The following is a 57,671-nucleotide window of genomic DNA, read 5'->3' on the forward strand; positions in this document are numbered from 1 at the left end:
AATTGTGTGCCGCGGTAGGTGATGGTGCGGCGGGGGATGGTTTCGAGGCCGGCGAGCATGGCTTCGGTGAAGGGCCGGTTGTGGGTTTCGACGAACCCGACGACGACGTCGGTGCCGCGTTGCAGGCGGCGGCGGGCCTCCTCGAGCATCTTGTAGGTCTTACCGACGCCGGGCGCGGCGCCGAGATACACCCGCAACTCTCCCCGCGCCATACATCCACCGTACGTTCTCCGCGGGGCTGATCGAGGCCGGCCCGCCGGTCGGGGCCGCTCAAGCGGCGGCCCGCGGCCCGGGGCACACGCGGTGGCGCGGCGGGTGCACAATCTGGATCGCACACGTCACGACGCGCGGGAGCCTGGGATCACGCGGAGCGGGCGACGGGGTTGGGAGAGCAGCCGGTGCGCGGTCAGTCGCTGGTCGGCAAGGTCGGCGTGGTGGTCACCGCCGTACGCGGAGGCGACCGGCCCGGGGAGATCCGGGTCGTCGTCCAGGGTGTGCCGCACCACTATCTCGCCTACGCCGTCCAGCCGCTGCCGTCCGGCGCCCACGTGCTCGTCGTCCATTTCCGCGGCGCGCGCCAGGTCGACGTCGAACCGTGGCCGCCGATGCCCGGAGGTCACACCACCACTGGCTGAGAGAGGCCGACCATCATGTTCGGTTATCGAGTGCCCGCCCCCAACGAGGCCCTGCTGATCAGCGGCCGGAAGCAACGCGGGGCCGATGCGCTGCCGTTCAAGATCGTGACCGGGCACGGCGCGTTCGTCGTGCCCGTCTTCTCCAAGGCGACCCACCTGACGCTCGCCATGCAGGAGGCGGAGGTCGAGGAGGACTGCTACACCCAGCAGGGACTGACCCTGTTCGTGCGTGCCGTCATCGCGTTCAAGGTCGGCGACGACCACGAGTCGATCGCCGCCGCGGCCCGCCGCTTCCAGGGTGACCAGTCGCAGATGCCCGTCCTGGTCGGCCGGATCTTCAGCGGGCACCTGCGCAGCATCATCGGCAGCATGACCGTCGAGTCGATCATCAGGGAGCAGCAGACCCTGGCCGACGCGATCGTCGACGCCAGCAAGACCGAGATGGCCCGCATCGGCCTGGACATCGACTCGCTGCAGATCAGCAGCATCGACGACAAGGGCGTCGGATACATCAAGGCCCTGGCCGCCCCGCACCAGGCGAGGGTCAACCAGGAGGCGAACGTGGCACAGGCGGTCGCGGACCAGGCCAGCGCGATGGCGCGCCAGGAGAGCATGCGCAACCAGGCCGAGTACGCGCGGCAGACCGCCATCGCCCAGGCGCGCTATCAGGCCGAGATCGACCAGGCCCAGCAGACCGCCGCGCAGGCCGGTCCGCTCGCCGCCGCGCAGGCCCAGCAGCACGTCCTGGTCGAACAGGCCATCGTCGCGCAGAAGAACGCCGAACTGCGCCAGGCCGAGCTCGTGGCCGAGGTCATCCGGCCCGCGCAGGCCGAGGCCGAGCGGATCGTCACCCTCGCGCGCGCCGAGGCCGACGCGACCAAACTGTCCGCCGAGGCCGCCGCCGCGCAGGACCGCATCGCCCTGGACCAGCTCGTCATCCAGCAGCTGCCCGAGCTGCTCCGGGCCGCCGCGCAGGGCCTGCAGGGCGCCAACCTCACCGTCCTGGACGGCGCCGAGGGCCTCAACAGCGTCGTCGCCTCGCTCGCCGCGCAGGGCACCGCCCTGCTGGACGCCGTGCGCAAGGGCATGACCGCGGCACCGGTCGACAGACCCGCCACGACCGCGATCGCGCGCCGCGACGCGGACTGACGCCCGGCCGGCGGCGCTCGCCAGCCGCAGGCGGGGTTAGGGGATCCCCTAGAGAAGGCCGGAGGCCATTTACCACCGGTGGGTGCGGAGATCCAATAGCAGGGTCGGGGGGTCACGAGCCCGCTCCGGCTGTCCCACGCAGCACCAGATCCGGGCCGTCGCCGGTGCGACACCGAGCCGCCGTGGTGCTCCTGCGCCCCTGGGCGTCCCGACGACGCCGTCCTAGTCGAGGAGCCGGCCGTGTACCCAGCCAAGGACGATGTCGAGGCGTGGATCGTCGCCCGGCTGGCGGAGCACACGGGGCTCGCCGCCGGCGCCGTCGACCCGGACGCGGTGCTGGCCGACTTCGGGCTGTCCTCCCGCGACGCCCTGACCCTGATGGGGCAGCTGGAGGAGCAGCTCGGCCGCCCGCTGTCGCCCGTGCTGTTCTGGGAGCACCCGACCGCCCGCAGCCTCGCCGCCCACCTCGGCGGCGGCGCCGACCCGTCCCCCCGGACCGTCGACAGCGACCCGGCGGGACGGTCCGGGGACGGCGCGGCGATCGCGGTCATCGGCGCCGGCTGCCGCTTCCCGGGCGCCGACAGCCTCGACGAGTTCTGGACGCTGCTGGACGAGGGCCGCGAGCCGACCGGCCCCGACCGTGGGCTGCTGCGGCAGATCGACGCGTTCGACGCGGAGTTCTTCGGGATCGCCGCCAAGGAGGCCGCGCACGTCGACCCGCAGCAGCGCCTCCTGCTGGAGGTGGCCTGGGAGGCGCTCGAACACGCCGGGATCGCACCGGGCAGCCTGGCCGGCAGCCGGACCGGCGTCTTCGTCGGCATCAGCGGCAGCGACTACGGGCGCCTGCAGGCCGCCGAGGGCACCGAGCTCAGCCCGTACAGCGCGACCGGGCAGGCACTGAGCATCGCGGCCAACCGCGTGTCCTACTTCCTCGACCTCGACGGGCCGAGCCTGGCCGTGGACACGGCGTGCTCGTCGTCGCTGGTCGCCGTCCACCTGGCCTGCCGCAGCCTGCGCTCGGGGGAGACCACGACGGCGCTGGTCGGTGGCGTCAACCTGGTGCGGGCGCCCGGGGTCACCGAGGTGTTCACCCGGGCCGGCATGATGGCCGCCGACGGCCGGTGCAAGACGTTCGACGCCGCCGCGGACGGCTACGCCCGCGCCGAAGGATGCGGGGTCGTCGTGCTGAAGCCGCTCGCGGCCGCGCAGCGCGACGGCGACCCGGTGCTGGCGGTCATCCGTGGCTCGGCGGTCAACCAGGACGGCCGCAGCAACGGGCTCACCGCCCCCAGCGGCGCCGCGCAGCAGCGGGTGGTCCGCGCGGCGCTGCGCGACGCCGGCCTGGCGCCGGCCGACGTCGGCTACGTCGAGGCGCACGGCACCGGGACCGTGCTCGGCGACCCGATCGAGGTGCGCGCGCTGACGTCGGTCCTGGCGGAGGGCCGCACCGCCGGGGAGCCGTTCCTGCTCGGCTCGGTGAAGACGAACATCGGGCACACCGAGGCCGCGGCCGGGATCGCCGGGCTGATCAAGGTCGTGCTGATGGCCCGGCACCGGCGGGTCCCGGCGCACCTGCACCTGCGGGAGCGCAACCCGCAGCTGCCGGCCGACGGGTCGTACGAGATCCCGGTCTCCGGCCGGGAATGGCCGGCGGTGCACGGCCTGCCGCGCACCGCCGGTGTCAGCTCGTTCGGGTTCGGCGGGACCAACGCGCACATCGTCGTGCAGGAGCCGCCGGTCGCCGGGCCGGTGCCGCGCGGCGACGAGCGTCCCCGGCACGTGCTGACCCTCAGCGCCCGCACCGAGCCGGCGCTGCGCGCGCTCGCCGCCCGGTACGCGGCCCACCTGCGCGAGCGGCCCGGCGCCGGAATCGACCATGTCTGCCAGACCACGAACCTGGGCCGCGCCCACCTGCGGCACCGGGCCGCGATGTCCGTCGCGGGCCACGAGGACGCCCTCGCCCGCCTGGACGCCCTCGCCGCCGGCGGCCAGGCGCAAGGGGTCCGGACCGGTTCGGTCATCGGGACCGCCGAGGGCAAGGTCGCGTTCCTGTTCAGCGGGCAGGGCTCGCAGTTCGTCGGCATGGGCCGGCAGCTGTACACCACGAACGAGCTGTTCCGCGAGGAGCTGATCCGGTGCAGCGACATCCTCGAGGACGAGCTGGAGCGGCCGCTGACGGCGTTGCTGTTCCCCGCGCCCGGTGAGCGGGACCTCCTGGACCGCACCCGGTACACGCAGCCCGCCCTGGTCGCGATCGAGTACGCGCTGGCGCAGCTGTGGATGAGCTGGGGTGTGCGACCCGACCTGCTGCTCGGTCACAGCGTCGGCACCCTGGCCGCCGCGTGCGTCGCCGACGTGCTCGACCTCGCCGACGGGCTGCGGCTGGCGGCCCGCCGCGGGCGGCTCGTCGCGCAGCTGGCCGGGCCCGGGTCGATGCTGGCGGTGTTCGCCGGCGAGGCGGCCGTCCGCGACGCGATCGCCGCGTCGGGCGCCGGCGCCGGGCTCGGTGTCGCCGCGGTCAACGGCGCGGAACAGGTGACCGTCTCCGGTCCCACCGCCGCGGTCGAGGCGCTGCGGCAGCGGCTGGAGGCGGACGGCGTCGGCACCCGCCCGGTGCCCGCCTCGCATGCGTTCCACTCGCCGACGATGCGCGCCGCCCGCGAGGCGTTCAAGCCGGCGGCCCGCGCCCTGGAATACCGGCCGCCGCGGATCGACCTGGTCAGCGACCTCGACGGGCGGGTGTTCGACCCGACCCACCGGCCGGACGCCGCGTACTGGGAGCGGCACCTCGAGGCGACCGTGCGGTTCGCCGACGGGCTGCGCACCCTGGCCGAGCGCGGCTGCACCACGTTCGTCGAGGTCGGCCCGCAGCAGGCGTTGCTCGGCATGGGCCGGCGCGAGATCGGCGCCGGGCTGTGGCTGCCGTCGCTGCGCCGCGGCGTCGAGGACTGGGAGGTCCTCACCGAGGGCCTGGCCCGCCTGTACGCCGCTGGCCGGCCCGTCGACTGGGCGGCCGTCCACCACGGGCACCGGCGGTCGCGGGTGCCGCTGCCGACCTACCCGTTCGAACGCAAACGGCACTGGCTGCCGTCATCCGGGCCGGCGGCGGACCCGCCGCAGACGACATCCGAGGTCATCGTGGAGCATCAGACCCCTTCGCCGGACCCGATCCTGGCCGCCCTCGGGCAGGTCGTGTCGACGCTGCTCGAACACGACGGCACGGTCGATCCGGACCTGTCGTTCCTGGAGCTGGGCGCCGACTCCATGACGCTGTTCCAGACGCTGCAGACCATCCAGAAGACGTTCCAGGTCGCCATCCCGATCAGCCAGCTCTTCGAGGACGTCAACACGCTGCGCCGGGTGGCGGCGTACATCCACGAGCACGCGCCCGCCGACGTCCTGGCCCGGTACTCCCCACAACCGCAGGCCGCGGTAGGGGCAACGGTAGGGGCAACGGCGCGGGCAACGGCCGGCGGCAGCGACCCGCTCGCCCGGCTGCTCGACGCCCACCTGCGGGTGATGGACGACCATCTGCGGCTGATGAACCGGGTGTACGACCAGATCGGCGGCACCGGCACACCCGAGGGCAGCACACCGACGGTGCGGCCCGCCATCGCCCTGGCGCCCAGCGACACCTACGTCGCGTTCCAGCCCAGGCCGTCCGCGCCGAAGGCCGGCCTCGGGGAGACCCAGCGGGCGTTCGCCGACGCGCTCATCGCCAGGTTCACCGCCCGCACCCGCGGCTCGATGGCGCACGCGGCCGGCGAGCGCGGCGGCCACGCCGACGTCCGGCACGCCCCGCAGCCGTACCCGCAGCTGCGCGACACGCGCTACCCGATCGTCGTGACCGGCTCGCAGGGCTCCAAGGTCCGCGACGTCGACGGCAACGAGTACATCGACCTCACCATGGGCTTCGGCGTCAACCTCTTCGGCCACAACGAGCCGTTCATCAACGAGGCGATCGTCGCGCAGCTCGGCGAGGGCATGCAGCTCGGCCCGCACACGCCCCTGGCGGCCGAGCTCGGCGACCTGATCCGGGAGCTGACCGGCAAGGAGCGGGTGCTGTTCTGCAACACCGGATCCGAGGCGGTCATGGTCGCGGTCCGGCTGGCCCGCGCGGTCACCGGCCGCAACCGGATCGCGCTGTTCGCCGGCGCGTACCACGGCTCCGCCGACCCGATCCTGGCGCGCCAGGACATCGAGGGCGCCTCCGGCGAGTCGGTGCCGATGGCGCCGGGGGTGCCGCCCGAGGTCAGCGCCAACGCGCTCGTGCTGCCCTACGGCGACCCCGCCTCCCTCGACGTGCTGCGCGACCGGGCGGGCGAGCTCGCCGCCGTGCTCGTCGAGCCGGTGCAGAGCCGCCGCCCCGACCACCAGCCCGTCGAGTTCCTGCGGGAGCTGCGCACGCTGACCGAGCAGACCGGCGTCCCGCTGATCTTCGACGAGGTGATCACCGGGTTCCGGATGCACCCGGGCGGCGCGCAGGCCATGTGGGGCATCGAGGCCGACCTGACGACCTACGGCAAGGTCGTGGGCGGGGGGATGCCGATCGGTGTCGTGGCCGGCGCGGCCCGGTTCCTCAACGCGGTCGACGGCGGCGCCTGGCAGTTCGACGGCGCGCCCTACCCGCACTCGGTCCGCACGTTCTTCACCGGTACCTTCTGCAAACACCCCCTCGCCATGGTCGCCGGCCGTGCCGTGCTGCGCGAACTGCGCCGGCTGGGCCCGTCGGTGCAGGAGGACCTCAACCGCCGGGTGGCGGACCTCGGGCGGCGCCTCGACGACGTCTTCGCCGCGGCCGGCGTGCCGGTGCGCACAGGGGTGTTCGGTTCGCTGTTCCGGCTGCGGTTCCTGCAGGAGGCGCCGCTGTCCGAGACCGTCGAGCTGTTCTACATGATGCTGGTCGAGCGCGGCCTGTACATCTGGGAAGGCCGCAACTGCTTCCTGTCCCTCGCGCACACCGACGCCGACGCCGACCGGATCGTCGCCGCGGTTGCCGGGACCGTCGAGGCGATGACCGCGGCCGGCTTCTTCGGCGGCCGGAAGATCCGCGACGGCGAGAGCTACCCGCTCAGCCACGCGCAGCGCGACATCTGGCTGCTCGACCAGATGAGCCCCGATCATTCGCTCGCCTACAACGAGACGATCCTGCTCGCACTGGACGGCGAACTGGACACGGCCGCGTTGCGCGGTGCCCTCGACGAGGTCGTCGCGCGGCACGACAGCCTACGGACCGTCTTCCTCACCGACGGCTCCGGCCAGCGCGTCGAGCCGCCATCGCCGGTGGACCTGCCGCTCGTCAACCTCGTCTGCGGACCCGGCGGATACGACGGGCCCGCGCGGATGCACGCCTGGCTGCGGGAGCGGGCGGGCGAGGTGTTCGACCTGGCGACCGGCCCGGTGCTCAGGGCGGCGCTGCTGCGGCTCGGCCCGGCGCAGCACACCCTGTACCTGGCGGTGCACCACTCGGTCATCGACGGCTGGTCGTTCAGCGTCGTGCTCGACGAACTGCTGCACTGCTACGCTGCGCGCCGCGCCGGCACCCCGTCGGCGCTGCCCGCGCCGGCCCGCTACCAGGACTTCGTCCAGCGGCAGGCGCAACGCGTCGACGGCGCCGCCGGCCAGGCCGACACCGCGTACTGGACGCAACGCTTCGCCGACGGGTTCCCGATCCTGAACCTGCCCGCGGACCGGCCCCGGCCCGCGCGGACCGCGCGCAGAGGCGGGCGGATCGAGTTCGCCGTCGACCAGCGGATCGCGGACCTGGCCACCGCGGAGAGCCGGCGGTGGGGCGTCACCACGTTCACCGTCATGTTCGCCGCGTACGGGCTGCTGCTGCACCGGCTCGCCGGCGACGACGTGGTCGTCGGGGTGCCCCTCGCCCAGCGCGACCACGACGGCGACGACCGCCTCGTCGGCAACTGCAGCACCGTGCTGCCGGTCCGCAGCCGGCTGCCCCGCGGCGTCAGCGCCCGCCGGTACGTCGAGGGCATGCAGCGCACGCTGGTCGAGGCGTACCTGCACCCGGGCTTCACCGTCGAGGCGATCCGGGAGCACCTCGCCGACCTCGCACCCGGCATGCGCCTGTTCGGCTCGTTCTTCAACCTGGACCGCCCCGCCGGTACACCGTCCGCCGACGGCCTCGACCTGCGGGTGCTGCGCACGTCGCGGCGCTACACGAAGGCCGACTTCGAGGTCGACATCCTCTGCGTCGGCCGCACGATGACCATCACGTTCGAGTACGACGCGGAGATCTTCGACGAGGCGACGGTCCGCGGGCACATCGGCGCCTACGAGCGGCTGCTCGACGACCTGCTGAGCCGCCCGGACGAGCCGGTCGAGCACCTGGTCGCGCCGCCGGTCGCGGTCCCCGCCCCGGTCCGGCCGGAGGTCTCCGCCGGCGCGGGGACGATGCTGGAGGCGACGCTGCCCGCGCTGTTCGAGGCGCAGGCACGGCGCACCCCGGCGGCCACCGCCGTCATGGCCGGCGACGAGACGCTGACGTACGCGGATCTCAACGCCCGCGCCAACCGGCTGGCCCGGCTGCTGCGCGAGCGCGGCGCCGGCCCGGAACGCGTCGTCGCCCTCGCGGTGCCCCGCTCCACCCACCTGGTGGTGGCGGCCCTGGCCACCGCCAAGGCCGGGGCGGCGTTCCTGCCGCTGGACATCGCCCACCCGCCGGCCCGGCTGGAGCAGCTGCTCGGCGACGCGCGGCCCGTCGTGGTGCTCAGCACCGCCGAGGTCGCCGACCGGCTCCCGGCCACCGGCACGGTCCTGGTGCTGGACGACCCGGCGACCGCGGCAGCCCTCGCCGGGCGCGAGCTCGGCGACCTCGGCGACACCGGCCGCGGCCTGCTGCCGGGCAACGCCGCGTACGTCATCTACACCTCCGGCTCCACGGGCAGGCCCAAGGGCGTCGCCGTGCCCCACGAGGGCATCGTCAACACGCTGCGCTGGTGGCAGAGCGAGGTGCGGCTCACCGCCCGCGACCGGACGATGCTGAAGACCCCGCTGACCTTCGACCCGTCGGTGCACGAGCTGTTCTGGCCGTTGTGTGTCGGCGCGGTACTGGTCGTCGCCGACCATGACGGCCACCACGACCCGCGCTACCTGGTGTCGCTCATCCAACGCGCCGGCGTGACGTCGGTGCAGTTCGTCCCCAGCACCATGCGCGAGTTCCTTGCCGAACCTGACGTCGCCGGCTGCACCACGCTGCGGCACGTGCTGTGCGGCGGCGAAACCCTCGGAAGCGGCCTCGTCGAACGCTTCTTCGAGGTCCTGGACATCGACCTGTACAACCTCTACGGCCCGACGGAAGCGTCGATCGAGTCGACGTTCTGGCGGTGCCGGCCCGGGACGCCGCCCACCGCCGCGGTGCCGATCGGCCGCCCGATCAGCGGCGTGCGGGCGTACGTGCTGGACGAAAACCTCGACCCGGTGCCGCCGGGCACCGCCGGTGAGCTGTACGTCGCCGGCAACGGCCTGGCCCGCGGCTACCTCAACCGGCCCGACCTCACCGCGGCCGCGTTCCTGCCGGACCCGTCGGGTGCGCCCGGCGCGCGCATGTACCGCACCGGCGACCTGGTCCGCTGGTCGGCGCAGGGCGAGCTGGAGTTCATCGGCCGCGGCGACACGCAGGTGAAGGTCCGCGGCGTCCGGGTCGAGCTCGGCGAGGTCGAGGCGGCGCTGCGGACCCTGCCCGGCGTCGCCGACGCCGCGGTCCTGACCCGCCCGGCCGGCCCTGCCGACGGACAGGACCAGCAGCTCGTCGCCTACCTCGCCGCCGGTGAAGCCCTCGACCCCGACGCCCTCCTGCAGCGGCTCCGCACGCTGCTGCCGCCGGCGTGCCTGCCCAGCCACTTCGTCACCCTGCCCGCGCTGCCGACGCTGACCAGCGGCAAGACCGACCGGCACGCCCTCGCCGCGCTGCCGCTGACCACGGGCCGGAACCCGCGCACCTATGTCGCGCCGCGCACCCCGGTGGAGGCGCGGCTGCTGGCGATGTGCGCGGAGATCCTCGACCGGCCGGACCTCGGCGTCCTCGACGACTTCTTCACCGCCGGCGGGCACTCGCTGCTCGCCACGCGGCTGGTCGGCAGGATCCGGTCGGCGTTCGCCGTCGAGATCCCGATCCGCGCGCTGTTCGAGACGCCGACCGTCGCCGGGATCGCCGAGCGGCTCGGCGTGGGCGGCGCACCGGTCCGTCCGGCGCTGCTGGGCACCGTCCGTCCGGCGCGGGTCCCCGCGTCCTACGCCCAGCAGCGGCTGTGGTTCCTGTACCGGATGCAGGGCGCGAACGCCGCCTACAACATCCCGGGCGCGCTGCGGCTGCGCGGCACCCTCGACATCGACGCGCTGACGGCCGCGCTGCACGACGTGCAGGAGCGGCACGAGAGCCTGCGCACCGTCTTCGCCGAGGACGGCGAGGGCGTGCACCAGATCGTCCTGCCCGCCGACCGGGCACGGCCCGTGCTGACGGTGGCCGACTGCGGCACCGACGGGCTGGACGCGGCGCTCGCCGCGGCCGCCCGCCACGAGTTCGACCTCGCCACCGAGACCCCGCTGCGGGCGACGCTGCTGCGCATGGACGACACCGACCACGTGCTGTCGCTGCTCATCCACCACATCGCCGGCGACGCCTGGTCGATGGGCCCCCTCGCCGCGGACCTGACCGTCGCCTACACGGCCAGGGCCGGCGGCCGCGCCCCGGCGTGGGCGCCGCTGCCGGTGCAGTACGCCGACTACGCCGTCTGGCAGCACGAGCTGCTCGGACAGGCCGGCAGCACCGCCCGGCTCCAGCTCGAGCACTGGCGAACGGCGCTCGCGGGGCTGCCCGAGCAGCTCGAGCTGCCCACCGACCGGCCCCGCCCGGCGGTGGCCGGCTACGACGGCGACCGGGTCAGCGTCACCGTCCCCGCCGAGCTGTCCGCGGGGATCCGTGACCTGGCCCGCGACCACAACGCCTCCACGTTCATGGTGCTGCACGCCGCGCTCGCCGTGCTGCTCACCCGGCTCGGCGCGGGCACCGACATCCCCATCGGCACGCCCATCGCCGGGCGTACCGACGACAACCTCAGCGACCTCGTCGGCTTCTTCGTCAACACGCTCGTGCTGCGGGCGGACACCGGCGGCGACCCGACCTTCACCGACCTGCTGCGCCAGGTCCGCGACACCGACCTGGCCGGCTACGCCCACCAGGACCTGCCGTTCGAGCGCCTCGTGGAGGACCTCAACCCGGCCCGGACCCTCGCCCACCACCCGCTGTTCCAGGTGATGCTCACGCTGGACACCGAGCAGCGGCACGCGCTGCGCACCGCCGCGGCCATGCCCGGCCTCGACGTCGCCGTCCACCCCGTCCACACCGGCGCGGTGAAGGTCGACCTGACCTTCGAGGTCACCGAGATCGAGCAGGGCGGGCTGGACGTCACCGTCGAATACCGGACCGACCTGTTCGACCACGCCACCGTCACCGCCATCGCCGGCCGGCTGGTCCGCGTCCTGCGCGCGGTCGCCGCCGACCCCGGCCGGCCGATCGCCGGCATCGACATCCTCGAACCGGCCGAGCGGGCCGCCGCCGTCTCGGGCGGGCCCGGCGAACCGGCGTCGTTCGCCCCCGGTGACCTGCTGCCGGAGCTGTTCGAGCGGGCGGCGGCGGCGTACCCGTCGGCGACGGCACTGGCCGACGAGACCGGCGAGGAGACCTACGCGGAGCTCAACGCGCGCGCCAACCGGCTCGCCCGGGCCCTGCTGGAACACGGCGCCGGCCCCGGCGCGCTCGTCGCGCTGATCCTGCCCCGGACGCGGGACATGGTCGCCGCGCTCCTCGCCGTGCTGAAGACCGGCGCCGGATACCTGCCGATCGAACCCGGCCACCCGGCCGAGCGCATCGCCGCGACCCTGGACGACGCCGCGCCGGTGGCCGTGCTGACCACCACCGCCACCGCACCCGCCGCGGGACGCATCCCGCACCTGGCGGTCGACGACCCGCGGCACACCGCCGGACGGTCCGGCACCGACCTGCGCCAGGACGAGCGGACCAGGCCGCTGCACCCGCACGACACCGCGTACGTGATCTACACGTCCGGGTCCACCGGCCGTCCCAAGGGCGTCATGGTCAGCCACCACAACGTGGCGCGGCTGTTCGCCGGCACCCGGCAGTGGTTCGAGTTCGGGCCGGCGGACACCTGGACGCTGTTCCACTCCTACGCGTTCGACTTCTCCGTGTGGGAGCTCTGGGGCGCCCTCGCCCACGGCGGCCGCCTCGTCGTCGTGCCGGCGGCCGTCAGCCGCGACCCGGCCGCGCTCCTGCGGCTGCTGGAACGCGAGCGGGTCACCGTGCTCAACCAGACCCCGTCGGCGTTCCACCAGCTCGCCGCCGCCGACCGGGAGACCTCGGGCAGCCGCCTGCACCTGCGGTACGTCATCTTCGGCGGTGAGGCCCTCGACCTGGCCCGCCTCGACGACTGGTACTCCCGCCACGCCGACGACGCGCCGCGCCTGGTCAACATGTACGGGATCACCGAAACCACCGTGCACGTGTCCTACCACGCGCTGGACCGGGCCCGCGCCGCCGCGGCCACCGGCTCCACCATCGGGGTCAACCTGCCGGACCTGCGCGTGTACGTGCTGGACGAGCAGCTGCGGCCGGTGCCGCCCGGGGTCCGCGGCGAGCTGTTCGTCGCCGGCGACGGCCTGGCCCGCGGCTACCTGCACCGCCCGGCGCTCACCGCCGACCGGTTCGTCCCCGACCCCTACGGCCTGCCCGGCGAGCGCATGTACCGCACCGGCGACCTCGCCCGCTGGACCGGCGACGGCGAACTGGACTACCTGGGCCGCGCCGACGACCAGGTCAAGCTGCGCGGCTTCCGGATCGAGCTCGGCGAGATCGAGGCGGCGCTGCTGAGCTGTCCCGGCGTCACCGACGCGGCCGCGATCCTGCGCGAGGACCGGCCCGGCGACAAACGCATCGTCGGCTACGTCGCCGGCGACGTCCCCACCGCGACGGTGACGACCCACCTGGCCGGGCTGCTGCCCGCCTACATGGTGCCGTCGGCGCTGGTGCCGCTGGACCGGCTGCCGCTGACCCCGAACGGGAAACTCGACCGGCGGGCACTGCCGGCCCCCGCCCACGACAGCGTCGCGGGCCGCGCGCCCCGCACGCCGCGCGAACGGGCGCTGTGCGACCTGTTCGCCGAGGTGCTCGGCGTCGCCGAGGTCGGCGTCGACGACAGCTTCTTCGACCTCGGTGGGCACTCGCTGCTGGCGACCAGGCTGGCCAGCCGGGTGCGGTCGGCGCTCGGCGTCGAACTGGCCATCCGGCAGTTGTTCGAGACCCCGACGGTCGCGGGCCTGGCCACGGCGCTGGACGCGGCCGGCGTCCGCGACGGCGCGGGCCGTCCCGCGGTGGTCGCGCCCGACCGGCGCCCGGAGCGGGTGCCGTTGTCCTATGCCCAGCAGCGGCTGTGGTTCCTGCACCGCTTCGAGGGCCCGAGCGCCACCTACAACATCTCCATGTCGCTGCGGCTCACCGGCGCACTGGACGTCGACGCGCTCCGCGCCGCGTTCACCGACCTGGTCGAGCGGCACGAGAGCCTGCGGACCACCGTCTTCGAGGTCGACGGCGTCGCGCTGCAACGGATCGTGCCGGCGGACGCGGCACGGCCCGGTTTCACCACGGCGACCACGACCCGCCGCAAGGTGGCCGCCGCGCGGCTGGCGGCGTCCAACCACGCGTTCGACCTCACCGCCGAGCCGCCGATCCGGGTGTGGCTGTTCAAGGTCGCGCCGGACGAGCACGTGGTGACCGTGGTGCTGCACCACATCGCCGCCGACGCGTGGTCGATGGAGCCCCTCGCCGGCGACCTGGCCGAGGCGTACACGGCCCGGCAGCACGGGCGGGCGCCGCGGTGGACGCCGCTGCCGGTGCAGTACGCCGACTTCACCCTGTGGCAGCGGGACCTGCTCGGCCGGGAGGACGACCCGGCCGGCCTGGCGTCGCGGCAGCTGGCGTACTGGCGCGACACCCTCGCCGACCTGCCGGAGGAGCTGGCGCTGCCGGCCGACCGGCCGCGTCCCGCCGAGTCCACCTACGCCGGGCAGGTCGTGCCGTTCGAGCTTCCCGCGGCGCTGCACACCGCGCTGCTGGACGTGGCCCGGCAGTGCGGCGCGAGCCTGTTCATGGTCGTGCAGGCCGGCCTGGCCGCGCTGCTGACCCGCCTCGGCGCGGGCACCGACATCCCTCTCGGCAGCCCGGTCGCCGGGCGTACCGACGAGGCACTGCACGGCCTGATCGGCTTCTTCGTCAACACGCTGGTCCTGCGCACCGACACCTCGGGCGACCCGACCTTCCGGGAGCTCGTCGGCCGGGTCCGGCAGGTCGACCTGGGCGCCTACGAGCACCAGGACGTGCCGTTCGAGCGCCTCGTCGAGGTGCTCAACCCGACCCGCGTCCGGTCGCGGCACCCGCTGTTCCAGGTGATGCTGTCGCTGGAGAACACCACCGATGTCGAGGTGGCCCTGGACGGCCTGTCGATGCGGCAGGAGCCGGAGGAGACGTCCACCGCGAAGTTCGACCTGTCGTTCGGGCTGCGGGAACGCGCCGGCGGCGGGCTGGACGGCGAGCTGGAGTACAGCGGCGACCTGTACGACCGGGACACCGCGGAACTGCTCGCCGAACGGTTCACCCGCCTGCTGCACGCCCTCGCCCAGAACCCGGACGCCCGCTGCGGCGACGTGCCCGTGGTCACCGGCACCGAACGCGACGCGCTGCTGCGCGCGGCGGTGGGCGAGCCGACCGGCCCGTCGCCGGCGCGGACCGTCGTCGACCTCATCGAGACCCAGACCCGCAAGGCCCCGGACGCCGTCGCGGTCGTCCACGGCGAGGACCGGCTGACGTACCGCGAACTCGGTGAGCGCGCCGACCGGCTCGCCGGCGCCCTGCGCGAACGGGGCGTGGTCACCGACACGGCCGTCGGTGTCCTGGTCGAGCGCTCCGTCGACATGGTCGTCGCGGTCCTCGGGGTGTGGAAGGCCGGCGGGGCGTTCGTGGCGCTGGACGTCGCCGGTCCCCGGGAGCGCCGGGTGGCGATGCTCGCCGACGCGGCGGTCACCGTCGTGGTCACCACGACCACCCACCGCGCCGGGCTGGACGGCCTGCCGGTCGACAGCCTCTGCCTCGACGCGGCGATGGACACGGTCGCCGAGCGCGGCTGGGCGGTGCCGGACGCCCTGGCCTACGTGCTGTTCACCTCGGGCTCCACCGGGCGGCCCAAGGGTGTCCTGGTCGAGCATCGTGGCCTGCTGTCGGTGTACGAGGGCTGGGCATCGGCCTACCGGCTGCCGGGCAGGGTGTCCGCGGTGCTGCAGATGGCCGCCTTCGGCTTCGACGTGTTCGTCGGTGACGTCGTCCGCGCGCTGTGCTCCGGCGCGAAGCTCGTGCTGTGCCCGCGCGAGACGCTGCTCGAACCCCCGGCGCTGCTGGACCTGGTGCGCCGGGAGCGGATCGACTTCGCCGAGTTCGTCCCGCTGGTCGTCAAGGGCCTGGCGCAGCACCTCCTGGCGAGCGGGCAGCGCCTGGACACGTTCAAGACGCTCGTCGTCGGCTCGGACACGATCTACCAGCAGGAACTCGCCGACCTGCGGCGGCTGCTGCCGGTCGGCGCCGACGTCGTCAACTCCTACGGGCTGACCGAGGCCACCATCGACAGCACGTACCTGGTCGTGCGGGACGCGGCACCCGACGAGGCGGCGGGCTCCGACGACTTCCGCAGCCTCATCGGCGGGCCGTATCCGAACGCCGAGGCGTACGTGCTCGACGCCGCGATGGGCCTGGTGCCGCCCGGCGTGCCCGGCATGCTGTACGTCGGCGGCCCGGGCGTGTCCCGCGGCTACCTGGGCCGGGCGGGGGAGACCGCGGCGGCGTTCGTGCCGCACCCGTTCAGCGACACGCCCGGCGCCCGGCTGTACCGCACCGGCGACCTGGTCCGGCACCGGCGGACCGCCGACGGGCCGGTCATCGAGTACCTCGGCCGCGCCGACACCCAGGTGAAGATCCGCGGCTTCCGGATCGAACTGGGTGAGGTCGAGGCCGCCGTCCGGGAGGTCACCGGCGCCGACGGCGTCGTGGTCCTTGATCGGGACACAGATCGAAACACAGACCGGGACACCGACGGGGGCACAGACCGCGACACCGGCCGTCGCCTGGTCGCCTATGTCGCCGTCGGGGAACAGCCGGAGCCGCCGCCGGTCGAGCGGTGGTACGACCGGCTGCGCGAACGGCTGCCGCAGTACATGGTGCCCGACGGCTTCGTGCCGCTGCCGCGGCTGCCGGCCAGCGCCAACGGCAAGGTGGACGTGGCCGCGCTCCGGGCCCGCGACACCGCCGAGGTGCTCGTCGCCGCCCGGCCCTACCTCGCCCCGCGCACCGACCTGGAGCAGCGGCTGGCCGACATCTGGGCCGACGTCCTCGGCGTGGCGAGGGTCGGCGTCGACGACGACTTCTTCGCGCTCGGCGGGCACTCACTCGTCGCGATGCGGGTCGTCGCCCGGGTCGGCGAACGGCTCGGCAAGGCGATGCCGCTCAGCATGATCTTCGAGTGCTCGACGGTCGCCACCCTCGCCAAGGGTCTCGGCGAGCTCGGCGACACCCGCTCCGACTTCGTCAGCACCGAGATCGTCCCGGTGTCGCGGGAGCGGGTGACCCGCCGATGACCACACCGTCCGTCCCGGACTGGACGACCTGGGTGCCGCTGCGCGGCGGCGGCCCCCGGCCGGCGCTGCGGGTGTTCTGCCTGCCGCATGCCGGCGGTGCCGCGTCGGCGTTCCGGCAGTGGACCGCCGGCGTCCCCGACGGCGTCGAGGTGTGCGCGGTCCAGCTGCCCGGCCGCGAGACCCGCTTCGGTGAACCCTTCGCCGATGGCATCGCCGAACTCGCCGGGCCGCTCGGCCGGGCCCTGCTGCCGCTGCTCGACGTGCCGTTCGCGCTCGTGGGCAACAGCATGGGCGCCCTCGTCGCCTACGAGGTCGCCCGCCAGTTGGAGCAGCGGTTCCTGCTCACGCCGGTGCGGCTGGTCGCGGCGGCCGCCCACCCGCCGGGTGCCGCCCCGTCCCGGCCGGACCTCGCCGGGCTGGACGACGACGCGTTCGTGGCGATGCTGCAGGGCCGGTACGGCGGCATCCCGCAGGAGATCCTCGACCAGCCGCAGTATCTCAGCGCGTACCTGCCGGTGCTGCGCGCCGACCTGGCGATGATCGACGCGTACCGGCCGTCCGCCCGCACGCCGCTACGCTGCCCCGTCACCGCGCTCGTCGGCGAGGACGACCACAGCCTGACCCTCGCCCAGGCGGACGGCTGGCGGGCGAGCACGGGCGCGGCGTTCGACAGCCAGGCCCTTCCCGGCGGTCACTTCGGCCTGTTCACCCAGCGGGACCTCGTGCTCGACCGGCTCCGCGCCGAGGCCGGGTCGCCGAGCCCCGCATTCGTCTCATAGGTTCGTCTCGTAGGAAGGCACCCGAACCGCCGTGGAAACCGACGAACGTCACCCGGTCCTCGCCTCGCGCGGGCACCGCAGCCTGGTGGCGGCGCTGCGCGCGCAGGCCGCCCGGCAGCCGGACCGGCCCGCCTGCGCGTTCCTGGACCGGGACGGCGAGGCGACGGCCGAGGTCACCTACGCCGAGCTGGACCGCCTGGCCCGCGCCGGCGCGGTGGCGCTGCTGCGGCAGGTCCGGCCCGGCGACCGGGCGCTGCTGGTGCTGCCCACCTCACCCGACTTCGTCGTGGCGTTCCTGGCCTGCGCGTACGCCGGAGTCGTCGCGATTCCGGTGCCCTACCCGGACGGCCCGTCGGCCGGGCGCACGGCGCTGTCGCGGCTGCTCGGCATCGTCAAGGACGCCGAACCGGCCATCGTGCTCACCACCCCGGAGCTGGTCGACGCGCCCGCGGTCGACGAGCTGGGCGTCGGCGCGCGGGCGACAGTGCACGCCCTCCCGCTGGAGCTCGCCGGGCAGTGGCAGGACCCGGACCTCGGCCCGGACGCGCCGATCCTGCTGCAGTACACGTCCGGATCGACGAGCGAGCCGAAGGGCGTCGTGATCACGCACGGCAACGTGCTCGCGAACTCGTCCGCCACCGCCGGTGCCCTCGGCATGGCCGTCGACCCGATCACCGAGCCGCGCGTGGTCGGCTGGCTGCCGCTGTTTCACGACATGGGCCTCGGCCAGATGCTGATGTGCTTCTACCTCGGCGGGTTCATCGCGCTGATGTCGCCGATGGCGTTCGTGATGCGCCCTGTCGCCTGGCTGGAGGCGATGACCCGCTACCGGGCGAACATCAGCACCGGCCCCAACTTCGGCTACGAGCTGTGCGTCCGGCGGACCACCCCCGAGCAGCGGGCCGGCCTGGATCTCAGCGGCTGGCGGTACGCGCTGTGCGGCGCCGAACCGGTGCGCTGGGACACGCTGCGCGCCTTCGCCGACGCGTTCGCCCCCGCCGGGTTCGACGAGGCCGCGTTCCTGCCCTGCTACGGGTTGGCGGAGGCGACCCTCATGGTCAGCAGCGGCCGCCGGCCCGGCGACGCGCGGTTCGTCGACCTCGACGCGGAAACCCTGGAACGCGACGGCCTGCTGCGCCCACCGGCCGCCGGCGCGCGGCACCGGCGCCTGTCCGCCTGCGGCCGCCCGCCGGCCAACGTCGACGTGCGGATCGTCGACCCGCGGACGCGGCGGGAATGCCCGCCGGACCGGTCCGGCGAGATCTGGGTCGCCGGGCCCAGCGTCACCCCCGGCTACTGGCGGCAGCCCGCCGCCGACGCGGCGAAGGTCGGCGTCGGCCTCGACGGTGTGCCGGGCTTCCTGCGCACCGGCGACCTCGGCTTCCAGCGCGACGGGCAGGTCTACGTGCTGGGCCGCATGGACGACATGATCGTGCTGGACGGGCGCAACCACTACCCGCAGGACATCGAGCTGACCGTCGAGGCGGCGCACCCGGCGCTCGCCACCGGCCGGTCCGCGGTCTTCGGCTACCAGCACAACGGACAGTCGTGCCTCGGTGTCGTCGCCGAGACCGCCGCCCGGGTCCGGCTCGTCGCCGACGACGGCGCCGTCGCCGGCGACGATCTCGGCCGCAACGAGGTGCGCTACGACGAGGTGCTCCGCGCGGTCAACCGGCGGGTCGCTGAGGAGCACCAGGTCGGCGTCACCGCCGCGCTCCTGCTCAAACCCGGTGGCCTGCCCCGCACCACGAGCGGCAAGGTGCGGCGCCGGCAGAGCCGGGACCTGTACCTTGCCGGTGAGCTCAAGTCCTGGCTGCCCGCCCCGGCGCTGCCTGTCGCCGACGAGCCGGCCGTGCCGGTCGAGGACGTGGCAGTGCCGGTCGACGAGCCGGCCGAGGACGAGGTCTCCTTCCTCGCGAGTGTCGCGTCGCTGGCGCAGGAACGGCTGTGGTTCTACGACCAGCTCGCGCCCGGCACGTCCACGTACAACCTGGGCGGCGCCGTCGACATCGAGGGCGACCTCGACGTCGGCGACCTGGCCGCGGCGCTGCGTGAATGCGTCGACCGGCACGAGAGCCTGCGGACGTGTTTCGCCGTCGACGGCGGCGTCCTGCGGCAGCTCGTCGCCGACAGCCTCGAGGTGCCCCTGCCGGTCACCGACCTGCCGGTGCCGGCCGGTCCCGGCGCCGACGCCGCGATCGGGGAGCTGGCGGCGCGGGAGCACGCCCGGCCGTTCGACCTGGAGCGGCTGCCGCTCGCGCGGTTCCGGCTGGTGCGGGTCGCCGAGCGGCACCACGTCCTGCTGGTCACCCTGCACCACATCATCGCCGACGACTGGTCCCTCGCCATCTTCGTCCGCGAGCTCGTCGCCCGCTACGACGGGCACCGCACCGGCGCGGCGCCCCGCCTGCAACCCCTGCCGCTGCAGTACGCCGACTACGCCGCCTGGCAGCGTGACCTCGTCGAACGCGGCGCCGTCGAGCCGCATCTGCGGTACTGGCGGGAGAAGCTCGACGGACTGTCCACACTGGACCTGCCCACCGACCGCACCCGCCCGCCGGTCGAGAGCTTCCGGGGCGCGACGTGGCGCACCGAGATCGCCCCGGACCTCGCCGACCGGCTGCGACGGCTCAGCCGCGACGAAGGCGTCACGCTGTTCATGACCCTGCTCGCCGGCTTCAACGTGCTGCTGTCCAGGCACAGCGGACAGGCGGACATCGTGGTCGGCACCCCGATCGCCAACCGTGGCCGGCACGAGCTGCACGGCATCATCGGGCTGTTCCTCAACATGCTCGTGCTGCGCACCGACCTCGGCGGCCGGCCGACCCTGCGCGACGTGATCCGGCGCACCGCCGAGACGTGCAAGGCGGCGTTCGACCATCAGGACGCGCCGTTCGACCGGGTCGTCGGCGCGCTCGCCCCGCACCGTGACCCGAGCCGCCACCCGCTGTTCCAGGTGATCTTCCAGGTCCTCGACGACGACCTGCGCGGCGTGACGATGCACGGCGCCACCCTGCACCCGCGGAACACGGCGACGGACACCGTGAAGCTGGACATGTCGTGCACCGTCAACGACACCGGCGCCGGCCTCGTCGTCGAGCTGCAGTACGCGACCGACCTGTGGGACGAGCCGACGATCGACCGGTTCACCCGAGGGTGGGTGCGCCTCCTGGAAGCGATGTGCACCCGGATCGACGACGCGGCGTCGGTACCGTCGCTGCTGTCGCCGGACGAGTCCGCCGGGATCGTCGCCGGGTGGAACGACACGGCCCGGCGGCAGCCGGAGCATCCGGTGATCGACGGTCTCTTCCGGGCCCGGGCCGCGCTGTGCCCCGACGCGGTGGCGGTGACCGAAGGGACGCTCGCCTGGACGTACCGTGAGCTCGACGCCCGCAGCGACGACCTCGCCGCCGCCCTGCGCGACGCGGGGGTGCGCACCGACGTGCCGGTGGGTCTGCATCTGGGGCGCTGCGCGGACCTGGTGGTGGGCATGCTCGGCGTGCTCAAGGCCGGCGGCGCCTACCTGGTGCTCGACCCCGGCTATCCGCAGGAGCGGCTGCGGTTCATGGCTCGCGACGCGAGGATCGCCGCCGTCGTCACCCGCGACCCTTCCTGGTTCGCCGGGCAGCTCCCCGTCGTCGGCTTCACGCAACCCGCTTCCGCCGTCACGGTCGCCGCCGCATCGGCCCCGGACAGCCTGGCCAACATCATGTACACGTCGGGGTCGACCGGACAGCCCAAGGGCGTCGGCATCCCGCACCGGGCCGTGGTGCGGCTCGTCGTGGACACCGGCCATGTCACGATCGGCCCGGACGACGTCGTGCTGTTCACCGCCGACCCGGCGTTCGACACCACCACGTTCGTGGTCTGGTCGGCGCTGCTCAACGGCGCCCGGCTGGCCGTCGTCCCCGGCGACCAGCCGCTCGGCGCCGCGGAGCTGGCGGCGGCGATCAGCGCGGCCGGCGCGACCGTGGTCCGCCTGACCCCGGCGCTGTTCAACCTGGTCGCCGACACCGAACCCGAGGTGTTCCGGGGGCTGCGCCACCTGATCGTCGGCGGCGACGTCCTCGACCCGGACCGGGCGCGGCGCGTGCTGGACGCCGGGGGACCGCGGTGCTTCCTCAACGCGTACGGACCGACCGAGATCACCGTCTCCGCCACGGTGCATCCCGTCGAGGCCGGCTCGCTGACCGGGCCGAGCGTGCCCATCGGCCGGCCGATCACCAACACGACCGCGTATGTCCTCGACCCGGAGCTGCGACCCGTCCCGGTCGGTGTCGCGGGGGAGCTGCTGGTCGGTGGCCCGGGACTCGCCCGCGGCTACCTGCACCGGCCCGGCCTGACCGCGGAGCGGTTCGTGCCCGACCCGTTCGGCCCGCCCGGCGGCCGGCTCTACCGCACCGGTGACCAGGTCCGGTGGCTCGCCGACGGCAGCCTGCAGTTCCTGGGCCGGCTGGACCGGCAGGTGAAGATCCGCGGGTACCGCATCGAACCCGGCGAGATCGAGTCCGCGCTGCGCACGGTCGACGGCGTCGGCGGGGCCGTGGTGACGGTCCGGGACCCGGCGGGCGACAAGCGCCTCGTCGCCTACGTCGAGGTCGGCGCCGAGCCTTCGGTGTCCGTCGCCGACCTGCGTGCCGCGCTCGCCGCCCGGCTGCCGTCCTACCTGGTGCCGGGGCAGTTCGTGCTGCTGGAGCGGCTGCCGCTCACCCGTACCGGCAAACTCGACCTCCAGGCGCTGCCCGCCCCGTCCGGCGGCACCCGCGACGACGGGGTCGTCGGCGTCGCTTATGTCGCGCCCGGCACGGACGTGGAGCAGCGGCTCCACGACATCTGGGCGGGCTTCCTCGGCGTGCCCCGCATCGGCGTGCACGACGACTTCTTCCACCTCGGCGGCCACTCGCTGCTCGCGACCGTGGTCGTCGCCGCGATCCGCGACCAGCTGGGTGTCGCGCTGGCGCTGCGGGAGTTCTTCGAGCGGCCGACGATCGCCGGGCTGGCCGCGTCGCTCGCGGCGCCGGCCGACGACGGCCTGGACTTCCTCGACGACCTGGCCGACGCGCTGGCCGCTTCGCAGCCTGTCGCACCGCCCCGGGATCTGCCGTGACGTCGGCGCTGGAGGCGGCGCGTCGGCTGTCCGCACCGCAGCGGGCGGAGCTGCGGCTGCGCCTGTGGCGGCGGGGACTGTCCGGCGCCGCCGTCGGCCTGGCGGACGAGGACCCGGCGCCGGCGTCGTGCGGCCAGCGCGCCATGGTGTACCTGCACCAGCTCGCCCCGATGAGCCCGGCCTACAACACCCCCGTGCAGTGCCGCCTGTCCGGCCCACTCGACGAGGACGCGCTCCGACACGCGCTCGACGAGCTGGTCCGCCGGCACGACATCCTGCGCACGACGCTGCCATTGGATGCCGGACGGCCCGTGCAACGCATCGCGCGGTCGTCGCCTCCGCTGCTGGAGGTTCTCACCCCGTCTTCGTCGAGTTCGGAGGAGGAGGCGGTGGCGGCTTCGCGCCGCACGCCGTTCGACCTGTCGGCCGGTCCCCTGGTGCGGGCCCGGCTGCTGCGGCTCGACGACCGCGAGTCGCTGCTCCTGCTGACGTTCCACCACGCCGTCATCGACGGCTGGTCGATCGGCGTGCTCACCCACGAGCTCAGCGAGCTCTACACCGCGGCGGTCGCCGGCCGCCCCGCCGCGCTGCCCCCAGCGGTGCCGCAGTACGCGGAGTACGCCCGATGGCAGCAGGAGTGGCTCGACAGCGACCAGGCCCGGCGCAGCCTCTCGTACTGGCTGACCCAGCTCGCCGATCCGCCGGACCCGCTGCCGCTGCCCGCCGACCACTCGCGTCCGGCCGGTCACGCCCTGCGCGGCGCGGTCCACGACGTCCTGCTGCCGGCGGCGCTGCGGGACCGCCTCGACGCGGTGGCCCGCCGCTGCGGCGCCACCCAGTTCATGGTGCTGTTCGCCCTGTTCCAGGTCCTGCTGTCCCGGGTGACCGGCGCCGAGGACATCCTGGTCGGCACCCAGCTGGCCAACCGCCGCCACACCGAGCTGCACAACCTGGTCGGCTACGTCTCCAACGTCGTCGTCCTGCGCGGCCGCCCACGACAGGCTTCGTCGTTCGCCGCGTTCCTGGCGTCGGTACGGACGACCTGCCTGGACGCCTACGAGCACCAGGAGCTTCCCCTCGACGTCGTCGTCCGGCACCTCGCCCCGCGGCGACCGGCCGGCCGCAATCCGCTGTTCCAGGTCGGCTGCACCCTGCACAACACCCCATCGCCGGTGACCACGGCCGCCGGACCGACCATCACGCCGCTGGACGCGGCCGGGGACGAGGGGGCCCGGCTCGACCTGGAACTGGACGCCCGCGACAGCCCCGAGGGCCTGCGCTGCTCGTTCACCTACGCGGCCGACCTGTTCGACGCCGGTACCGTGGCGGAATGGGCGGACGCGCTCGTCGCACTGGCCCGCGAGGTCGCCGACGACCCGGACACGGACCTCCGGCCTTCGCCGGCCGCGCCGCGTCCTGCCTCCCCGCCACCGGTCCTGGCGTCCGTGCCCGCCGGCGACCTCTCCCGGACGGTCGATGGGCTGTTCGCTTCGGTGCTGGACGTGCCCGTGGTCGACCCGGACGCCGACTTCTTCGACCTCGGCGGCCACTCTCTGCTCGCGGTGGAGCTGGCGGCCCGGCTCGGCGCGCCGTTCAGCCTGTCCGAGTGGTTGGCGGGACCGGCCACCGCCCGGCGCGCCGCACACCTGCTGCGGAGGTCGTAGCCGTCACGTGCCGGGTTCGCGAACGTCCACGGTCGAACCACCGCGGCGGCCGGCCACCGCGTCATGCGCGGAGGTGCCGGCCGCCGCGAACCAGGCTTCCGTCTGATCAGCGGGCACTGGGCGACGACGACGGCGACGCCGGTGACGGTGACGGTGACGGTTCCGATGACGGTGTGCCGGACGAGACCGACGGCGACGGTGTGACCACGGTCGGCGGCTGCTGGGGCGGCGAGCCGGTCGGGCGCAGCAGGACGATCGTGACAGCCACGAGCAGCAGCAGCGCGGCGGCCCAGCCGGCCCGCCAGGTGAGCACGCCCGCCGGGCGGCGGGCCGGCAGTGCGGTCGGGGGGAGTGCCGGGCGCAGGTGTTCCGGGGTGACCCGGGCCGCCCGGGCGGCGAGCGCCGAGCGCAGGCGCTCCTCGATGGGTGCGTTCATCGCCGCGGCCCCGACAGTGCGTCCCGCAGGATCGTCAGTGCCCGGCTGGCCGTCGACTTCACGGTGCCGGGGGACACCCGCAGCACCTCGGCGATCTCCCGCTCGGACAGTTCCGACCAGTACCGCAGCACCACCACCTGGCGCTGGCGGACGGTCAGCCGCGCCAGCGCCGCCAGTACCGCCGGATCCTGCTCCGGGAGCAGGGCCTCGTCCTCCGCGGCCGGCACGGATGCCGGTGGTGGCGGCACGTAGGCGCGGGCACTGCGGCGCCGGCGCAGCACCGACCGCGCCGCGTTCATCACGCCCGCCGTCAGGTAGGCGTGCGGGTCGGTGATCGTGTGCAGGTCCGCACCGTGCCGCTGGTACAACGCGGCGAACACGTCCTGCACGACGTCCTCGGCGGTGGGCAGGTCGTCGACCATGAGGACGGCCAGCCGCACCAGGCTGAGGCGCCGCGCGTGATACAGCTCGTTGATCGCCGGCGGGCCGTCCCGGCGCGGGGTGCGCCGGGACGCGGACGTGCCGGACAGCACCTGGCGCAGCACGCGCAGCAGGGGCAAGGGCAGGCGGAGCGTGAGCGTCATGGTGCTCGCAGGTCAGGGGACGGGCACGCGACGATACCGTGGTTCCGGACCGGCGTCACTGTCGCGGCGACGGCGACGGCAACGGCAGCGCCGTCGAGGAGTTCGGCACCGGTGACGGCCGGACGGACGACATCCCCGGCGACGGCGTTGCCGACGGGGTCCGCGGCACCGGCGACGGCAGGACCGGCGACGATTCCGGTGACGGCAGGACCGACGAGGACACCGGCGACGGCACCGCCGGCGGTGGCGCAGCGTCGTCGGCGAACGCGACGGCGGACACCGCGCCGATCGCGGCTACGGCGGCCGCGCACGCGACGTACGCGACGGAACGAATCTTCAGGCGCATCACGGTACTCCAGAGGATGAGGTACGGGCTTCCGTAGCGATAGACGCACGGCGCCACCGAAGGTTGGCTCCTCAGGAGTGACCTGGGTCACGGCGTACGGATGGCCGGCCGGTGGTGACACCGGCCGGCCGGTCCGTCATGGGCTCAGCTGATGGTCAGGCTGTCGATGTTCGCCCCGTTGGCGCCGGTGGTAGTCGCCCGGACGGCGATCTGGCTGCCGGCGGGCAGGTTGGCGGTGAACGAGGTGGTGGCCCACGTGGCCCAGCCGCCGGTGGGGTTGAACGCCAGCGCGCTGTTCACGGTGGCGCCATTGACCGAGATCGACAGCGGGCGGTTGGCGGTGCCGGCGTTGGCGTAGCGGAAGGTCAGCGTCCGGGTGCCGGCGGTGGGCACGTTGACGGTCCACTGGACGTAGCCGCCGCTGCCCGAGGTGTCGGCGAAGTCGACGAAGCCCGTGCCGGTGTAGTCCGGGTGGCGGGTGTCGATGACGGCGCCGCTGAGCGTGGCCCGCTCCGCCTGGTAGACGGTGCCGCCGGTGACGGCGGGGAAGGCGGCGCCGCTCGGCTCGACCGTGGCCGCCACGCCGCCGCCGGTGACGACGGGGATGGACGCGGTGACGACGGACAGGATCTTCCGGCCGGTGTCCCACACGGTGCCGCCGCCGCTGGTGATGGCGGTGGCTTCGCTGGTGTACGCCGGAAGCGTCGCGCCGCCGTTGACCCGCATGCCGACGGGCGCCGTCAGCCCGTGGACGCGCACGACGTACCGGCGGGTGGCGGGGGCGCCGGTGTAGGTGCCCTGCGGGTGGCGGATCGTGGCTCTGGTCGCGCCGTCGGTCCAGGTCAGGGCGGTGACGCTGGTGGCGCCGGCGGTGCGGTACGACTCGCTGACGCCGTCGTCCTCGATGAGGTTGAAGGTGCCGTCGGCGCCGGCCCAGACCTCCAGCTCGAGCTGCCGCTTGTTCACGAACGCGGTGCTCTGCGCGTACGGATACTTCGGCAGGATCGCGCCGGCCTTGACGAACAGGATGATCTCGCCGGTGTGCGTGACGTACGGCAGGTCGGCGGCGTCCGTCCCGGCGTGCTTGACGTCGGCCCAGAAGTTGTACCAGGTGCTCCAGGCGGGCAGCCACACGTTCTGGGTGGCCCCGCCGTCGGAGATCACCGGCGCGACGAGCAGCGACGGCCCCCACATGTACTGCAGGTCGTGCGAGTACGCGTTCGGCCGGTTCTGGTAGTCGACGACCATGGCGCGGGCCATCGGCATCCCGGTGGCGGCGGCCTCGTGGGCGAGACTGTAGATGTACGGCAGCAGCGTGTACCGCAGCTCGCTGTACTTGCGGAAGTCCGCCTGACTGGCCGCGTTCTGGTCGAGCGGCCAGCGGGACGCGACGGCGCCCTGGGAGGACGTGCTGGCCCCGCTGTGCGGCCGCCAGATCGGTGACAGGCTCGACCACGCGGCCGGCCAGTTGCGGTAGAACGCCTCGGAGATCAGGCCGGTCCCGGGCGCGCCGTGAAAGCCGCCGCCGTCGATGTTGGAGAAGGGGAAGCCGCCCAGACCGCCCACCTGCATGCCCCGGATCTGCTGCTGCATCTCGTCATACGTGGACGCGATGTCGCCGGTCCAGTAGTGGCCGTAGCGCTGCTGCCCGGCCGACGCGCCGCGGCTCCAGGTCCACGGGCGTCTGGCGGTGCCGATGTGCCCGGCCGTCTGCGGGTCCCAGCCCTCCTCGCCGACGCCCTTGTGCAGGTAGAAGAAGTACGCGTTGCGCAGCTCCGACCACTTCTTGCCGCCGGCGGAGTCGGCGTTGTAGGGGATGGGGCCGAGTTCGTCGGTCTCGTCGAGCCAGAGGCCGGCGCCCGGATACCGCAGCGTCGGGTTCAGGGCCTTGGACCAGAAGACGTTCCACACCCAGGTCCGGGTGGCGGGGTTGCTCCAGTCGGGCACCGAGCCGCTGTCGGCGACCCCGGTGAGGTCGGCCGCCTTGAAGCTGTACCCGGGCGGCGGCCCGCCGACCCAGCCGGCCATGAGGTTGGAGTTGTTGCGGTTGTAGTCCAGCGTCATCGTCACGCCGTTGTCGGCGGCCCACGCCTGGTAGCCTGCCGGGTCGGGCCAGCGCACCGGGCTGAACTCGAACCACGAGCCGCCCCACGCGCCGGTCCCGGACCGCCAGCGGTTGTCGTTGACGTGATGGTCGAAGGCGAAGCCGGCGTTGCGGTGAGCAGTGATCTTCGTGCGCCACCAGTTCTGGTCGCTGACGTCGGGGAAGTTCTTGTCGGACATGTGCAGGCCGAAGATGGCCAGCTGGGGCAGGCGCGGGCGGCCGGTCAGCTGGGTGTACCGGTCGAGCAGCTTCGCGAACTCCGGGCCGTTGATGAGGAAGTAGTCCATCTGGGGCCGGGCGCCGGCGGTGGCGTGGTCGTCGGCGGCGAACGCGTAGTCCCGGCCGGCGCCGCTGGCGAAGGAGAAGGTGGCGTCGAACGTCGTGTTGAAGAAGACGCCGTACCCCTTGGTGGACAGGTACAACGGCACGATCGCGGGCGCCTGGTCGGAGCGGACGATGCCGTAGTTGTGCGCCACGACGTCACCGGTGCGGTCGAGCCGGGGCGAGCGCCCGTACAGCCCGTGCCCCGCCTTGATGAAGTGCTCGTCGGCGGGCGGCGGGACGAAGGCCTCGGTGACGACGCTGTTGTTGGTGCCGCCCCAGGTGATGCTGCGGGTCGCGTCCTCCTTCGCCAGGAGGGTGCCGGTGCCGCGGTGGTAGAACTCCAGCCGCAGCGGGTCCTTCTGCAGCACGATCCGGATGCCGTCGGCGGCGCCGGTGACGATCGTCAGGCTCGTGCCGGCGTCGGTGACGGTGAGGCTGCCGCCCATGCCCGCGTGGTTGGCGGGGACGACCATCTCGTACCGCGTGTCGGCGAAGAACGTCTCGCCGCTACGGATCGCGCGGACCCGCACGATCTGGTTGCCGTAGGCGGTGATCCTCAACCGCTGGCCGGTGCTGCTGGTGACGGTGACGCTGCGGGCATCGGTCACGTGGCCGGCGTAGTTGCCCAGCTGTTCCCCGACGGCGGCGTCGGCCCGGGTCGGCGCCCCGGCGACGGCCCCGGCCGTCAGCCCGGCGGCGATACCGAGCACGTTTCTTCTCTTCATCGCGTCGACTCTCCTCGACAGGTGCGGGCGAATCCGTTGCGCGGCGTGCCGCGGTGCGCCGGCTCGGCTGCCGGCGTCGGAGGGCGCGCAACAGTGCGCGGGCGACTTGGGTCTCCTGGCGGGTTGGCGGTTGGAGCGCCTGGAAACGGTTCCCACAGTGGTCCGCTCCAATCAGTTTTGTCAATACCTTGCAATAGACCGATATCGCATCGACGAGCATCGTGCTAAGGTCTGGCGACTGACAAGATCTGGAACCGCTTCCAGCAATCGTGAGGAGTCGTGCATGGCGGCGACGATCAAGGACGTCGCCCGGCTGGCCGGGGTCTCCCAGTCATCGGTGTCCCGCACGCTCGCCGCGCCGGACCAGGTGCGGGCCGACACCCGCGCGCGGGTCGAGCGGGCCGTCGCGCAGCTCGGGTACGAGCCGAACCGGATCGCCCGGGGCCTCAGCACCGGACGCACCGGCACCATCGGATTCCTGGTGCCGGACATCGCCAATCCGTTCTTCCCCGGCATCGTCAAGGCCGCCCAGCGCCGATCCCGGGAGTTCGGGCTCGCCGTCCTGCTGGCCGACTCCGACGAGGACCCCGCCACCGAGACGGACCTCATCCGGACGCTGACGAAGCAGGTCGACGGCTTCGTGCTGTGCGCGCCCCGCGCCGGCGACGACGACCTGCGCTCCGTCTGCGGCGACGTGCCGGTGGTCCTGCTCAATCGCCGCGTCGGCCAGCTGCCGTCGATCATCTTCGACAACGCCGACGGCATCCGCCAGGCGCTCGCCCACCTCGCCGCCCTCGGCCACCGCCGGGTCGCCTACGTCGCCGGCCCCCGCACCTCCTGGGTCAACCGGGAGCGGCTCCGCGCCGTCCGCACCGGCGCCGCCGGCCTGGGCCTCGACCTGTTCGAGCCGGGCAACGTGTCACCCGACCTCGAGGGCGGCGTCGCCGTCGCCGACCTGGTCCTGGCCGCATCCGTCACCGCGGTCGTCGCGTACAACGACATGATCGGGCTGGGCCTGCTCAGCCGCTTCAACGCCCGCGGCGTCACCGTCCCCGGCGACGTCAGCATCGTCGGCTTCGACGACATCCCCGCCTCGGCCCTCGTCAGCCCCGCCCTGACCACCGTCAGCCAGCCGAAGGACCAGTGCGGCCGGGCGGGCATCGACCTGCTCGCCGATCTCCTCAACGACCGCGACCGCCCGGGCGGCACCCGCGTCTGTCTGCCGACCCGCCTGATCGTCCGCGGCTCCACCGGCCCGGCCCCACGGCCGTAAGCGGACGAGGTCAGCAGGGGCGTCCACCGCGACCTGACCGCGTTCACCACCACGCTCGCCGCCTGGGCCGCCGGGCACACCGGCGACGGCCCGGCCTTCACCGCCACCGTCGGCACCGCGTTCCCGTTCACCGCGCCACTGGGTATTGCGTGACACTGATGAGGTGATCGACCTCGACATCGGCGGCCCGGGCAGGGCGGCGCCGGCACCGGTGCGGCGGGCGCGTCGTCGCTGGTGGCTGCTGGGACTGCTGGTCATGCTCGTGCTGCCCGTCGGTGGCCCGGCCTTGCCGCCGTCGCCGTCGGTCGTGCTGGCCGGCGACGGGATCGGCGACATGCGGGCCGACGGCGACTCGTTGGTCCTGCTCATGCGCACCGCCGTGGCGGCGTACCGGATGCCGGGCGGCGCCCGCCGGTGGAGCGTCCCGGTCGAGCCCGGCGCGCGGCTTCTCGCCGCGTCGCGGGGCCGGGTGGTGGTGTCCGCGAAGTCACCGGCCACCGGCGCGATCGGCCTCGTCGGCCTGGACGCCGCCACCGGCGCCGAGGTCTGGCGGCTCGACGGGTACGCGCCGTCCCTCCCGTCCGGCGAGGGCCCGCCGGGGGTGCTGATCGCCCGCACGGAACGGGCGATCGACGGGCGCCTGCTGGGCCTCGACATCGGCACGGGCGCGGTGCGATGGGAGCTCGCCACGCCCTCGGTCCGCCGCGTACTGCCGGCGGCCGACGGCCGGCCCGCGATCGCCGACCTCGACCCCGGCGGCCCGCTGCGCATCCGCGACGCCGCCTCGGCCGTGGTCGTGCGCACGGTCGAGCTGCCCGCCCTCGGCGCGGTCGACGGCTTCGACATCTCCGGCGACCGGCTGCTCGTCTACCGCTTCGAGCGCAGCACGCTGCTGGACACCGCCGTGTTCGACCTGACGACCGGCCGCCGGCTGTGGCAGCACACCGACATGGCGGCATCCGGCGGGCTGTGGTGGTGCGGGACCTTGCTGTGCACCGGCAGCGTCGGCAGGACCACGGTCGTGGACCCCGACACCGGCGACGCGCGGTGGAGCGTCTCGGGCTGGACGGACCTCGGCCCGTTCGACGCCGGACACATGTGGGCGACCGAGCCGACCCCCAACGCCGCCGACCCGGCGCTCGGCCCCGTGGTCCTGGACGCGGCGACGGGCCGGGTCGTGCGCCGGTTCGGCGCGTGGGATGTCGTCGCGGCCCTGCCGGGCCATGCCGCCCTGGTCACCGACCGCAACCCCGGCGGCTCGCTGGTCGGCCGCATGGACCTCGGCACCGGCGCGGTGACGGTGCTGGGCCGCGCGGAGCACTGGCCGGCGCCGCCGAAGTGCCTCGCCACCACGAGACTGGTGGCCTGCCACCGCGAGCGGGTGTCGGTCTGGCTGCTGTAGTCCCGTCGCCGAAACCCGACAGCCTGCGGCCGCTCGTGGGCCCTATCGTCGGACCGTGTCCCGATGGCTCCGGCTCTTCGCCCCCGCCGGCCTGGCGCTGACCGCGGCGGTCCTGCCCGCCGGTCCCGCGTCGGCCGCCCCCTGCGGCTCGAACTGTGTCCGGTACCAGGCGGACATCACCATCGCGGGATGGACCGCGCCGATCACGGTCATCCCCGGCGGCACGCACACCATCACGCTGCGGGTGACCAACACGGGCTGGCGCACTGGCAGCCCCACCACCCCGCCCATGCCCGGCATCGGTCCCGCCTCGGGCCCGGTGTGGGTCACCGTCCGGCCGAGCTCCGTGGACGAACGCCCGCTCGCCGACTACCACGACGGCGGCCCCGCCTTCCCGTGCCAGGCCGCCTCCGGCAACGGCCTGTACTGCGGCACCGACACCATCCCGTCGGGCGAGACCGGCCAGTTCACCATCGTCTACCGCGCCCCCACCGTGCCGGGCACGTACACGTTCTCGATCTACGCCGACAGCTACCGGTGGACGGAGTACGACGAGAACAACAACCGCCTGACGTTGACCTACCAGGTCGGCTGAGGGCTGCCGGCGATCAGCGAGCACCGCGGACCGGTCAGGCTGTCGCCGCAGCGAGGGCCAGCGACTCCATGCGGCGCAGCAGGGCCTCGGCGTCGGCCGGGGAGACGTAGTCGGTGTCGACCTGGACGGTGAGGCGCATCGTGCCGGGCGCGTCGTCGACGTGGACGAACAGCGGCTCGGTCGCCGGCGCGTCCTGCCGGAGGACCCACCGCAGCCCGGCCGGGACCGATCGGTCAGCGGCCGCAGCGAGCTCCTGCTCCCGGTCGGTGCCGCGGCGGTCGTTGTAGAAGCAGCCGAGCTCGATGTCGGCGCCGCGTTCGTGGGCCACCCGGCGCAGCAGCGCGGCCGCCTCGTCGGGGTCGAAGTAGGCGTACTTGAACGCCGACAGTGCCTGGCGCTTGGTGCGTTCCAGCAGCTCGTCGAACGGTGTGCCGCCGATCTCCAGCATCAGCAGCCCGGCCTGTACGAGGGTGCAGACCACATCGGACAGGCCGGCGCGGAAGCGGTTGCTCACCGTCAGCCGGATCGCGACCGGGTCGTTGCCGCTGACCGCGGCGAGCGACGCGGCGTACAGGGCGATCATGACGGTGGAGGAGTCGACGCCGGTGCGTCGCACGATCGCGTGCAGGGCGCGGCGCAGGTCCGGTGAGGTGAACTCGCCCTGCCAGTACCGCGGCCCGGTGCGCTCGACCGGGTCGCCGAACCGGCGGGGTCCCACCGTGCGCAGCGCGCGCTCCCAGTGCCGCATGGCCGCGGCGTTGTGCCGCAGGCCGGCGGCGGAGCGCTGCCAGGCCGCCTGGTCGAGGGGCTGCTGCCCGGTGACCGGCGCGGGGTTGAGGACCGCGACGTCGGCGAGCATGACCGCGGCGCCGGTGGCGTCGAGGGCGAAGTGGCTCAGCAGCGCGACCAGGTGGGTGAGCTCGCCTCGGCTGCGGACGGCGGCCATCCGGATCGGCCACTCCGCGGTGAAGTCGAGGTCGGTGTCGCGGTACCGCTCGTGCACCCGCTGGGCGAGCGCGTCGCCGTCCTCGTCGCCGGCGTCGAACACCTCGAGGGTGATCTCGCCGGAGCCGGCCACCACCTGGACCGGCGCGTCGCCGTCGGGCAGCCGCAGCCGGGTGCGCAGCGACGGGAACCGGCTCAGCAGGTACCGCAGCTCACCCGCGACACGGTCGACGGTGGTGCCGGCGGCGAGAGGCTGGACACCGCCGAGCGGCAGCCAGGTCTTCTGCCGCAGGATGGCGGCCCAGTTCTCCGCCTGCCCCCAGGAGAGGGGGCCCTCGCCGGCGCCGTCGCCCTCGAACCGCACCACGACCCGCTCGGCCAGTGCCTCCATGTGTACAACCTCCGGACCGGCCTGCCATGAACTTGCAAAAGTATGAGCGCAATCGGCGCACGACTTTGCCGACTTCTTGCAATCGCGACGTTCAAGGTTGCAGATCTGCCACTGCCCGTCAACACCCGATCGGACCGCCGATGGCCATCCAGGCTCAAGGTGCCGGTCGGCGTACCGATAGGTGCGGTTGAGGTGCATTGCCGGGGTGCGGGTACGGAGGTCGGGCGCGGTGACGGTGCAGAGGGCAGCGGGACGTCGGCGGGGCTGGTGGCGTTGGATCGCCGACCGGCGGATCCGGACCAAGATTCTCGCCGCGGTGGCGATCGTCGCCGGGCTGAGCGCGGTCGACGGCATGTTCGCCATGGCCGAGCTGGCGGCCACGAACGACCGGGTCGGGGTCGTCGCCGGGCACACCCGCCAGGTGGAGGCCGCGAGCGAGCTCCGGGACGCGGTGTACCGGGCCCGGATCAACTCGCTGGACCTGTTCCTGTCGCAGAACCAGACGACGATCGCCGCGAAGACCCAGGCGATCACCACCACCGCGCAGGCCGTCACCGATGCCGGGACCGCGCTGCGCGGCCATGCGCTGACCACGCAGGCGCAGCAGGCCCTGGCCGCGTTCGGCACCGCCTGGGCGAGCTACCTGACGATCCTCCGCGACGAGCTGGTGCCCCTCGCCGTCCGCGGGGACCTGGCAGGAATAGAGACCGTCCGTACGTCGAAGATCGCCCCGCTGACGAAGGAGTTCTCCGCCGCGCTGGACACCCTGACCGCCGAGGCGGTGACCGGCGCGCAGGCGCAGCAGGACCGGGCGGACGCCGCCTACCGCGCGACCCTGTGGGTCGTCGTCGCGGTGCTGGTCGCCACGCTGCTGTTCGGCGTGCTCCTCGCGGTCGGTCTGGCACGGCTGATCTCCACGGCGTTGAACCGGTGCATGGCCGCGTTGCGCCGCATCGGCGCCGGCGACCTGACCGCCCGCGCCGACGTCGACACCCGCGACGACCTCGGCGAGCTCGCCGACACCCTCAACGCCACCGCGGCCGCCGTCGGCGAGACGGTCCGCAGGGTCAGTGACAGCGCCCATCTGCTCGCCGACACCTCCACGCAGATGTCCACCGTCGCCGCCGACCTGTCCGGGTCGGCGCAGACGTCGTCCCGGCAGGCCGTCGCCGTCTCGGGCGAGGCGCAGCACGTCTCTGGCAACGTCGCCACCGTCGCCACCGGCGCGGAGCAGATGGGCGCCGCCATCCGCGAGATCACCTCGAACGCCACGGAGGCGTCCCGGGTCGCGGCGGACGCCGCCGACATCACCGGCCGGGCGCAGCAGTCCGTGCAGAATCTCGGCGCCTCCTCGGCGCAGATCGGCTCCGTGGTCAAGCTCATCACCTCGATCGCCGAGCAGACCAACCTGCTCGCGCTCAACGCGACCATCGAGGCGGCCCGCGCCGGTGACGCGGGCAAGGGCTTCGCCGTCGTCGCCGGCGAGGTGAAGGACCTGGCCCAGGAGACCGCCCGAGCCACCGAACAGATCACCGTCCAGGTCACCGCCATCCAGCACGAGACGGACGGCACCATCGCCGCGATCGGTCAGATCGCCGAGGTCATCGGCCGGGTCAACGACTACACCGCCACCATCGCCTCCGCCGTGGAGCAGCAGACCGCGGTCACCGCCGAGATCTCCCGCAGCGTCGCCGAGACCGCCGCCAGCGCCACCAGCATCGCCGTCAGCATCGCAGGCGTCGCCGACACCGCCGAGGCGGTGACCTCCGGGGCCGCGGAGACCCAGCGCACCGCGACCGAGCTGGCCACCATGTCCACGGACCTGCGCACCGCCATCGCCATCTACACGATCTGACGGCCGTCGGCGGGTGCGTCGCCACGCCACGCCGGGCCGGCGACGACCCGCCAGGACGAGCAGCGGCTCCCCGGCGGCCGGGGCGGATGCGCCCGGCGGGCCGATGCGCCCGGCGGTATCGTATCGGTTGCCCGTTATGTCCCCGGGAGGACAAGTTTTCTGCGATGACTTCGGCGATGGTGTCGATCGGGGCCGCCGCTTTTCGTAGCCCTGGTGAGAGCCCGGCACGGAAAGCCGGGTCCGGACACCGCTGGAGGGCACGATGACCACCACCGTCACCACCACCCGCACCGCCTCGTCGAGCATCGCCGCGCTGGTCGGCGCCGGTGTCGCCGCCACCGCCGCCGCGTGCGCCGCCACCGTGGCCGTCGCGGCCGCCGGCAGCGCGGCGGGGGTCAGCCTCGACGTGAGCGGCGGGCCTATCCCGGTCACCGGGTTCGCCGTGCTGACGGCGGTCTTCTCGCTGGTCGGCGTCGGTATGGCGGCGCTGATGGCCCGGTTCGCCAGGAGCCCGCGGCGCACGTTCGTCCGCACGACCGTGGTGCTGACGGTGCTGTCGCTGGTGCCGGACGTGATCGCCGCCGCCGCGCCGGGCACCAAGGCACTGCTGATGCTCACCCACCTGGTCGCCGCCGCGATCGTCATCCCCGCCGTCGCCCGCCGTCTCGCCGCCTGACGTCCCGCCGAACCCCCGCAATCGCATCGGAACCCTGGAGGATCACCATGAAGCAGTACCTGCTCTCCGTGCACACCGTCGACGGTGAGGAGCCGCTGTCCGATGAGGACATGCAGGCGGTGTACCGCGACACCGGCCGGGTCAACGACGAGATGCTGGCCGCGAACGTCTGGGTCTTCGGCGGCGGGCTGCTGCCGGTGGACAGCGCGACCGTCGTGCGGGTCGAGCGCGGCACGACCACGATGAGCGACGGGCCGTTCGCCGAGACGAAGGAGCACATCGCCGGCTTCTGGGTCATCAAGTGCGACGACCTGGACCAGGCCCTGGCGTGGGCCGAGAAGTGCGCGGTGGCGTGCCAGGGGCCGGTCGAGGTCCGTCCCTTCGACGAAATGTCCGAAGCCTGAGTCATGGACCTGGCGGACATCTACCGCGTGGAGTACGGCCGCTGCGTCGCCACCCTGGCGCGCCTCCTCGGCGACATCAACCTCGCCGAGGAGGCCGTCCAGGACGCGTTCACGACCGCGCTGCAGAAGTGGGAGACGGCGCCGCCGAACCCGGGCGCCTGGATCGTGACCACCGCACGCAACCGGGCCGTCGACCGGCTCCGCCGCGAGTCGACCCGCGAGGCCAGGCACGCCCAGGCCCTGCTGCTGCACCAACAGGACGAGCCCCAGGAGGTGGGACCGGTGAAGGACGACCAGTTGCGGCTCATCTTCACGTGCTGCCACCCGGCGCTCGCGCCGGACGCGCGCACCGCCCTCACCCTCCGGCTGCTCGGCGGCCTCGAGGTGCCCGAGATCGCGCGGGCCTATCTGGTGCCGGAGGCGACCGTCGCCCAGCGGATCGTGCGGGCGAAGAAGAAGATCCGCGACGCCGGCATCCCGTACCGGGTGCCCGCCGGACACGAGCTGCCGGACCGGCTCCCACCCGTGCTCACCGTGCTGTACCTGATGTTCAACGAGGGCTACGCCGCCACCGCCGGGCCGCTGATCCGCACCGACCTCTGCGCCGAGGCGATCCGGCTCGCCCGCGAACTGGCCGCGCTCATGCCCGACGAGCCCGAGGTTCTCGGCCTGCTCGCCCTGCTGCTGCTGACCGAGGCGCGGCGCCCTGCCCGCGTCGGCCCGGCGGGCGAGTTGGTGCCGCTCACCGGGCAGGACCGGGCGTTGTGGGACCGGACGCTCATCGCCGAAGGCCACGGCCTCGTCCGCCGCTGCCTGCGCCGCAACCGGCCCGGCCCGTTTCAGATCCAGGCCGCGATCAACGCGGTCCACACCGACGGCGCCGCCACCGACTGGACCCAGGTCCTGGCGCTGTACGACCAGCTGCTCACCATCGCACCGACCCCGATCGTCGCGCTGAACCGGGCCGTCGCGGTCGCCGAGGTGCACGGGCCGGCGGTCGCCCTTGCCGCCCTCGACGACGTCGACCTGCCCGGCTACCACCGGCTGCCCGCCACCCGCGCCGAGCTGCTGGCCCGCCTCGGCCGCGACACGGAGGCTGCGGCCGCCTACGAGCAGGCGATGACGCTGGCCACCAACGAGACCGAACGGGCCTACCTGCGGGACCGTCGGACCGAGCTCACACGTACACGAGGAGCATCATGAGCGCGACCTACACCTTCGACATCTTCTCCAGCCTCGACGGCTTCGGCACCGCGACCGGGAACTGGGGCGGTTACTGGGGCAAGCAGGGACCAGAGCTGCTGGAACGCCGGCTCGCCCTGTACGCCGAGCCGCAGCGCATGGTCCTGGGCGCCGACACCTACCGGGCCTTCGCCCAGCTGCTGGCCGAGAACGCCGAGGAGTCCGTCCACGACGCCTGGGTCACCAGGATGCGCCACCTCCCGGCCACGGTCGTGTCCAGCACCCTGTCGCCGCCGCTCGACTGGCCGGACGCGACGGTCGTGAGCGGCGACGCCGTCGACATCGTCGCCGCGCTCAAGAAGGAGTCCGACGTGCCGCTGCGGTCGCACGGCAGCCTGTCGCTGAACCGGGCGCTGATGGCCGCCGGCCTCGTCGACTTCGTCCAGGTGACGGTGTTCCCGGTGATCACCGGGAAGACGGGGACGGGGCCGGTCTTCGCCGGGGCGGCGGACTTCGACCTCGACCTGGTCTCCAGCCTGACCCTCGACGGCCGCACCCAGGAGATCGTCTACCGCCCGGCCCTGCACGGCTGAGTCTCCACGGCGACGGCGACGGCGACGGCGTGGCTTGCGGGGAAGCGGCAGGGCGGTGGGACATTGACCAGCGTCGTTGGTGCTGGCAGAATTCGATCCCCGCTTCATCCCTTCCGCCAGAGGGACCGCCATGCACAACGCTCTGCCGCGCCTGCGCGCGCTCGCCCTCACCGTCGTTGCCGTGACCGCCGGGACGCTGCTGAGCAGCCCCGCCCATGCCGCCGCGCCCACCGGCCGGTACGTGGCGCTCGGCGACTCGTTCACCTCCGGGCCGCTCATCCCCGACCAGGTCGACCTCAACTGCGTCCGGTCGAACCGCAACTATCCGTCGCTCGTCGCCCGCACCGCCGGCTCGACCTCGTTCAGCGACGTGAGCTGCGGCGGCGCGACGACCGGCGACATCCTCAACGCCGGCAAGGGCACCCTCGGGCTGCCCGTCCCGGCGCAGATCAGCGCGGTCACCGCCGCGACGGCGCTGGTCAGCATCGGGATCGGCGGCAACGACATCGGCTTCTCCGGCATCGTGTCCGCCTGCGCCCAGGACGGGATCGGCAACCCCTTCGGCACGCCGTGCCGGGACCGGTACACCAGCGGCGGTACCGACCAGTTGCAGGCCCGCATCGCCGCGACCGCGCCGAAGGTCGCCGCCGTCGTGCAGGCCGTGCGCACCGCGGCGCCGACCGCCCGCATCGTCGTCGTCGGCTACCCGGTGATCGTGCCCGACAGCGGCTACGGCTGCTGGCCCACCGTGCCGTTCGCCTTCGGTGACGTGCCCTACCTGCGCACCGTGGCGAAGTCGCTGAACGCGATGCTGGCGCGGACCGCGGCGGCGAACGGCGCCGACTACGCCGACGCGTACACGCCGTCGATCGGGCGCGACGTGTGCCGCGGCAAGAGCGTGCGCTGGGTCGAGGGGGTCGTGCCGGAGAACGCCGCCGCGCCCTTCCACCCGAACGCCGCGGGGGAACAGGCCATGGCGACCGCGGTCCTCGCCCGGCTCGCCTGACCGGAGTCCGGTGTGACGCTGGCGTCGCGCCAGTCGTGGCTGGTTAGGCTGCGGTCCGTGCAGGAGAGCATCGCCGCCACGCATCCGGTCGGGACGGGTCCGCCGGGTGGTGATCTGGCCGCGGTACTGGGTCGGCACGCCGCGCAGCGCGGGGAGCAGGTCGCGTGCGTGGCGCTCGGGATGGCCGGGGACGAAGAGGCCCGGCTCACCTACGCCGAGCTGGACCGGCGGGCGCGGGCGGTCGCCGCCGTGCTGCAGGACGGCACCGGACACGGCGATCGGGTGCTGATCGTGCTGCCGAGCGGTGTCGACTTCTTCGTGGCGTTCTTCGCCTGCGCGTACGCGGGGATGGTCGCGGTGCCGGCGCCCAGCCCCGAGACCCTCGGCGGGGGCGCGTTGTGGACGCGGCTGCGGTCCATCGCGGGGGACGCGAAACCGGGCTGGGTGCTCACGACGGCGGAGCTGGCCGACCTCGGGGAGGCGCAGGACCTCGGGCCCGGCCGGTGGATCGCGGTGGCCGGCGTCGACCCCCTGCTCGCCGACGTCTGGCGGGCGCCCGCCGGCGACGACCCGCGGCGGCTGGCGTTCCTGCAGTACACGTCGGGCTCCACCGGCGAACCGAAGGGCGTGATGGTCAGCCACGCCAACGTCCTGGCCAACTTCGCGGCGATGGACGGCGCGACCCCCGACCTCGACGGCCGCGCCGGACCCGGCCTGACCACGGTGACGTGGCTGCCGCTGTTTCACGACCTGGGGCTGCTGACCCCGCTGTGGGCGCTGTACCGCGGCGGCCGCGCCGTCGTGCTGCCGCCGGCCGCGTTCCTGCTGCGCCCGGCACTCTGGCTGCGGGCGATGTCGGACCACGCGGCGGTGGCCAGCGCGGCGCCGAACTTCGCCTACGAGCTGTGCCTGGACCGCGCCGGCGGCGACACGTTCGACCTGAGCGCCGTGCGGTACCTCTTCAACGGCGCGGAACCGGTGCGCGCCAACACCCAGCGCCGCTTCGCCGCCGCGTTCGCCGGATCCGGGCTGCGTCCCGGGGCGCTGCGGCCGTGTTACGGGCTGGCCGAGGCGACCGTGTACGTCAGCGGCGCCCGCGAACCCGGCGACCCCCTGACCGTCGAGGCCGACGTCGAGGCGCTCGAACGCGACGGCGTCGTGCGGCCCGGCGGCATCGGCGGTGACCGGCGCGAACTGGTGACGTGCGGGCGGGTGCCGGGCAACATCGAGGTGCGCGTCGTCGACCCGCACACCCGGCGGGACTGCCCGCCCGGCCGGGTCGGTGAGCTGTGGGTGGCGGGTGCCAGCGTCGCCCGCGGGTACTGGCAGCGCGAGGACGAACGGTTCGGGGCCCGCCTCGCCGACGGCCGGGGGCCGTTCCTGCGCACCGGCGACCTCGGCGTGCTCCACGGCGGCCTCGTCGTCATCGCCGGCCGCGCGGACGACGTCGTCGTCATCGACGGGCGCAACGTCCACCCGCAGGACGTCGAGGCGACCGCCGGGACCGCCCACCCGGCGCTGGCCGGCACCACGGCCGCGGCGTTCGGCTACGACGACGGCGGCCGGACCTGCCTCGCCGTCGCGGTCGAGACGGCGCGGGCCCATGAGGTCTTCACGACCACCGCGCCGGCCGCGGACCGGGCCGCGCTCGCCGCCGCGGTGGTCGCCGCGGTCCGCCGTGCGGTCGCCACCGAACATCAGCTCAGCGTCACCGACGTGGTGCTGCTGCGCCCCGGCGGCCTGCCCCGCACGTCGAGCGGCAAGGTGCGCCGCCGGGAGACCCGGCGGCTGTTCAAGGCCCGCGCGCTGGAGGCCTGGTAGCGCCTCAGTTGACCTGGCGGTCGCGGCCGGCCCAGAGCGGGTCGCGCAGGACGCGGCGCAGGACCTTGCCGCTGGGGTTGCGCGGCAGCCGGTCGACGAAGTCGTACCCGGTGGGCATCTTGAAGCCCGCGATCCGGCCCCGCAGGAACAGGTTCAGCTGTCGTGGGGTCAGCCGCGTGTCCGGCGCCGCCACGACGAACGCGTGCACCGCCTCGCCCCAGCGGTCGTCGGGGCGGCCGACGACGGCGGCCTCGACCACGCCCGGGTGCTCGGCGAGGGCCTGCTCGATCTCGGCCGGGAACACGTTCTCCCCGGCGACGATGACGACGTCCTTGATGCGGTCGACGAGGTACAGGTAGCCGTCCCCGTCCAGCCTGCCCGCGTCGCCGGACCGGACCCAGTCGCCGACGAGCGTGCGACCGGTCGCCGCCGGGTCGCGCCAGTACTCCAGCATCCGCGCCGGCGTGCGGATCCAGACCTCGCCGACCGTCCCGGCGGGCCGCGGCACGCCGTCGTCGCCGGCGATCTTCAGCTCGATGCCCGGATACGGCCGACCGGCCGCCCGCAGCCGCCCGCTGCCCGGGACGTGGTCGGCGGGTGGCAGGCACACCGCGGTGTTGCCGGTCTCGGTCAGCCCGTAGAACTGCACGAAGTCGCAGTCCATGGCCAGCATGCACCGCTCCAGCAGCTCGGCGGAGATCGGCGACCCGCCGTAGACGACCTTCCGCAGGCCGCGAAACGTGTCCGGTTGTGCCGACGGGTCGGCCAGGACCGTGCGCAGCATCGCCGGGACCATGCCGGTCGTGGTCACGCCGTACCTGCCGATGAGCTCCACCGCGAGGGCGGCGTCGAACGCGGGCAGCAGCACGTTCGGGACGCCGGCGGTCCACGCGGCGACGGCGAGCCAGATGCCGCCGACGTGGAACACCGGCAGGGCGACGAGATTGACGTCGTCGGCGTGCCAGTCGACCCAGTCGAGCCCGGCCTCGGCGAGCCGGTCGCGGATGGCGAAGAAGCTGCGGTGCGCGAGGACCACACCCTTGGGCAGTCCGGTGGTGCCGCTGGTGTACAGCTGCAGCACCGGATCGTCCGGCTGCGCGGCGTGCCCGACGTCGCCGTCGGGGTGCCCGGCGATCCACGTGCCGAACCGGGAGGTGGTGACCACGTGCCGCGGTCCGGGCGCGTCGATCAGGAACTCGTCCTCGACGAGCAGCACGACCGCGCCGGAGTCGGCGAGGATGTGGGTGATCTCGCGGGCGGTGAGGCGCCAGTTGACGGGCACGGCGACGGCGCCGACCTTCGCGCAGGCGAACACGAGCGCGTACCCCTGCTCGCTGTCCCGGCCGACGTACGCGACCCGGTCGCCGGCCTTGACCCCGGCGGCCAGCAGGGCGTGCGCGGCCCGGTTGGTGTCGCGGTGCAGCGCGCCGAAGGCCGTCTCCCGGCCGGCGCAGGCGATCGCGAGTGCGTCAGGGCGCCGCGCGGCGTGGACCGTGACGACATCGGCGAGCGTGCGGATCATGCGGTCTTCTCCAGGAGTCGGCGGGCGACCAGGGAAGCGGCCCGATCGATCGTCGGGTGCTCCAGCAGCGCGTCGGCCGGCAACGGCAGGCCGAAGAGGCGCTCGAGGGCGTTCTTGAGCTCGACCGCCATGAGCGAGTCGAGGCCGAGCTCCGCGAAGGCGGCGGCCGGTCCGACGTCGTCGGGCGACTCGAAGTGCAGCACCTCGGCGACCTTGGCCCGGATGAGCGTCGCCACGGCGGTGTGCCGCTCGGCGGTCGGCAAGGCGCGCAGCGCGTCGACGTCGGCCTCCAGCGCGGCCCAGCCGCGGTCGCGGGCGAGGTCGCGGTAGAGCGCGTTGGCGGCGGGCAGGGCGGCGGCGAACGCGTCCCAGTCGACCTCGCCGACGAGGATCGGGCCGCCGGCGGCGCCGAGCAGCCGGGTCATCGCCCGGGTCGCGGTCGCCGGGTCGAGGAACCGCACCCCCTGCGCCTCGATCCGCCGCCGCATCCGCGGGTCGAGCCCCGCCGCCATGCCGGCCGAGTCCCACGGCCCCCAGCCGAGGCTGACGCCCGGCAGCCCGCTACCGGCCCGGACGTCCATGAGCGCGTCGAGGTAGGCGTTGGCGGCGGCGTAGTTGCTCTGCCCGGCCGCGCCGAGGATCGCCGACGCCGACGAGTACGCGACGAAGAAGTCCAACGAGGGCAGGCCGGCCGTGGCCCGGTGCAGGTGGCTTCCGCCGTACACCTTGGGACCGAGCACCGCGTCGATGGCCTCCCAGGTGAGTGCCGCGGCGGGCGCGTCGGCGAGGAGGCCCGCGGCGTGCACGATGCCGCCGACCGGGTGCGGCCCCTCGGCGAGCCGCGCGAAGAGGCGGGTCACGTCCTCGGCGCGGGCGACGTCGCCGGTCTCCACGGTGAGCTCGACGGCCGGCCCGAGCCGCTCCCGCAGCGCCGCGACCGCGTCCGGGTCGGGGCGCCGGCCGAGCAGCGTGAGGTGCCGGGCGCCGGCGGCGGCGAGCCGGCGCGCGGTCCGCACCCCGAGGGCGCCGAGGCCACCGGTGATGACGTAGGCGCGGTCGGGCCGGACGGTGACCGGGCGGGCCGGCGGTGCGGGCGGCGGGAAGCCGATGGCGAGCTTGCCGACGTTGGCGCCGCGGTTGAGCACCCCGAACGCCTCGGCGGCCTCGTCGATCGTGTACAGCGTCGTCGGCAGCGGCCGCAGCGTCCCGGCCGCGATCCCGTCGAGGACGGCGGTGAGGATGCGCCGGTGCAGGGCGCGGGTGGCGCCGGGGTCGGTCTCGCTCAGGTCGAAGCACGCGTACGTCACGTCGGGTCGCGCGGCACGCATCTGCTCGGGCGTCCACACGTCGAGCTTGCCGAGCTCGACGAACCGTCCGCCGGGCGCGAGCGCGCGAAGGCCGGCCGGGATGAACTCGCCGTTGAGGCTGTTGAGGACCAGGTCGACGCCCGCGCCGCCGGTGCGCTCCAGGATCCCGTCGGCGAAGCCGGGGGAGCGGGAGTCGAAGACGTGCGCGACGCCCTGCCGGCGCAGGAGGTCGTGCTTGTGCCGGCCGGCGGTGGCGAAGACCTCGGCGCCCGCGGCGGTGGCGAGCTGCACCGCGGCCTGGCCGACCCCGCCGGCGGCGGCGTGCACGAGCACCCGGTCGCCGGGGCCCAGCCCGCCGAGGTCGTGCAGCGCGTGCCACGCGGTGACGAACGCGACCGGCAGCGTCGCCGCCTCCGCCCACCCGAGGCCGGCCGGCTTGGCCACGGCGGCCAGGGACGGGACGGTGACGAGCCCGCGCAGGCAGCCGAGGTGGCTCACGATGACCTCATCGCCGGGCCTGAACCCGGCGTCCGGCCCGGACTCGACGACGACCCCGGCGCCCTCGAAGCCCAGCGGCAGCGGGTCGTCGCCGAGCAGCCCGAGGGCGTTGATGACGTCCTTGAAGTTCAGCCCGGCGGCGTGCAGCCGCACCTGGATCTCGTCGGCGCGCGGCGGTACACCGGCCATCGGGACCGGCCGGAGCGCGTCGAACGAACCGGCCCGCTGCAGGACCAGCTCGACGTCGCCGGCGGGACCGGCGTCGGGTTCGCCGACCCGCAGCCGACGCACGTGCCGGGCGCCGCCCCGGTAGGCGATCTGGAACTCGCCCGGCTCGGCGGCCCGCCACTCCTCGGCGAGCGCCCGCGCCGAGGAGGCGGAGCCGTCCTCGAGGTCGACCAGCGTCACCCGCAGGTTCGGATGCTCACGCCACAGCGCCGTCCCGAAGCCCCACAGGGTCGCCGCGGCCGGCGGCTCAGGGTGCCCAGGGTCCTGCCCGGGGGCGGCCGGGTCGCCGGGCAGCCGCTGGGCACCGGTCGTGACCAGCCACAGCCGGTGCTCGCCGGGCAGGCCGCCGCCGAGCTCGGCGAGCAGCCCGAGCAGCGACCGGTAGTTGCGCTCGCACTGCTCCCGCAGCGACAGCCCGTCGTGAGGCTGCCAGAACCAGCACACGTCGCCGCCCGGACCGGAGTCGTGGAGGCCGTCCGGTCCTTGATTCGCCAGGTGTACGGGCACCGCACGGCTGTCCCGGCGGACGTGGGCGCGTTTGGTCCACACCGGCGTGTGCAGCAGCCGCCGCCCGGTGTGCTGCGCCCCGGCGACGAGCCGGATGCCGAGCCCTTCGAGGTGGCAGACGGGCCGGTCGCCGTCGAAGAGCGTGACGTCGCCGGTGACGTCGGCGTCGCCGGCCGGGCCGGTGTGCCGCGCCACGCTGCGCAGCGACGGGCCTTTGGGTTTGCGGAAGAACCGGACCGTGCGGACCCGGACCGGCAGCGCGGTCTGCCGCACCCCGGCGACGGCGCCGAGGGTCTGCATGGCGGCGTCGAGCAGGAACGGCGGGAGCACCTCCAGGCCGCCGGTGTCGTGCCCGCGGAGCTCGGCGACGGCGACGTCACCGTCCCTGGCGAGCCGCTCGACGCGCCGGAACGCCGGGCCGTAGCGCAGGCCGTGCTCGGCGAAGTCCGCGTACAGGTCCTCGGCGGCGGCCTCGGACAGCTCTCCCGGCGCCGGGAGCGGCAGACAGTCCACTGTGGACCGCCCGGGTGCGCCGATGACCGCCGTGGCGTGGCGGTGTTCGATGCCGGTCGCGGCGTCAACGCTGACGATCTCGACACCCGCGTCGCCGCCGGCCCGCACCTGCACGCGGGTGCGCAGCCGGGCGCGGCCGCCGTCGGGGAGCAGCAGCGGCTCGTGGAAGCGCACGCCGGTCAGCGGCCGGCCGGTCTCGCCGAAGACCGTGTCCTGCAGGGCGAGCAGCAGCTCCAGGTAGGCGGCGCCGGGGAGGACGGGCTGCCCGCCGACCTCGTGGTCGCGCAGGTATCCGGGCTCGTCGGCGCTGACGGTGGCGGCGAACTCGCGGAACCCGTCCGTTGTGCGGTCCTCGATGCCCAGCAGCGGGTGGGTGAGCGGGCCGCCGCGGCCCTGACCGGTCGGCTCCGGCATCCAGTACCGGCGCCGGTCGAAGGCGTAGGCCGGCAGGTCGAGCAGCGCCGGCCGTTGCCCGGCGTGGAAGGCGTCCCAGCGGATGGCGGCGCCGCCCCGGTACAGCGCGGAGAGCGAACGCAGCGTGGTGCCCTCATCCTGCTCGGCCGGGCTCCGCGTGGGGTCCAGACTCAGCAGCCACCGGTGGGCGCTGCCCGGCAGGCACCGGCGGCCCAGGGCGACGAGCGTCCCGCCGGGGCCGAGCTCGACGAACGTGTGCGGTCCGCGCTCGCCGATCGCGGCCATGCCGTCGGCGAAGCGGACCGGCTCGGCGACGTGCCGCACCCAGTACTCCGGCGTGCACAGCTCGTCGGGGTCGGCGATCCGGCCGGTCACGTTCGAGGCGAGGGGGATCCGCGGCTCGTGGAACGTCAGCTCGGCGACGACCTTGCGGAACTCGGGCAGGACCGGCGCCATCAGCGGCGAGTGGAACGCGTGCGACACGTGCAGCCGCCGGGTCCGCACCCCGCGGGCCGCCAGTTCCGCGACGGCGTCCGCCAGCTGTGCCTCGGCGCCGGACAGCACGCACCGGCCGGGCGCGTTCAGCGCGGCGAACGCGAGCCCCGGACGGCCGTCGAGCACGTCGGCGACGTCGGCGGCGGGCGCCTCGACGGCGGCCATCGCGCCGGGCTCGGCGACGGCGTCCATGAGCCGGGCGCGGGCGGCGACGAGCGTGACGGCGTCGTCGAGGGTGAACACCCCGGCGACGGTCGCCGCGACGATCTCACCGATGCTGTGCCCGGCGACGACGTCGGGCCGCACGCCCCAGTCGCGCCACAGCTCGGCGAGCGCGAACTCCACGGTGAACAGCGCGGGCTGGGCGTGCCGCGTGCGCTCGACGTCCGAGGCCGCCCGCACGGAACAGCCGAGGTGCGCCGCGAACCGGGCGTCGAGGTCGTCCACCCGGTGGCGGAAGACCGGGAAGCGGCGGTACAGCGCGGCGCCCATCCCGGCCCGCTGGGTGCCCTGCCCGGAGAACAGGAACGCGACCCTGCGCGGGCCGTCCGGCTCCGGCTGTCCGGTGCTCAGCAGCGCCACCAGGTCTTCGCGGTCGCGGACCGGCCCGGCGAGCCGGGCGCCGAGATGCGTGCGGCCGAGGTTCGCGGTGGCGCACACCCGGTCGACCGGCAGGTCGGGGTGCGCGTCGACGAACCGCCGGTACTGCTCGACCTGCCGGCGCAACGCGGCCGGCGTCCGGGCGGACAGGGTGAAGACGCCCAGTTCCGCTGGGCTTGCGGGGATCGGCGCCGCCGCGGGCGGCTGCTCGACGATCGCCGCGGCGATCGAGCCGGCGAAGCCGAACGAGTTGACCAGGGCACGGCGGGTCGGCGCCGCCCAGTCGCGCCGGGCCGTCGGCACCGTGACCGGGATGTCGTCCCACGGGATGTGCCGCGACGGGTTGCGCAGGTTCAGGTGCGGGTACAGCTCACCGTCGCGGACCTGCAGCACCGCCTTCACCAGACCGCCGATCCCCGCGGCCGGCTCCATGTGCCCGACGTTCGTCTTCAGCGAGCTGACCGCGACCGGCTCCGGCGCGCCGGCGAACACCGCCGCGATGGCGCCCATCTCGATCGGGTCGCCGAGCGCGGTGCCGGTGCCGTGCGCCTCGACGGCCTGCACGTCGTGCGGGTCGAGCGCGGCGGCTGCGAACGCCGCCCGCATCACCAGCTCCTGCGCGGTGCCGTTGGGGACGGTCAGGCCGCCGCTGTCGCCGTCGTGGCGCACCGCGGTGCCCCGCACCAGCGCCAGGATCCGGTTGCCGTCGCGCTGCGCGTCGGACATGCGTTTGAGCACCACCATGCCGCAGCCCTCGCTGCGGGCGTACCCGTCGGCGCTGTCGTCGAACGTCTTGCACTGCCCGTCCGGGGCGAGCATGCCCACCGCGTGGGAGAACGCGATGTGGCTGCGCGGGTGGTGCACCAAGCTCACCCCGCCGGCGAGGGCGACGTCGCACTCCCGCCGCCGCAGCCCCTCCACCGCCAGGTGCAGCGCGACCAGCGACGACGAGCACGCGGTGTCGACGGCGATGCTCGGCCCCCGCCAGCCGAGCACGTGCGACACCCGGCCGGGCACCGCGCTGTGCGCCGTGCCGGTGCCGATGTGCGCCTCCAGCTGCTCCGGGCCGAGGACCTCGAGGTCGAGGCTGTAGTCGAAGCAGCTGACCCCGATGTACACGCCGCCGGCCGCGCCGCGCAGCTTCGCCGTGTCGAGGTTCGCGTGCTCCAGCGCCGCCCAGCTGACCTCGAGGGCGAGGCGGTGCTGCGGGTCGACGTACTGCGCCTCCTTCGGCGACATGGTGAACAACTGGGCGTCGAAGTGGTCGAAGTCCTCGACGAAGCCGCCGCCCGCGGTGTTGACCCGTCCCGGCTGGCCCGGGCCGGTGGCGGCGAGGCCCGCGACGTCCCACCGGCCGGCGGGGATCGGCGTGATCCCGGACCGGCCCTCGCGCAGGAACTCGGCGAAGCCTTCCAGGGTGTCGTTGCCGCCGGGGAAGCGAAGCCCGGCACCGACGACGGCGACGGGTTCGTACCGCTCCAGCAGGAGCTCCTCGGCGAGCTGCCGGTAGTCGGTCATCGGCTCCCCTATCGGCTGTGCAGTCGTCGGACCAGTTGGGCGGCGAGGTCCTTGCGGGGATCGACTGCCGGGGCCGTCGCGGTGGGCTGTTCGCAGAGGTGGTCGGCGAGGTCGGCGACCGTGAGCCGGCCGTACAGCGCGGCGGCGTCGATCCGGCGGCCCAGCGATGCCTCCAGGTCCTCTTTGACCTCGATGACCTGCAGGGAGGTGAGGCCGAGCTCGAAGTAGTTGCGGTCCGGCGGTAGGTCCTCGTCCGGGGTCATCAGCAGCACCGTCCGGAGGCGGTCGGTGATCAGGTCGATCAGCTCGGCCCGGCCGGTCACCGCTGGGCTTCCCCGGCCGGCGGGTCGGTGATGACCACGGTGACCTCGCCTTCGCTCTCGCCTGTGCCGTCGTCCCAGAACCGGCACCGCGTCTTGTTCACCACGATGGAGCGCCGGTCGATGATCCGCTCGAAGACGACCTCGCCGTGGAACGCGCGGGCGTTCATCGGCCGGCGGAACGAGCTGCGCAGGTCGGCGATGAGGATGTTGCCGAGCTGCCGGTCGAAGTACCCGTCCAGGCTCCAGCGCGCGTACGGGTCGACGAGGCCCTCGTCGACCGCCTTCGCCATCGCGTAGTAGCCGAGCTGGTTGAAGCAGATGTTGAATTCGACGGAGTTGAAGTGCCCGGTGTCCTCGATGTAGCACGAGGCCGGGATCGCCAGCTCGCCGACGACCCGCAGCGCCGCCGCGCCGGTGTCGACCGTGGCGGAGCGCAGGTAGCGGCAGTGTGGCAGGTAGGGGCGCAGCACGCGCTGCAGGACCGGGGTCTGCGCCGCGGTTTCCGCCGTGACGGCGGCGGTCACGACTCCTCGATGCCGGGATAGAACGGCAGCTCGTCGTGGACGGTCACGCGGTAGGACATCGTCGGCTCGGGCGTGGTGGTGTGCCGGGCGCAGTGCACCAGCTGCCGGTTGTCCCAGACCAGCAGGTCGCCCTGCTCGAACGTCTGCAGGTGGATGTGCTCGTGGGTGAACGTGGGGTCGAGCTGCCCGCTGAACTCCAGCAGCCGGCGCAGGACGTCACCGTCGAGCGCCCGGCCGTCCGCGCCGCGGATCTCGCAGGCGCTGGCCTCGCTGATGTACAGCACGTCCCGGCCGTTCGCCGGGTGCTTGAACACCGTCGGGTGCGTGACCGCCGGCGTGGTGCGCTCGATCTCCTCGAGGAGGTCCTTCACCGGCCGGTACACGTCCGACGGCCGGATCTTGAAGTAGCGCCGCGGGCTGTGGACGGTGACCGTGCCGGCGATCGCCGCCTTCAGGTCCGCGGGCAGCCGGTCGTGCACGTCGGCCATGTCGATGAAGTAGGTGCCCCGGTTGTGCCGCGGCACCACCTGCGGATAGATCAGCGTCAGCCCGAACGGCCGCGCCATGAACTGGTAGTCGGCATGCCAGAACTTCCCCGTCTGCGGCACCCCGACCGGCGAACCGTCCGCAGGGATGTTCGAGGAGACGAAGATCTCCCGGCGCTCGGGGTGGTGGTACATCGGCTCGTAGTACACCTCGACGCGCCCGAGGCGTCGGCCCAGCTCCACGAACTCGTCCGGCGACAGGTGCTGGTCCTTCAGCACCACGATGCCCTCGGTGTACACCAGCCGCTTCAGAGCGGCGAGATCCGCGTCCCCCGCGGAGCCCACGTCCAGCCCGATCGCCGTGCCGAGACCGGTGCGGGCCTGTGCGATGCTCGTCAACGCAACACTCCTCCGCTCGCAGTGCGCTGGCGAGCACGCTAAGGCCGCCGCCCCTAGCCGCATCACTAGATGCGCGCACGGGCGGTGCTCAGCGGTGTGCGCCGGCCCCGCCGGGGAGGGCGGGGCCGGCGACGGTGCTGCTATGCGGCGGTGCAGCTCACCGATGACGGGGCGGTGCCGCCGGCGGTGAAGCCGTACGTGGTGGTCGCGTTCGCGCCCAGGGCGCCGTTGTAGGTCTCGTTGCGGACGGTGATCGGGGAGGTCGACGTGACCCGCCCGTTCCACAGGTTGCTGATCGTGGCGCTGCCGCCGGACCAGGTCGTCGCCCAGCCGGAGATGCCTGCCGTGCCGGTGTTGCGCACGGTCACCTCGCCCTGGAAGCCGCCCTGCCAGCTGTTGGTGGTGCGGTACGTGGCGGAGCAGCCGGCCGTGCCGCCGCCTCCACCGCCTCCGCCCCCGCCGCCTCCACCGCCGTTGACGGAGGCGGAGAACGCCGTGACCGCGAGGCCCTGGCCGCCGATCCACGGCTCGAAGCCCGCCTGGATGCTGGTGAGGTACCACGACGTGGTGGCCTTGCCGCGGGCGATGACGTCGTTGATGAACGCCTTCGCGTCGAAGCTCCAGCTGCTGATCGCCGACGGCGCGACGTAGGAGACCACGTCGTTGCCGCCGTTGTTGCCCTGCCAGACCTCCCACGTGCGACCCGCGATCGACGCCGAGCCGACCCGGCTGCCGACCGGCTGGATCGAACCCTGCCGGTTGAACCAGATCATGATCTCGGTGGCGTTGACGCCGTTGGTCTTCGGCGTCGGGTCCATCCAGATGTCGTACGCCGCGTCGTACGTGCCGCCGACGTAGTTGTAGCTGATGCTCGTCTGCGCGGAGCTGATCGCGCTGATCTGCATCGGCAGGTTCGTGCCGGGCGAGCAGTTCGTGTAGTGGCAGCCGATGTAGATCGCCGGGTAGGACGCCGGCGCCCCGTTCGTCGGCTTGTTCGCGTTGATCTGCGTGATCGAGAACCCGGAGTTCGTCACGTTGATGCACTGGGTCGCGCTGTTGCCCCAGTTGTTGTTCATGACCACGTACCGGCCGCCGATCGTGGTCGACCCGTAGGTCTCGCAGATCTGCGTGTCGGCGCTGGCCGGCTGTGCGGTGCCGACCACGGCCACCAGGCCCGCGGCGAGCAGACCGGTCGCGGCGACGGCGCGCAGCGTCCTTCTCATGCAGCCTCCCTTGTCCAAAGGTGGGGGAACGACGGTTCACGCCGCACCCCGGCGCAGCGAACCGATGTCCGCCGCGCCCACGCGTGGCGGAGCGTTCCTGGCTGCGGACCTTAGGCAATCGGCGGCAAGGTCGCGGAGCGGCAGCGTGACAATCTGTGTCGCCCCTGCTCAAAGCCCCGATCGGGTCATGAAACGTACATGTGGCGCAGGTGCGTGGCGACGGGTCCGGCGGTGAGCAGGCCGCTGCCCGCGCCGGCCCATTCCCGCGCCGCCGGGGTCAGCGCGGCCCGGGCCCGGGCCGTCGTCGCCCGGTCACCGGCGATGCGGGCGGCCTCGGCCGTCAGGCACCACAGCGCCTCGGTGAACAGGCCGGCCGGCGGGTCGGGCAGCGCGCCGAGGGTTGCCGGGTCCGGTCGTGCCCACGGCTCGTACGGGCCGCAGTCCTCGCCCTCGTCCGGCAGGCCGTGCCAGAGCCGCAGGCAGCGCAGCGCCAGCGGCAGAAGGCCGTCCCGTAGCCCCGGCATGCCGGCGTCGTGGAGGCGTTCCGCGGCCGCCCGGTAGGCGCGCTCCACCACCGGCGGCGCGGCCGCCTCGGCCACCGCGAGCCGCACCGCCCGGTACCACTGCGTGAACACGACGACCAGGGGACGTTCGTGCCGCGCGGCGAGGTCCTCGGCGGCGGCCGCGTCCCGGTCGGCGGCGGCGAAGTCGGCGAGGCCGCTGAGCGCCTGCATCCGGATCAGGTGGCCGAGGACCTGGAAGCTGACCAGGCCGCCGCGGGTGGCGACATCGACGAGCTCGGACCCGATCGCGGCCCGGCGCGGCGCGGTCCCGGTGTCCCGGCAGCTCTGCATGAACACGCCGTTGAGGGCGAAGGCGAGCAGCGCCGGATCGTCGAGCCGCCGCGCGATCTCCGACGCCTGCCGGGCACAGTCGAGTGGGCGGGCGTCGCGGGTACCGCGGGACTCGACGGCGATCGTGGCGAGCAGCCGCGCCCGGGTCGCGTCGTCGCCGGTGGTGGGGAGCCCGGCGAGGGTCCGCTCGGCCGCCGCGACCACGCCGGCGGCCAGGCCGGGGTCGTCGGAGCGCGGCCAGAGCGCCGGCACGTCGTACGCGCCGATGACCCGCGCGGTGAGCAGCGGATCGCCGAGCTGCTCGGCCGCCTCGACCGTCGCGGCGCGCTGCTCGCGGGCGGCCGCCAGCCCGCCGCCGCCGGTCATCGCGAGGTCGCGCAGCAGCCCGACCGTCGACTCCAGCCGGCTGCGGGATCCGGCCGCGACGAGCCGGTCGTACGCGGCGGCGGCCTGCGTCCACACCCGCCCGGCGGGGGTCTGCAGCTCGTCGGTCTGGTGCAGGATGTCCGCCTCGAGCCGCCGCAACGCCGGGCCCGGCTCCAGGCCGAGCTCGTCGACGAGCAGCGCCCGCGCCCGGCGGAGCACGGCGAGCGCGTCGCCCTGCCGGCCGGAGACGTACAGCGCCAGGCCGAGCAGCCGCCAGCCCTCCTCACGCCAGGGGTGCCGGGTCGCGTGCGCGTCAAGGTCGGCCACCGCCTCGGCGGCCAGGCCCAGCTCGAGCCGGACGGCGCCCTGCCGCTCGACGGCGTGCAACCGCAGCTCGGTCAGGCGCGCCCGGTCGGCGCGGGCCCACGGCGCGTCGGCGAAGTCCGCGTACGCCGGGCCGCGCCACCATCCCAGCGCCGCGTCCAGCCGGTCCAGCGCGGCACCCGCCGGCAGCGCCGCCGCGGCTGACACCGCAGCCTCGAACCGCCACGCGTCGACCGCGTCGTCGTCGGCCCGCAGCGCGTATCCGGGGCCGTCGGTGACGAGGACGGTCGCCGGTGCCCGCCGGGCGCGGTCCGGCTCGATGGCCCGGCGCAACGCCGCCACGAACGTGCGCACCGCGGCCACCGCACCGGCCGGCGGCGCCACCCACAGGTCGTCGACGAGGTCACCGACCGGCACGACCCGCCGCCGGGCCACCAGCAGCCGCGCCAGCACCGCCCGGTGCGATGGGCCCTTCAGCGCCAGCGCGGCCCCGGCGCCGTCCCACGCCGCCACCGGGCCCAGCACACCGAACGCGACCCGGTCGTTGCTCATCGGTTGCTCATTCGCCACGCGCAGACTTCCCCTGCTTCCCCTGCCGATCAACCACACTGAAGAGGTACCAGACGATGACACCCACCATCCGCGGCTTCGAGCACCATCGGGTCCCCGTCGACGGCGACGTGTCGCTGCACGTGGCGGTCGGCGGGTCCGGCAGCCCGATCGTGCTGCTGCACGGCTTCCCGCAGACCCACCTGATGTGGCGGCACGTCGCCGCCGACCTGGCCGCCGGACACACCGTGATCTGCCCGGACCTGCGCGGGTACGGCGCGAGCGACAAACCCGCCGAAGCCGGCCCCGGCACGTACAGCAAACGCACCATGGCCGCCGACGTCGTGGCGCTGGCCCGGGCGCTGGGACACGAGCGCTTCGCGCTGGCCGGTCACGACCGCGGTGCGCTCGTCGCGTTGCGCGCCGCGCTGGACCATCCGGCCGCCGTCGGCCACCTGGCCTGCCTGGACGTGCTGCCGACGCTGGACATGTGGGACGTCATGCACGGTGTGGACGCGGCCGTCGGCTTCCACCTGTACCTGATGGCGCAGCCGCCCGGCCTGCCGGAGCGGATGATCGCGGCGAGCGCCGACGCGTTCTTCGGCCACTTCCTGGACCGCTGGGCGGCCGACCCGGCCGCGATCCCCGCCGACGTCCGGAGCGCCTACCTGCGGGCCTGTGCCGCGGCGGTGCCGTCGATCGTCGCGGACTACCGGGCCTCCGCCGGGATCGACGTGGAGCACGACCGCGCCGACCGGACGGCCGGCAACCGGCTGCGGATGCCGGTCACGGTGGTGCAGCAGGACTGGGGCGCGGCGCTCGGCTTCGACGCGGCGTCGATCTGGCGGGCGTGGGCACCGGACCTGCGGCACACACTCACCGGCCACGGCCACTTCATGGCCGAGGAGGCTCCCGCGATGATCGCCGAGGAGCTCCGCGCCCTGCTCACCCGCTGACAGGTCCACGCCCCTCGACACGCATGGGGCCGCGATTCGCGGGCAGTTGCCCTCGGATGCTGTTGACGCGATCACCTGCCGCGATCGTCGTCGGTGTCGACGGCACCGACGAAGGCGAGCGCGCGGTGCGGTGGGCGGCGGCCGACGCGGCCCGCCGCGGTCGGCGGCTGCATCTGTTCCACGCGTGCAGCGGGCCGACACTGGTCCATCCGCCGCCGGGCCTGTGGCTCCCGGTGGCGGGTGCGCCGCGGCCGACACCGCACGCCGCCCGCCTGCTGCAGGACGCGGAGGGGATCGCGCACGCGATCCACGCGGACCTGCCGGTGACCGCCGAGAGCGTCGGAGGTCAGCCGGTCCCGGCGCTGCTGGAGGCGTCCGAGTACGCCGCGGCGATCGTGGTGGGCCGGCGGGGGACAGGGACGTTCGGCGCGTTGGTGGCCGGCTCCACCGCGGCGGAGATAGCGGAGTTCGCGGCCTGCCCGGTCGTGGTCGTCCGAGCGGACACCAGCGCCGGCGGCCGGTACGCCGGGCGCGTGGTCGTCGGGATCGACACGACCGAACCGTCCGAGGAGGCGATCGGGTTCGCGTTCGAGCAGGCGCTCGCCCGCGGGACCGGCGTGACGGCGGTGCACGCCTACCATCCGCCGGCCGATCCGATGGCCGGCTGCATGGTGCCCGGCTCCTTCGACCTCGGCGCCAGGTGCGACACGGCACAGCGCCTGCTGTCGGAGATCCTGTCCACCTGGCGCGAGCGGCACCCCGAAGTCGGCGTGCGGTCCGTCGTCGAGCTTGGCGGCGCCACCGGCGTGCTGATGCGCGCCAGCATGGGTGCGGCGCTCCTCGTGGTCGGCGCCCACGGCTACGGCCCGTTCGGCGGTCTCGTCCTCGGCTCCGTGAGCCGCGCAATGCTGCACCGCGCGCCGTGCCCCGTCGCCGTGGTCCGCGCCACCGCCCGCCGCGGCACCCTGCTCACCTGAGCCCACCCCCGCGGATGGACCACGAGCCCGGCTACCGTGGGTGTACTGCGTAGGTCAGGTGCGTCACCCGCGACGACGGCTCCGAACGGACCTGCTCCAGGGCCACCCGGTCCGCGTCCACGCCCTCGAACAGGCGGATTCCGGAGCCGAACAGCACGGGTGACAGCGCGATCGAGAACTCGTCGATCAGGCCGGCGTTCACGTATTCCAGGATCGTCTCGGCGCCGCCGGCGATGCGGACGTCGCGGTCGCCGGCGGCCTCACGGGCCCGGCCGAGCGCGGTCTCGATGCCGTCGTCGACGAAGTGGAACGTGGTCCCGCCCGGCCGCGCCCAGGGGTCACGCCGCTCGTGCGTCACGACGAAGACCGGGGTGTGGAACGGCGCGTCCTCCGGCCACGACAGCTCGCCGGCGTCGAACATGCGCCTGCCCATGACGCTCGCGCCGGTGCGCTCGTGCGTCGCCCGGGCGATGTCGTTGTCGAGTCCTTCCTCGCCGCCCTCGCCGAGCTTGAGGTTCTCCCGGAAGAACCGCTGCGGGAACGCCCACGCCTGCAGCTGCGACCACTTCGTCATCCAGCGCTGGACCCTCGGGTCGCTGCGACCTTCGGGCGAGAAGACGTCCTCGACGGGCACGGGCTCCGGCGCGATGAACCCGTCGAGCGACATCGTCACGCTGAAGAACACCTTCCCGGCCATCAGCCCTCCGACCCCTTCCGGACGAGCTCGGTGACGTAGTCCGCCAGGCTGCTCAGGGTCTGCCGGCCGCCCTCGACCGCGTGGTACTTCTCGACCGCCTCGTCGCGCAGCTCCCTGGTGGGGAACACCGTGCGCATCACGATCCGGGTCGCCGCACCGTCGGGCGCGAAGGTCAGGACCGACTCGAAGGCGTTCGGGTCGTCGCGGGACTCACCGTGCAGCAGCGCGATCCGCTCCGGTGGGACGATCCCGGTCCAGGTGATCCACTCGGAGTAGTCGGTCCCGTCCGGCCCGTGCATCACGAAGTCCCAGACCCCGCCGACGCGGAACTCGAAGGACCGCGTGGTGGTGGTGAACCCCTCCGGACCCCACCACCGCGACAGGTGCCGGACCTCGGTGAACGCCTCGAACACCAGCTCCCGCGGGGCGTCGACGACCCGGGAGATCACGATCTCCCGGTCGGCCGCCGCCGGCTCCTGCTGTGTCCCTGCCATCGGTCACTCCTCCTGCCGTGTCTGCTTGAGGTCCTGCACATAGGTGTCCAGCCGGTCGAAGGTTTCGTTCCAGAACCGCTCGAACCCGCCGACCCACTCGTGGACCGGCCGCAGCCCGCGGGCGTCCAGGCCATAGAGGCGCTGCCTGCCCGCCCCGCGGACCCGGACCAGCCCCACCTCCCGGAGCACCCGCAGGTGCTTGGACGCCCGCGGCTGGCTCATCCCCAGCTCCCGGGCCAGGTCGGTCACCGGCCGCTCACCCGCCCGCAGCAGCGCCAGGATGTCCCGGCGCTGCGGCTCGGCGATCGCGTTGAACGTGTCCGACGTCGTCGCTGCTCGTGCCACGGCAGCCATCATATTCCGATAACGGCATGCGTCAAGCCGGCCGGCGCCGGTGCTGTTCGTCCGGGCCGCCGGCGCCGCCGACGACGGTTACGCCGACTCGCTGGCCCTCGCCGTGAGTACCCCCGGCAACGGCTCATAGGTGGCTACGCTTGCGACCATGCGGGACGTGGAGACCGCGGGCCGACGTTCGATGCTGGCCGGCCTGACGCCCGTCTGGGTGCGTCCCGAGGTGGACCCGGCCACCGGCCTCCCACTGGGTGTCGGCTCCTGCCACGGTACGGCGTGCGCTGGCGGCGAACCCGGGCGTGCGGGCGGTGTTCGTCGGCGACCCGTCCTACGTCGGGACCGTCGGTGACATCGCCGGCCTGGCGGCCGCGGCCCATGGGTCCGGCGTGCCGCTGGTCGTCGACGCGGCATGGGCGGCCCACTTCGGCTTCCATCCCGCGCTGCCCCGGCACCCGCTCCAGCTCGGCGCCGACGTCATGGTGACCAGCGCCCACAAGACGCTGCCCGCCTGGAGCCAGGCGCGGCGGGCCGGCGTCAGGATCGCCTACGCGGCCGACCCGTCCCTGCGCACGCTGCGCGTGACCCACACCTGAGAGCACCGCCTTTCGCGGCTTCAGCGACGGCGGAAGAAGGCGCTGTCCGTCAGGTGTGCGGTGCGCTGTGGGGGCGTCTGCGGATCGAGTCGGAGCCGTCGCCGCGGCCCCGGACCCCACCGCCGCGCGACGGGCTCCGGCCTGGCTCCGGCAGGGGTTGCCGGCGCTCGTTGCGTCGCCACGGTTCACGCGGGACCTCGGCCCTGCGCAATGGGCCGCGTCCGTTGTCTGCGGAAGCGGCCCGACCGA

Annotated in this window: 34 protein-coding genes and 1 pseudogene; 19 read left to right on the top strand and 16 right to left on the bottom strand. The window is 74.0% G+C overall.

Features of this window, described 5'->3' with window-relative positions:
• Positions 1–212, bottom strand: a pseudogene (locus tag ABZS58_RS12460) (sensor histidine kinase KdpD); the annotation flags it as partial.
• Positions 213–398: 186 nt separating this feature from the next.
• Here ABZS58_RS12460 and ABZS58_RS12465 point away from each other — a divergent pair.
• The 6 genes from ABZS58_RS12465 to ABZS58_RS12490 all read left to right on the top strand — a co-directional run bounded on the left by ABZS58_RS12465 (position 399) and on the right by ABZS58_RS12490 (position 24,043).
• Positions 399–635 (top strand): hypothetical protein, encoded by a 237-nt coding sequence (locus ABZS58_RS12465; protein WP_354780582.1) that lies wholly within the window; start codon positions 399–401, stop codon positions 633–635.
• 15 nt (positions 636–650) lie between these two features.
• Positions 651–1,784 (top strand): SPFH domain-containing protein, encoded by a 1,134-nt coding sequence (locus ABZS58_RS12470; RefSeq protein ID WP_354780584.1) that lies wholly within the window; start codon positions 651–653, stop codon positions 1,782–1,784.
• Positions 1,785–2,024: 240 nt separating this feature from the next.
• Positions 2,025–16,493, top strand: a complete 14,469-nt coding sequence (locus tag ABZS58_RS12475) for an amino acid adenylation domain-containing protein (RefSeq protein WP_354780586.1) — start codon at positions 2,025–2,027, stop codon at positions 16,491–16,493.
• Positions 16,490–17,272, top strand: coding sequence for an alpha/beta fold hydrolase (locus ABZS58_RS12480; RefSeq protein WP_354780588.1), 783 nt, complete (start codon positions 16,490–16,492; stop codon positions 17,270–17,272). The genes ABZS58_RS12475 and ABZS58_RS12480 overlap by 4 nt, the downstream gene beginning before the upstream one ends.
• A gap of 31 nt (positions 17,273–17,303) precedes the next feature.
• Positions 17,304–22,379 carry an amino acid adenylation domain-containing protein gene (locus ABZS58_RS12485; RefSeq protein ID WP_354780590.1) on the top strand — a complete coding sequence of 1,692 codons (5,076 nt, stop codon included), beginning with the start codon at positions 17,304–17,306 and terminating at the stop codon, positions 22,377–22,379.
• Positions 22,376–24,043, top strand: coding sequence for a condensation domain-containing protein (locus ABZS58_RS12490; RefSeq protein ID WP_354780592.1), 1,668 nt, complete (start codon positions 22,376–22,378; stop codon positions 24,041–24,043). Before ABZS58_RS12485 ends, ABZS58_RS12490 begins: the two co-directional genes overlap by 4 nt.
• A gap of 106 nt (positions 24,044–24,149) precedes the next feature.
• Here the strand turns inward: ABZS58_RS12490 and ABZS58_RS12495 are convergent, their stop codons facing one another.
• From ABZS58_RS12495 to ABZS58_RS12510, 4 genes are all read right to left on the bottom strand, one after another.
• A complete protein-coding gene (locus ABZS58_RS12495; protein ID WP_354780594.1) occupies positions 24,150–24,479 on the bottom strand; it encodes a hypothetical protein in 330 nt (109 codons plus the stop codon).
• The gene (locus ABZS58_RS12500; protein WP_354780596.1) at positions 24,476–25,063 is read right to left on the bottom strand and encodes a sigma-70 family RNA polymerase sigma factor; all 588 of its coding nucleotides are present in this window, start codon (positions 25,061–25,063) and stop codon (positions 24,476–24,478) included. The genes ABZS58_RS12495 and ABZS58_RS12500 overlap by 4 nt, the downstream gene beginning before the upstream one ends.
• Positions 25,064–25,118: 55 nt before the next feature.
• Positions 25,119–25,409 carry a hypothetical protein gene (locus tag ABZS58_RS12505; RefSeq protein WP_354780598.1) on the bottom strand — a complete coding sequence of 97 codons (291 nt, stop codon included), beginning with the start codon at positions 25,407–25,409 and terminating at the stop codon, positions 25,119–25,121.
• A gap of 144 nt (positions 25,410–25,553) precedes the next feature.
• A complete protein-coding gene (locus ABZS58_RS12510) occupies positions 25,554–28,562 on the bottom strand; it encodes a TIM-barrel domain-containing protein (RefSeq protein ID WP_354780600.1) in 3,009 nt (1,002 codons plus the stop codon).
• 283 nt (positions 28,563–28,845) lie between these two features.
• Here ABZS58_RS12510 and ABZS58_RS12515 point away from each other — a divergent pair, with 283 nt between their 5' ends.
• The 3 genes from ABZS58_RS12515 (at position 28,846) to ABZS58_RS12525 (ending at position 31,832) form a co-directional block, all read left to right on the top strand.
• Positions 28,846–29,835, top strand: a complete 990-nt coding sequence (locus ABZS58_RS12515; RefSeq protein ID WP_354780602.1) for a LacI family DNA-binding transcriptional regulator — start codon at positions 28,846–28,848, stop codon at positions 29,833–29,835.
• 163 nt (positions 29,836–29,998) lie between these two features.
• Positions 29,999–31,237, top strand: a complete 1,239-nt coding sequence (locus ABZS58_RS12520; RefSeq protein ID WP_354780604.1) for a PQQ-binding-like beta-propeller repeat protein — start codon at positions 29,999–30,001, stop codon at positions 31,235–31,237.
• Between the two features lie 55 nt (positions 31,238–31,292).
• Positions 31,293–31,832, top strand: a complete 540-nt coding sequence (locus ABZS58_RS12525; RefSeq protein ID WP_354780606.1) for a hypothetical protein — start codon at positions 31,293–31,295, stop codon at positions 31,830–31,832.
• Between the two features lie 34 nt (positions 31,833–31,866).
• On the opposite strand, the gene ABZS58_RS12530 is transcribed toward ABZS58_RS12525, so the two are convergent.
• Positions 31,867–33,168, bottom strand: coding sequence for a condensation domain-containing protein (locus ABZS58_RS12530; protein ID WP_354780608.1), 1,302 nt, complete (start codon positions 33,166–33,168; stop codon positions 31,867–31,869).
• Positions 33,169–33,397: 229 nt separating this feature from the next.
• Here ABZS58_RS12530 and ABZS58_RS12535 point away from each other — a divergent pair, with 229 nt between their 5' ends.
• From ABZS58_RS12535 to ABZS58_RS12565, 7 genes are all read left to right on the top strand, one after another.
• A complete protein-coding gene (locus ABZS58_RS12535) occupies positions 33,398–35,023 on the top strand; it encodes a methyl-accepting chemotaxis protein (RefSeq protein ID WP_354780610.1) in 1,626 nt (541 codons plus the stop codon).
• A 262-nt stretch (positions 35,024–35,285) separates the two neighbouring features.
• Positions 35,286–35,699 (top strand): DUF6069 family protein, encoded by a 414-nt coding sequence (locus ABZS58_RS12540; protein WP_354780612.1) that lies wholly within the window; start codon positions 35,286–35,288, stop codon positions 35,697–35,699.
• 47 nt (positions 35,700–35,746) lie between these two features.
• Positions 35,747–36,103, top strand: coding sequence for a YciI family protein (locus ABZS58_RS12545; RefSeq protein WP_354780614.1), 357 nt, complete (start codon positions 35,747–35,749; stop codon positions 36,101–36,103).
• Between the two features lie 3 nt (positions 36,104–36,106).
• Complete coding sequence (locus tag ABZS58_RS12550; protein ID WP_354780616.1) at positions 36,107–37,306, top strand: RNA polymerase sigma factor; 1,200 nt, start codon at positions 36,107–36,109, stop codon at positions 37,304–37,306.
• On the top strand, positions 37,303–37,878 hold the full coding sequence (locus ABZS58_RS12555; protein ID WP_354780618.1) for a dihydrofolate reductase family protein: 576 nt from the start codon (positions 37,303–37,305) through the stop codon (positions 37,876–37,878). The genes ABZS58_RS12550 and ABZS58_RS12555 overlap by 4 nt, the downstream gene beginning before the upstream one ends.
• A 130-nt stretch (positions 37,879–38,008) precedes the next feature.
• Positions 38,009–38,884, top strand: a complete 876-nt coding sequence (locus ABZS58_RS12560; protein WP_354780620.1) for an SGNH/GDSL hydrolase family protein — start codon at positions 38,009–38,011, stop codon at positions 38,882–38,884.
• A 57-nt stretch (positions 38,885–38,941) separates the two neighbouring features.
• Positions 38,942–40,705: a fatty acyl-AMP ligase gene (locus tag ABZS58_RS12565; protein WP_354780622.1), complete on the top strand. Its 1,764-nt coding sequence runs from the start codon at positions 38,942–38,944 to the stop codon at positions 40,703–40,705.
• 4 nt (positions 40,706–40,709) lie between these two features.
• Here ABZS58_RS12565 and ABZS58_RS12570 read toward each other — a convergent pair whose 3' ends face one another.
• From ABZS58_RS12570 to ABZS58_RS12600, 7 genes are all read right to left on the bottom strand, one after another.
• Positions 40,710–42,227 (bottom strand): long-chain-fatty-acid--CoA ligase, encoded by a 1,518-nt coding sequence (locus ABZS58_RS12570; protein WP_354780624.1) that lies wholly within the window; start codon positions 42,225–42,227, stop codon positions 40,710–40,712.
• Entirely contained in the window at positions 42,224–48,307 is a 6,084-nt protein-coding gene (locus ABZS58_RS12575) for a type I polyketide synthase (RefSeq protein WP_354780626.1), read from the bottom strand. The genes ABZS58_RS12570 and ABZS58_RS12575 overlap by 4 nt, the downstream gene beginning before the upstream one ends.
• Before the next feature lie 8 nt (positions 48,308–48,315).
• Positions 48,316–48,630 (bottom strand): acyl carrier protein, encoded by a 315-nt coding sequence (locus ABZS58_RS12580; protein WP_354780628.1) that lies wholly within the window; start codon positions 48,628–48,630, stop codon positions 48,316–48,318.
• Positions 48,627–49,154, bottom strand: a complete 528-nt coding sequence (locus ABZS58_RS12585) for an FcoT family thioesterase (RefSeq protein ID WP_354780630.1) — start codon at positions 49,152–49,154, stop codon at positions 48,627–48,629. Before ABZS58_RS12585 ends, ABZS58_RS12580 begins: the two co-directional genes overlap by 4 nt.
• On the bottom strand, positions 49,151–50,038 hold the full coding sequence (locus tag ABZS58_RS12590) for a TauD/TfdA family dioxygenase (protein ID WP_354780632.1): 888 nt from the start codon (positions 50,036–50,038) through the stop codon (positions 49,151–49,153). Before ABZS58_RS12590 ends, ABZS58_RS12585 begins: the two co-directional genes overlap by 4 nt.
• Positions 50,039–50,178: 140 nt before the next feature.
• Positions 50,179–51,261, bottom strand: a complete 1,083-nt coding sequence (locus ABZS58_RS12595) for a cellulose binding domain-containing protein (RefSeq protein WP_354780634.1) — start codon at positions 51,259–51,261, stop codon at positions 50,179–50,181.
• A 185-nt stretch (positions 51,262–51,446) separates the two neighbouring features.
• Positions 51,447–53,357, bottom strand: coding sequence for a BTAD domain-containing putative transcriptional regulator (locus ABZS58_RS12600; RefSeq protein WP_354780636.1), 1,911 nt, complete (start codon positions 53,355–53,357; stop codon positions 51,447–51,449).
• 74 nt (positions 53,358–53,431) lie between these two features.
• On the opposite strand from ABZS58_RS12600, the gene ABZS58_RS12605 reads away from it, so the two are divergent.
• Together ABZS58_RS12605 and ABZS58_RS12610 are read left to right on the top strand one after the other, a co-directional pair.
• Positions 53,432–54,310, top strand: a complete 879-nt coding sequence (locus ABZS58_RS12605) for an alpha/beta hydrolase (RefSeq protein WP_354780638.1) — start codon at positions 53,432–53,434, stop codon at positions 54,308–54,310.
• 62 nt (positions 54,311–54,372) lie between these two features.
• Positions 54,373–55,287, top strand: coding sequence for a universal stress protein (locus ABZS58_RS12610; RefSeq protein WP_354780639.1), 915 nt, complete (start codon positions 54,373–54,375; stop codon positions 55,285–55,287).
• 31 nt (positions 55,288–55,318) lie between these two features.
• On the opposite strand, the gene ABZS58_RS12615 is transcribed toward ABZS58_RS12610, so the two are convergent.
• From ABZS58_RS12615 to ABZS58_RS12625, 3 genes are read right to left on the bottom strand one after another with little or no spacing between them, the layout of a single operon-like run.
• Positions 55,319–55,984 (bottom strand): dihydrofolate reductase family protein, encoded by a 666-nt coding sequence (locus ABZS58_RS12615; RefSeq protein WP_354780641.1) that lies wholly within the window; start codon positions 55,982–55,984, stop codon positions 55,319–55,321.
• Entirely contained in the window at positions 55,984–56,478 is a 495-nt protein-coding gene (locus tag ABZS58_RS12620) for an SRPBCC family protein (protein ID WP_354780642.1), read from the bottom strand. The genes ABZS58_RS12615 and ABZS58_RS12620 overlap by 1 nt, the downstream gene beginning before the upstream one ends.
• A 3-nt stretch (positions 56,479–56,481) precedes the next feature.
• On the bottom strand, positions 56,482–56,823 hold the full coding sequence (locus tag ABZS58_RS12625) for a metalloregulator ArsR/SmtB family transcription factor (protein WP_354780644.1): 342 nt from the start codon (positions 56,821–56,823) through the stop codon (positions 56,482–56,484).
• Between the two features lie 257 nt (positions 56,824–57,080).
• Between ABZS58_RS12625 and ABZS58_RS12630 the strand changes: the two genes are divergently transcribed.
• Positions 57,081–57,422, top strand: a complete 342-nt coding sequence (locus ABZS58_RS12630; protein WP_354780646.1) for a PLP-dependent transferase — start codon at positions 57,081–57,083, stop codon at positions 57,420–57,422.
• The last annotated feature ends 249 nt before the right edge of the window (positions 57,423–57,671 follow it).

This window comes from Dactylosporangium sp. NPDC005555, from assembly GCF_040605635.1.
Lineage (GTDB): Bacteria > Actinomycetota > Actinomycetes > Mycobacteriales > Micromonosporaceae > Dactylosporangium.

What these genes read in the sequence shown, in the direction of transcription:
- ABZS58_RS12595 (WP_354780634.1), bottom strand. Translation starts at nt 51,261, where the DNA reads ATGAGAAGGACGCTGCGCGCCGTCGCCGCGACCGGTCTGCTCGCCGCG.
- ABZS58_RS12555 (WP_354780618.1), top strand. Translation starts at nt 37,303, where the DNA reads ATGAGCGCGACCTACACCTTCGACATCTTCTCCAGCCTCGACGGCTTC.
- ABZS58_RS12620 (WP_354780642.1), bottom strand. Translation starts at nt 56,478, where the DNA reads ATGGCAGGGACACAGCAGGAGCCGGCGGCGGCCGACCGGGAGATCGTG.
- ABZS58_RS12615 (WP_354780641.1), bottom strand. Translation starts at nt 55,984, where the DNA reads ATGGCCGGGAAGGTGTTCTTCAGCGTGACGATGTCGCTCGACGGGTTC.
- ABZS58_RS12550 (WP_354780616.1), top strand. Translation starts at nt 36,107, where the DNA reads ATGGACCTGGCGGACATCTACCGCGTGGAGTACGGCCGCTGCGTCGCC.
- ABZS58_RS12505 (WP_354780598.1), bottom strand. Translation starts at nt 25,409, where the DNA reads ATGCGCCTGAAGATTCGTTCCGTCGCGTACGTCGCGTGCGCGGCCGCC.
- ABZS58_RS12545 (WP_354780614.1), top strand. Translation starts at nt 35,747, where the DNA reads ATGAAGCAGTACCTGCTCTCCGTGCACACCGTCGACGGTGAGGAGCCG.
- ABZS58_RS12605 (WP_354780638.1), top strand. Translation starts at nt 53,432, where the DNA reads ATGACACCCACCATCCGCGGCTTCGAGCACCATCGGGTCCCCGTCGAC.
- ABZS58_RS12560 (WP_354780620.1), top strand. Translation starts at nt 38,009, where the DNA reads ATGCACAACGCTCTGCCGCGCCTGCGCGCGCTCGCCCTCACCGTCGTT.
- ABZS58_RS12570 (WP_354780624.1), bottom strand. Translation starts at nt 42,227, where the DNA reads ATGATCCGCACGCTCGCCGATGTCGTCACGGTCCACGCCGCGCGGCGC.
- ABZS58_RS12480 (WP_354780588.1), top strand. Translation starts at nt 16,490, where the DNA reads ATGACCACACCGTCCGTCCCGGACTGGACGACCTGGGTGCCGCTGCGC.
- ABZS58_RS12500 (WP_354780596.1), bottom strand. Translation starts at nt 25,063, where the DNA reads ATGACGCTCACGCTCCGCCTGCCCTTGCCCCTGCTGCGCGTGCTGCGC.
- ABZS58_RS12600 (WP_354780636.1), bottom strand. Translation starts at nt 53,357, where the DNA reads ATGAGCAACGACCGGGTCGCGTTCGGTGTGCTGGGCCCGGTGGCGGCG.
- ABZS58_RS12470 (WP_354780584.1), top strand. Translation starts at nt 651, where the DNA reads ATGTTCGGTTATCGAGTGCCCGCCCCCAACGAGGCCCTGCTGATCAGC.
- ABZS58_RS12575 (WP_354780626.1), bottom strand. Translation starts at nt 48,307, where the DNA reads ATGACCGACTACCGGCAGCTCGCCGAGGAGCTCCTGCTGGAGCGGTAC.
- ABZS58_RS12530 (WP_354780608.1), bottom strand. Translation starts at nt 33,168, where the DNA reads ATGGAGGCACTGGCCGAGCGGGTCGTGGTGCGGTTCGAGGGCGACGGC.
- ABZS58_RS12540 (WP_354780612.1), top strand. Translation starts at nt 35,286, where the DNA reads ATGACCACCACCGTCACCACCACCCGCACCGCCTCGTCGAGCATCGCC.
- ABZS58_RS12510 (WP_354780600.1), bottom strand. Translation starts at nt 28,562, where the DNA reads ATGAAGAGAAGAAACGTGCTCGGTATCGCCGCCGGGCTGACGGCCGGG.
- ABZS58_RS12495 (WP_354780594.1), bottom strand. Translation starts at nt 24,479, where the DNA reads ATGAACGCACCCATCGAGGAGCGCCTGCGCTCGGCGCTCGCCGCCCGG.
- ABZS58_RS12515 (WP_354780602.1), top strand. Translation starts at nt 28,846, where the DNA reads ATGGCGGCGACGATCAAGGACGTCGCCCGGCTGGCCGGGGTCTCCCAG.